This window comes from Methanoculleus marisnigri JR1, from assembly GCF_000015825.1.
Classification (GTDB): Archaea; Halobacteriota; Methanomicrobia; order Methanomicrobiales; family Methanoculleaceae; genus Methanoculleus; species Methanoculleus marisnigri.
Map to the genome: position 1 here is coordinate 390,822 of NC_009051.1, position 56,023 is coordinate 446,844.

The 56,023-nt window shown below is 61.7% G+C and carries 56 protein-coding genes and 2 tRNA genes (2 of these 58 only partly in view); 31 read left to right on the forward strand and 27 right to left on the reverse strand.

What is annotated here, in order from left to right; all coding sequences use genetic code 11:
• The 3 genes in view from MEMAR_RS01940 to MEMAR_RS01950 are tightly spaced (each overlapping or abutting the next) and all read right to left on the reverse strand, a layout consistent with a single transcriptional unit that may run on beyond the window.
• Positions 1-445, reverse strand: the beginning of a protein-coding gene (locus MEMAR_RS01940; protein WP_011843248.1) for a molybdopterin biosynthesis protein. 1,466 nt of this gene lie to the left of the window's left edge; only the first 445 of its 1,911 coding nucleotides appear in the window; it begins with the start codon at positions 443-445; its stop codon lies beyond the left edge, outside the window.
• Entirely contained in the window at positions 439-1,641 is a 1,203-nt protein-coding gene (locus MEMAR_RS01945; protein WP_011843249.1) for a molybdopterin molybdotransferase MoeA, read from the reverse strand. The genes MEMAR_RS01940 and MEMAR_RS01945 overlap by 7 nt, the downstream gene beginning before the upstream one ends.
• Positions 1,638-1,820 carry a hypothetical protein gene (locus tag MEMAR_RS01950; RefSeq protein WP_011843250.1) on the reverse strand — a complete coding sequence of 61 codons (183 nt, stop codon included), beginning with the start codon at positions 1,818-1,820 and terminating at the stop codon, positions 1,638-1,640. The genes MEMAR_RS01945 and MEMAR_RS01950 overlap by 4 nt, the downstream gene beginning before the upstream one ends.
• Before the next feature lie 82 nt (positions 1,821-1,902).
• Between MEMAR_RS01950 and MEMAR_RS01955 the strand changes: the two genes are divergently transcribed.
• The 9 genes from MEMAR_RS01955 (at position 1,903) to MEMAR_RS01995 (ending at position 9,888) form a co-directional block, all read left to right on the forward strand.
• A complete protein-coding gene (locus MEMAR_RS01955; RefSeq protein ID WP_011843251.1) occupies positions 1,903-3,228 on the forward strand; it encodes a D-aminoacyl-tRNA deacylase in 1,326 nt (441 codons plus the stop codon).
• A complete protein-coding gene (ftsZ, locus tag MEMAR_RS01960) occupies positions 3,225-4,322 on the forward strand; it encodes a cell division protein FtsZ (protein WP_011843252.1) in 1,098 nt (365 codons plus the stop codon). Before MEMAR_RS01955 ends, ftsZ begins: the two co-directional genes overlap by 4 nt.
• Before the next feature lie 6 nt (positions 4,323-4,328).
• On the forward strand, positions 4,329-4,538 hold the full coding sequence (locus MEMAR_RS01965) for a protein translocase SEC61 complex subunit gamma (RefSeq protein WP_011843253.1): 210 nt from the start codon (positions 4,329-4,331) through the stop codon (positions 4,536-4,538).
• 5 nt (positions 4,539-4,543) lie between these two features.
• On the forward strand, positions 4,544-5,017 hold the full coding sequence (locus MEMAR_RS01970; protein WP_011843254.1) for a transcription elongation factor Spt5: 474 nt from the start codon (positions 4,544-4,546) through the stop codon (positions 5,015-5,017).
• 194 nt (positions 5,018-5,211) lie between these two features.
• Positions 5,212-5,688, forward strand: coding sequence for a 50S ribosomal protein L11 (locus MEMAR_RS01975; RefSeq protein ID WP_011843255.1), 477 nt, complete (start codon positions 5,212-5,214; stop codon positions 5,686-5,688).
• A 51-nt stretch (positions 5,689-5,739) separates the two neighbouring features.
• Complete coding sequence (locus MEMAR_RS01980; RefSeq protein WP_011843256.1) at positions 5,740-6,381, forward strand: 50S ribosomal protein L1; 642 nt, start codon at positions 5,740-5,742, stop codon at positions 6,379-6,381.
• A complete protein-coding gene (locus tag MEMAR_RS01985; protein WP_011843257.1) occupies positions 6,381-7,421 on the forward strand; it encodes a 50S ribosomal protein L10 in 1,041 nt (346 codons plus the stop codon). Before MEMAR_RS01980 ends, MEMAR_RS01985 begins: the two co-directional genes overlap by 1 nt.
• 28 nt (positions 7,422-7,449) lie before the next feature.
• Positions 7,450-7,767 (forward strand): 50S ribosomal protein P1, encoded by a 318-nt coding sequence (gene rpl12p / locus MEMAR_RS01990; protein ID WP_011843258.1) that lies wholly within the window; start codon positions 7,450-7,452, stop codon positions 7,765-7,767.
• A gap of 417 nt (positions 7,768-8,184) precedes the next feature.
• Entirely contained in the window at positions 8,185-9,888 is a 1,704-nt protein-coding gene (locus MEMAR_RS01995; RefSeq protein WP_222702452.1) for an RNA-binding domain-containing protein, read from the forward strand.
• A gap of 320 nt (positions 9,889-10,208) precedes the next feature.
• Here the strand turns inward: MEMAR_RS01995 and hypF are convergent, their stop codons facing one another.
• Complete coding sequence (hypF, locus tag MEMAR_RS02000) at positions 10,209-12,416, reverse strand: carbamoyltransferase HypF (protein ID WP_011843260.1); 2,208 nt, start codon at positions 12,414-12,416, stop codon at positions 10,209-10,211.
• A 57-nt stretch (positions 12,417-12,473) separates the two neighbouring features.
• Here hypF and MEMAR_RS02005 point away from each other — a divergent pair, with 57 nt between their 5' ends.
• From MEMAR_RS02005 to MEMAR_RS02015, 3 genes are read left to right on the forward strand one after another with little or no spacing between them, the layout of a single operon-like run.
• Positions 12,474-12,986, forward strand: coding sequence for an ArsR family transcriptional regulator (locus MEMAR_RS02005; RefSeq protein ID WP_011843261.1), 513 nt, complete (start codon positions 12,474-12,476; stop codon positions 12,984-12,986).
• Entirely contained in the window at positions 12,970-13,779 is an 810-nt protein-coding gene (locus tag MEMAR_RS02010; RefSeq protein WP_011843262.1) for a DUF7839 domain-containing protein, read from the forward strand. Before MEMAR_RS02005 ends, MEMAR_RS02010 begins: the two co-directional genes overlap by 17 nt.
• The gene (locus MEMAR_RS02015) at positions 13,776-15,785 is read left to right on the forward strand and encodes a DEAD/DEAH box helicase (protein WP_011843263.1); all 2,010 of its coding nucleotides are present in this window, start codon (positions 13,776-13,778) and stop codon (positions 15,783-15,785) included. The genes MEMAR_RS02010 and MEMAR_RS02015 overlap by 4 nt, the downstream gene beginning before the upstream one ends.
• 519 nt (positions 15,786-16,304) lie before the next feature.
• On the opposite strand, the gene MEMAR_RS02020 is transcribed toward MEMAR_RS02015, so the two are convergent.
• The 10 genes from MEMAR_RS02020 to MEMAR_RS02065 form a co-directional block, all read right to left on the reverse strand.
• Positions 16,305-17,378 (reverse strand): PAS domain S-box protein, encoded by a 1,074-nt coding sequence (locus MEMAR_RS02020; protein WP_011843264.1) that lies wholly within the window; start codon positions 17,376-17,378, stop codon positions 16,305-16,307.
• Positions 17,379-17,658: 280 nt separating this feature from the next.
• Positions 17,659-18,852, reverse strand: a complete 1,194-nt coding sequence (locus MEMAR_RS02025) for an MFS transporter (protein ID WP_011843265.1) — start codon at positions 18,850-18,852, stop codon at positions 17,659-17,661.
• 117 nt (positions 18,853-18,969) lie between these two features.
• On the reverse strand, positions 18,970-19,806 hold the full coding sequence (locus MEMAR_RS02030; protein WP_011843266.1) for a class I SAM-dependent methyltransferase: 837 nt from the start codon (positions 19,804-19,806) through the stop codon (positions 18,970-18,972).
• Entirely contained in the window at positions 19,803-20,657 is an 855-nt protein-coding gene (locus MEMAR_RS02035) for a polymer-forming cytoskeletal protein (protein ID WP_011843267.1), read from the reverse strand. The genes MEMAR_RS02030 and MEMAR_RS02035 overlap by 4 nt, the downstream gene beginning before the upstream one ends.
• A 16-nt stretch (positions 20,658-20,673) precedes the next feature.
• Positions 20,674-21,909 (reverse strand): 2,3-bisphosphoglycerate-independent phosphoglycerate mutase, encoded by a 1,236-nt coding sequence (locus MEMAR_RS02040; RefSeq protein WP_011843268.1) that lies wholly within the window; start codon positions 21,907-21,909, stop codon positions 20,674-20,676.
• Between the two features lie 27 nt (positions 21,910-21,936).
• The gene (locus MEMAR_RS02045) at positions 21,937-22,446 is read right to left on the reverse strand and encodes a hypothetical protein (RefSeq protein ID WP_011843269.1); all 510 of its coding nucleotides are present in this window, start codon (positions 22,444-22,446) and stop codon (positions 21,937-21,939) included.
• Positions 22,447-22,533: 87 nt separating this feature from the next.
• A complete protein-coding gene (locus MEMAR_RS02050; RefSeq protein WP_011843270.1) occupies positions 22,534-23,127 on the reverse strand; it encodes a 30S ribosomal protein S3ae in 594 nt (197 codons plus the stop codon).
• Between the two features lie 4 nt (positions 23,128-23,131).
• Positions 23,132-23,434, reverse strand: coding sequence for a KEOPS complex subunit Pcc1 (locus tag MEMAR_RS02055; RefSeq protein ID WP_011843271.1), 303 nt, complete (start codon positions 23,432-23,434; stop codon positions 23,132-23,134).
• The gene (locus MEMAR_RS02060) at positions 23,431-24,648 is read right to left on the reverse strand and encodes a single-stranded-DNA-specific exonuclease RecJ (protein ID WP_011843272.1); all 1,218 of its coding nucleotides are present in this window, start codon (positions 24,646-24,648) and stop codon (positions 23,431-23,433) included. Before MEMAR_RS02060 ends, MEMAR_RS02055 begins: the two co-directional genes overlap by 4 nt.
• Positions 24,649-24,654: 6 nt before the next feature.
• The gene (locus tag MEMAR_RS02065) at positions 24,655-25,113 is read right to left on the reverse strand and encodes a 30S ribosomal protein S15 (RefSeq protein WP_011843273.1); all 459 of its coding nucleotides are present in this window, start codon (positions 25,111-25,113) and stop codon (positions 24,655-24,657) included.
• Between the two features lie 346 nt (positions 25,114-25,459).
• Between MEMAR_RS02065 and MEMAR_RS02070 the strand changes: the two genes are divergently transcribed.
• Positions 25,460-25,530: transfer RNA gene (locus tag MEMAR_RS02070), tRNA-Gly, on the forward strand.
• 26 nt (positions 25,531-25,556) lie between these two features.
• Here MEMAR_RS02070 and MEMAR_RS02075 read toward each other — a convergent pair.
• A complete protein-coding gene (locus MEMAR_RS02075) occupies positions 25,557-26,375 on the reverse strand; it encodes a V4R domain-containing protein (protein WP_011843274.1) in 819 nt (272 codons plus the stop codon).
• 81 nt (positions 26,376-26,456) lie between these two features.
• Between MEMAR_RS02075 and MEMAR_RS02080 the strand changes: the two genes are divergently transcribed.
• A complete protein-coding gene (locus tag MEMAR_RS02080; RefSeq protein ID WP_011843275.1) occupies positions 26,457-27,671 on the forward strand; it encodes an FprA family A-type flavoprotein in 1,215 nt (404 codons plus the stop codon).
• Positions 27,672-27,738: 67 nt separating this feature from the next.
• Here the strand turns inward: MEMAR_RS02080 and MEMAR_RS02085 are convergent, their stop codons facing one another.
• On the reverse strand, positions 27,739-28,908 hold the full coding sequence (locus MEMAR_RS02085) for an MFS transporter (protein WP_011843276.1): 1,170 nt from the start codon (positions 28,906-28,908) through the stop codon (positions 27,739-27,741).
• A 199-nt stretch (positions 28,909-29,107) separates the two neighbouring features.
• Between MEMAR_RS02085 and MEMAR_RS02090 the strand changes: the two genes are divergently transcribed.
• The 4 genes from MEMAR_RS02090 (at position 29,108) to MEMAR_RS02105 (ending at position 32,458) form a co-directional block, all read left to right on the forward strand.
• Positions 29,108-30,181 carry a lysylphosphatidylglycerol synthase transmembrane domain-containing protein gene (locus tag MEMAR_RS02090; RefSeq protein ID WP_011843277.1) on the forward strand — a complete coding sequence of 358 codons (1,074 nt, stop codon included), beginning with the start codon at positions 29,108-29,110 and terminating at the stop codon, positions 30,179-30,181.
• A gap of 101 nt (positions 30,182-30,282) precedes the next feature.
• Positions 30,283-30,960 (forward strand): DUF5612 domain-containing protein, encoded by a 678-nt coding sequence (locus MEMAR_RS02095; RefSeq protein ID WP_048063717.1) that lies wholly within the window; start codon positions 30,283-30,285, stop codon positions 30,958-30,960.
• Positions 30,960-31,535, forward strand: coding sequence for an L-threonylcarbamoyladenylate synthase (locus MEMAR_RS02100; RefSeq protein ID WP_011843279.1), 576 nt, complete (start codon positions 30,960-30,962; stop codon positions 31,533-31,535). The genes MEMAR_RS02095 and MEMAR_RS02100 overlap by 1 nt, the downstream gene beginning before the upstream one ends.
• On the forward strand, positions 31,532-32,458 hold the full coding sequence (locus MEMAR_RS02105; RefSeq protein WP_011843280.1) for a DNA polymerase subunit beta: 927 nt from the start codon (positions 31,532-31,534) through the stop codon (positions 32,456-32,458). Before MEMAR_RS02100 ends, MEMAR_RS02105 begins: the two co-directional genes overlap by 4 nt.
• Here MEMAR_RS02105 and MEMAR_RS02110 read toward each other — a convergent pair.
• Positions 32,455-33,117 (reverse strand): CRISPR-associated protein Cas4, encoded by a 663-nt coding sequence (locus MEMAR_RS02110; RefSeq protein WP_011843281.1) that lies wholly within the window; start codon positions 33,115-33,117, stop codon positions 32,455-32,457. The genes MEMAR_RS02105 and MEMAR_RS02110 overlap by 4 nt on opposite strands.
• A 122-nt stretch (positions 33,118-33,239) precedes the next feature.
• Here MEMAR_RS02110 and MEMAR_RS02115 point away from each other — a divergent pair, with 122 nt between their 5' ends.
• The gene (locus tag MEMAR_RS02115; protein ID WP_048063718.1) at positions 33,240-33,536 is read left to right on the forward strand and encodes a DUF3467 domain-containing protein; all 297 of its coding nucleotides are present in this window, start codon (positions 33,240-33,242) and stop codon (positions 33,534-33,536) included.
• A 73-nt stretch (positions 33,537-33,609) separates the two neighbouring features.
• Positions 33,610-33,681, forward strand: a tRNA-Thr gene (locus MEMAR_RS02120).
• A gap of 206 nt (positions 33,682-33,887) precedes the next feature.
• Here MEMAR_RS02120 and MEMAR_RS02125 read toward each other — a convergent pair.
• The 4 genes from MEMAR_RS02125 to MEMAR_RS02140 all read right to left on the reverse strand — a co-directional run bounded on the left by MEMAR_RS02125 (position 33,888) and on the right by MEMAR_RS02140 (position 37,891).
• A complete protein-coding gene (locus MEMAR_RS02125; protein WP_011843283.1) occupies positions 33,888-35,126 on the reverse strand; it encodes a hypothetical protein in 1,239 nt (412 codons plus the stop codon).
• A gap of 150 nt (positions 35,127-35,276) precedes the next feature.
• Entirely contained in the window at positions 35,277-35,993 is a 717-nt protein-coding gene (locus MEMAR_RS02130; protein WP_011843284.1) for a hypothetical protein, read from the reverse strand.
• A 168-nt stretch (positions 35,994-36,161) separates the two neighbouring features.
• The gene (locus tag MEMAR_RS02135) at positions 36,162-36,770 is read right to left on the reverse strand and encodes a hypothetical protein (RefSeq protein ID WP_011843285.1); all 609 of its coding nucleotides are present in this window, start codon (positions 36,768-36,770) and stop codon (positions 36,162-36,164) included.
• A gap of 566 nt (positions 36,771-37,336) precedes the next feature.
• On the reverse strand, positions 37,337-37,891 hold the full coding sequence (locus MEMAR_RS02140) for an HdeD family acid-resistance protein (protein WP_011843287.1): 555 nt from the start codon (positions 37,889-37,891) through the stop codon (positions 37,337-37,339).
• Positions 37,892-38,324: 433 nt separating this feature from the next.
• On the opposite strand from MEMAR_RS02140, the gene MEMAR_RS02145 reads away from it, so the two are divergent.
• A complete protein-coding gene (locus MEMAR_RS02145) occupies positions 38,325-38,771 on the forward strand; it encodes a CGGC domain-containing protein (protein ID WP_011843288.1) in 447 nt (148 codons plus the stop codon).
• 179 nt (positions 38,772-38,950) lie between these two features.
• Here the strand turns inward: MEMAR_RS02145 and MEMAR_RS02150 are convergent, their stop codons facing one another.
• Positions 38,951-39,616, reverse strand: coding sequence for a dihydrofolate reductase family protein (locus MEMAR_RS02150; RefSeq protein ID WP_011843289.1), 666 nt, complete (start codon positions 39,614-39,616; stop codon positions 38,951-38,953).
• Between the two features lie 198 nt (positions 39,617-39,814).
• Here MEMAR_RS02150 and MEMAR_RS02155 point away from each other — a divergent pair, with 198 nt between their 5' ends.
• From MEMAR_RS02155 to MEMAR_RS02170, 4 genes are all read left to right on the forward strand, one after another.
• The gene (locus MEMAR_RS02155) at positions 39,815-41,020 is read left to right on the forward strand and encodes a deoxyguanosinetriphosphate triphosphohydrolase family protein (RefSeq protein WP_011843290.1); all 1,206 of its coding nucleotides are present in this window, start codon (positions 39,815-39,817) and stop codon (positions 41,018-41,020) included.
• Positions 41,021-41,156: 136 nt separating this feature from the next.
• Positions 41,157-41,498, forward strand: a complete 342-nt coding sequence (locus MEMAR_RS02160; protein ID WP_011843291.1) for a hypothetical protein — start codon at positions 41,157-41,159, stop codon at positions 41,496-41,498.
• Between the two features lie 126 nt (positions 41,499-41,624).
• Complete coding sequence (locus MEMAR_RS02165; protein WP_048063719.1) at positions 41,625-44,759, forward strand: DEAD/DEAH box helicase; 3,135 nt, start codon at positions 41,625-41,627, stop codon at positions 44,757-44,759.
• Positions 44,760-44,846: 87 nt separating this feature from the next.
• Positions 44,847-45,674, forward strand: a complete 828-nt coding sequence (locus MEMAR_RS02170; RefSeq protein ID WP_011843293.1) for a lipase family alpha/beta hydrolase — start codon at positions 44,847-44,849, stop codon at positions 45,672-45,674.
• Here the strand turns inward: MEMAR_RS02170 and MEMAR_RS02175 are convergent.
• Complete coding sequence (locus tag MEMAR_RS02175; RefSeq protein WP_048063720.1) at positions 45,616-45,936, reverse strand: hypothetical protein; 321 nt, start codon at positions 45,934-45,936, stop codon at positions 45,616-45,618. The genes MEMAR_RS02170 and MEMAR_RS02175 overlap by 59 nt on opposite strands.
• 111 nt (positions 45,937-46,047) lie before the next feature.
• Between MEMAR_RS02175 and MEMAR_RS12905 the strand changes: the two genes are divergently transcribed.
• From MEMAR_RS12905 to MEMAR_RS02195, 4 genes are all read left to right on the forward strand, one after another.
• Entirely contained in the window at positions 46,048-46,617 is a 570-nt protein-coding gene (locus MEMAR_RS12905) for a hypothetical protein (protein ID WP_187147933.1), read from the forward strand.
• Between the two features lie 110 nt (positions 46,618-46,727).
• Complete coding sequence (gene cysK, locus MEMAR_RS02185) at positions 46,728-47,654, forward strand: cysteine synthase A (RefSeq protein ID WP_011843295.1); 927 nt, start codon at positions 46,728-46,730, stop codon at positions 47,652-47,654.
• A 14-nt stretch (positions 47,655-47,668) separates the two neighbouring features.
• A complete protein-coding gene (gene cysE / locus MEMAR_RS02190) occupies positions 47,669-48,616 on the forward strand; it encodes a serine O-acetyltransferase (RefSeq protein ID WP_011843296.1) in 948 nt (315 codons plus the stop codon).
• A 331-nt stretch (positions 48,617-48,947) separates the two neighbouring features.
• Entirely contained in the window at positions 48,948-49,739 is a 792-nt protein-coding gene (locus MEMAR_RS02195; protein ID WP_011843297.1) for a 4Fe-4S binding protein, read from the forward strand.
• 16 nt (positions 49,740-49,755) lie between these two features.
• Here MEMAR_RS02195 and MEMAR_RS02200 read toward each other — a convergent pair whose 3' ends face one another.
• The 3 genes from MEMAR_RS02200 to MEMAR_RS02210 form a co-directional block, all read right to left on the reverse strand.
• Complete coding sequence (locus tag MEMAR_RS02200) at positions 49,756-50,445, reverse strand: mechanosensitive ion channel family protein (protein ID WP_011843298.1); 690 nt, start codon at positions 50,443-50,445, stop codon at positions 49,756-49,758.
• A 586-nt stretch (positions 50,446-51,031) separates the two neighbouring features.
• On the reverse strand, positions 51,032-53,290 hold the full coding sequence (locus MEMAR_RS02205) for an efflux RND transporter permease subunit (RefSeq protein WP_011843299.1): 2,259 nt from the start codon (positions 53,288-53,290) through the stop codon (positions 51,032-51,034).
• A complete protein-coding gene (locus MEMAR_RS02210; protein ID WP_245526635.1) occupies positions 53,287-53,706 on the reverse strand; it encodes a hypothetical protein in 420 nt (139 codons plus the stop codon). Before MEMAR_RS02210 ends, MEMAR_RS02205 begins: the two co-directional genes overlap by 4 nt.
• Positions 53,707-53,934: 228 nt before the next feature.
• Between MEMAR_RS02210 and MEMAR_RS02215 the strand changes: the two genes are divergently transcribed.
• Together MEMAR_RS02215 and MEMAR_RS02220 are read left to right on the forward strand one after the other, a co-directional pair.
• Positions 53,935-54,618 carry a helix-turn-helix domain-containing protein gene (locus MEMAR_RS02215; RefSeq protein ID WP_245526636.1) on the forward strand — a complete coding sequence of 228 codons (684 nt, stop codon included), beginning with the start codon at positions 53,935-53,937 and terminating at the stop codon, positions 54,616-54,618.
• A 417-nt stretch (positions 54,619-55,035) separates the two neighbouring features.
• Positions 55,036-55,788 (forward strand): TrmB family transcriptional regulator, encoded by a 753-nt coding sequence (locus MEMAR_RS02220; RefSeq protein WP_011843302.1) that lies wholly within the window; start codon positions 55,036-55,038, stop codon positions 55,786-55,788.
• A 36-nt stretch (positions 55,789-55,824) separates the two neighbouring features.
• Here MEMAR_RS02220 and MEMAR_RS02225 read toward each other — a convergent pair whose 3' ends face one another.
• Positions 55,825-56,023, reverse strand: partial view of a serpin family protein gene (locus MEMAR_RS02225; RefSeq protein WP_011843303.1) — the 3' portion only. The gene runs 1,106 nt beyond the window's last position; only the last 199 of its 1,305 coding nucleotides appear in the window; its start codon lies beyond the right edge, outside the window; the stop codon is at positions 55,825-55,827.

A 56,023-nucleotide genomic window follows, 5' to 3' on the forward strand; every position in this document is an offset into this window, starting at 1 on the left:
CGATGTCCTCGCCGACCGGGCGGATGTGCTGCCAGGGGCTGACCGGCTTTCGGACGGTATAGGTCTCGCCGTCGCGACGTTCCACGGGAGCGGAGCCGGAGACGTCGTCAGACTTCGACCCGACCCAGACGTCCTCGATCATCACCACCGCGTCGTAGCCGGGCGGGACGATGTTCCCCGTATTGACCCGCGCCGCGTCCGGGAGAGTCACCGGCCGCTGCTCGCTCGCGCCGACGGTATCGGCACTCCTGACCGCGATCCCGTCCATCGCCGAGAGGTGGATGGCGGGAACCGAGAACCGGGCGAATATGGACTCCGCGGTGATCTTCCCAACCGCCCCGGGATTCACCGGGATGCGGACGATCCCCGGAACCGCCGAAAAAGCGGTCTCAACAAGCGCCCGCGCCTCCGCGAGCGATATCACCGAGAGGTAGCGCTTCACCACAGGATCACCTCGACCTCTTCGCCGACCTCGAACCCCTCGCTCGATGCCGGGATCCGCACCACCCCTTCGCTCTGCACCAGGGTGTTGAGGAGTCCCGACTTGCCGAAGACCGGTGTCGCCTCCCCGCCGCTCGTGCTGACCCGGACATAGTCCTCCCGCCCGCGGGTGGAGGGAATGTTCTGGGTCAGCCGTGCGCGGACGGTTCGCCGGGAGACGGCGGTCTGCCGCATCGTCGCGAGTAGGTGATCGACGACGGCGACGAGCACGACGAAGGCCGAGGCCGGGTGTCCGGGGAGCCCGATGACCGGTTTACCCCGTGCAGTCCCGATGATGGTGGGTTTTCCGGGGGCGATGGCGATCCCGTGCACCAGCACCTTGCCGAGTTCCGCGAGGACCGCCGCGGTGTTGTCCCGCTCGTCTTTCGACGAGCCTCCCGAGACCAGGACCGCGTCGCACCGGTCAAGCGCCGAAGAGACCGCCCGCTTCAGCACCGGCCGTTCGTCCCTGACGATCCCGAAGTAGACCGGGTGGCAGCCCCGTTCCGTCACGAAAGCGCCCGCAAGATAGGAGTTCGCGTCCCGCACCTCGCCCGCACCGGGGGTCTCGGCGACGGGGACGAGTTCGTTTCCCGTGGATATGATCCCGATCCGGGGCATCTTCACCACGCTGACCCGGTCGGCGCCGACCGCCGCGGCAACGCCGATCTCGCGGGGCGAGAGTACGCGCCCCCGTTCCAGAACCACCTTCCCCGCCCCGAAATCCTCGCCGCGAAAGACCACGTTCTCGCCGGGGGCTACCGGGCGGTGCACCAGGATGTCGTCTCCTATCTGCTCGGCGTGCTCGATCATCACCACCGCGTCCGCGCCCGTGGGGAGAGCGCCGCCGGTGGGGACGTACCGGCACGATCCGGGAGAGATGCTCCCGGCGTCCGCGCTTCCCATCCCGATCCTGCCCCGGCACTGGAGCATCGCCGGGATGGCCTCGGACGCCCCGGTGGTCTCGGCCGCGGCGACCGCGTAGCCGTCGACCGTCGAACGGTCGAACCCCGGGATGTCGATATCGGCGAGGACGTCCTTCGCGAGAACCCGGTACAGGGCGTCTTCCAGCGGGACGTCCTCGCACCCGGGCGGCGGGGCGATCTTTTGCACCGCCTTTACGGCCTCGACGACGGATACGACCTCGAGGAACAGGCTCATCTGAAGCAGCCCAGCTGACAGCCGCGGATCTTTATTCTCGGTTCGCGCTGGTTGCAGTACCGGGCGATATCCATCTTCGGGATGCTGTACTTCTCCGATATCTCGAAGGCCTGCGGGCAGGTAATCTCGTCTTCTATGCCGGATGCCTCGAAGGCTTTTCGTATCTTATCCTCGTCCATAGTACCCACATGGTCTGCCTGAAGGGAGATAGGATTTACTATCGCGCCGGTCAAGCACTACCATTTAGCAGCCCCGCGACCCATGTTGTACCCGATGCGGATCGCGCTGATCAATTCACAACAGGACGTTGGAGGAGTAAACATCAAAAACCACCTCCAGACCCTGCTCGCGGCGGGCGGGCGGTGGCCGCTTGCGGAACAGCACGAACTGACGTTCTATGAGGTCGCAGGAAGGCTGATCCACCAGGACCGGATCGACGAGGAGGTCGATGCCGATCTCATTCTTTTCATATCCCGGCACGCGAGCGTGCACCCGACGCCCGCCCTGACCGTACACGTCACCGGCAACTACGAGGGCGCCGACCTCGGCGGGGAGCCGGGAAGACTCGCTCCGGCAGCCCCTGCCTGGATGCACGCAATCCTCGGCAACCTCGCCGCCCGCGCCCCGGAGGGCTACCGGGTCTCCTACGAGGTGACGCATCACGGGCCGACGGCGCTCTCGACGCCCTCGCTCTTCGTCGAGATCGGGTCGACCGCGACCGAATGGGCCGATCCGGCCGCCGGAAGGGCGGTGGCGGAGAGCATCCTCGCCGCGGAGCCGCAGGAGACGATCGACCTCCTCGGCTTCGGCGGCACCCATTACGCCGTGCGGCAGACCGAGATCGCCCTCTCCTCCCGGGGCGCCTTCGGGCACATGGTCCCGACGCGGCAGATCGGTGCCGTAGATCCCGTTCTCCTCCGGACGATGCAGGAGGCGAGCGGCGCCGTGGCGGGCTACATCGACCGAAAATCCCTCACTAAAGATGACGCCGGGCGGATCGAGCGGATGCTCGGCGACGCCGCCCTCCCCCTCCTCTCCGAGTCGGAGATCCAGGAGGCGTCCGGCCTTGCGTGGGCGGCCTATCTCCGGGTCAGGGAACTTGCCGAGGAGATCGCTCCCGGGTCACGCGTCCGCATCCACGATCTCAGGGGAGAAGGCACTCCCGCCGTGGTGCGGATAGGCCCCGGGTTGATTGAAGAAACGATAAAATCGGATAGATCGGGTTTTCTCAAGGGTCTCGATGAATTGCCGGTCGCTCATCTCTCGAAAGGCTCGAATGAAGTGTTATCGACGTTCATCTGCTTCGAAAACGAATCGTCCCGACTCGCAAGTGATATAACTACCCTGTGTGTAAAACTCTTACTTATCTGTGAAAATGCTGTTATCGACGGTGATCACCTTGTCCTCCGGAAGGTGCGGTTCGACCCCGAAAAGGCGCGCAGACACGGGATCCCCAAAGGGCCGCTCTTTGCCATGCTTGCCGGCGGAAAGGCGGTCGAGATCGAGGGGAGGATGGTCACACCCGATGCAGTGCAGACAACCAGCGTGAAGCGGATACATATCCCGGGATTGGAGAGATACATATGAAATCCATCGTAGAAGAGGCACTTTCACGGGCGCGAGAGGAGCAGCGTTTTGCTGAGCCCACGGAGGTCGACAAGGATCTTGAAGATCTCCTCATGGAACTCCGGACTGAGATCGCAGTCGTCGGGTGCGGGGGCGGCGGTTCGAACACGGTGACCCGGATGGCGGATGAAGGCATCAACGGGGCGCGGCTGATCGCTCTCAACACCGACGCGCAGCACCTCGTCAGAACCCGTTCGGATACCCGGATCCTCATCGGAAGGCAGAGGACCCGCGGTCTTGGTGCGGGCTCGATCCCTCAGGTCGGCGAAGAAGCGGCCCTCGAGAACGAGGACGACATCAAGCTGGCCGTTCAGGGATGCGACATGGTCTTCATCACCACCGGGCTCGGTGGCGGCACCGGCACCGGCTCCGCACCCGTGGTCGCGAAGGCAGCGAGGGAGGAGGGCGCACTGACCATTGCGGTGGTCACCCTGCCGTTCACGGTGGAAGGCGCTATCCGGGGGCAGAACGCGGAGGCCGGCCTCGAGCGGCTCCGCGAGGTGGCGGATACCGTCATCGTCGTCCCCAACGACCGTCTGCTTGAGGTCGTGCCCCGGCTTCCGCTCCACGCCGCGTTCAAGGTCTCGGACGAGGTGCTGATGCGGGCGGTCAAGGGCATCACCGAACTCATCACGATGCCCGGTCTCGTCAACCTCGACTTCGCCGATGTCCGAACCGTCATGGAGCGGGGAGGCGTCGCGATGATCGGTATGGGCGAGAGCGACAGTGAGGACAAAGCCGCCGACTCGGTCAAGAAGGCGCTGCGCTCCCCGCTGCTCGATGTCGATATCTCCGGTGCGACCGCGGCGCTCGTCAACGTGGTCGGCGGACCCGACATGACGATGTCCGAGGCCGAAGGCGTCATCCAGGAGGTCTACGACCGCATCGATCCCGATGCCCGCATCATCTGGGGTGCTCAGGTCGATCCCGATATGCAGGGCAAGATGCGTACGCTGCTCGTGGTCACCGGCGTCCGGTCACCACAAATATATGGGAGAAACGAGAAGAGTATGCCGCGCATGATGAAACAGTTTGAGATCGACTTCCTGAAGTGAGCCGGTATGATGGATTATAAAGAGACGTTGGAGGAAGTAAAGTCGTTCAAGATCGAGGAGGAACTCTTCAAGAAGTACTGGCGCGTGCTGAAACTGGCACGGACGCCGACCCGCGACGAGTTCTCCAAGATCGCCATCGTGGCTGCGGCCGGAATCATGCTTATCGGCCTTGTCGGCTTTATCATATACGAGATCATGCTGGTACTGCCCAAATGATGGATATGGTTGAGAGCCCAAACAGGATATACGCGATAAAGACGACCGCAAAGCAGGAGCGGACGGTAGCCGATAACATCGAGAAGGTGAGCCGCGAGCAGAAAGACATCCACGTGATGGCCGTCATGGTTCCCGAGGAACTGAAAGGCTACGTCCTCGTGGAGAGCCCGGACTCCATCGCCCGCATAGAGCAGTTGGTGGAGCTGATCCCTCATGCGCGCGCGGTGGTGCAGGGCTCGACGGCTCTCTCCGAGGTGGAGCATTTCCTGGTGCCGAAACCGGTGGTCAGCGGCATCACCGAGGGCACCATCGTCGAGATCATCGCCGGCCCGTTCAAGGGTGAGAAAGCGGTTGTCAAGCGTATCGATACCGGAAAGGAAGAGATTACGGTCGAACTCTACGAGAGTATGGTTCCGATCCCGATCACGGTCCGCGGCGACTCTGTTCGCGTCGTGGAGCGCTCGGAAGACGCTTCCTGAAGAATACAACGCTAATTTCTTTTTTGTCCTGCCGCGTCCTGCTATACCGACGGCGATACGGTTCCCGACTGCCGGGCATGCAGTTCATGCACAGCTCGCATGCCGCGCGGGTACTGTACTTTAAATCCTCTCACGTTGACCTTAGATAACCCAGGCAACTATTCCCCTGAGGAATAATAAGCTGGTGAACTTGTATGGCAGAAACGGTCGAGGTATTGGTACCCGGTGGCAAGGCAACAGCAGGCCCGCCTCTGGGGCCCGCGCTCGGACCTCTTGGTATCAACGTGAAGGCTGTCGTCGACGACATCAACAAGAAAACAGCCGAATTCAACGGCATGCAGGTGCCGGTGACGGTAACGGTCGACGATAAGAAGAACTTCACGATTGAGGTGGGCATTCCGCCCACGACGGCGCTCGTCATGAAAGAGGCCGGCATCACGAAGGGGTCTACAGAGCCGGGCGCTTTGGTGGCAGGAGATCTGCCGCTGGAGGCCGCCGTTCGTATTGCCCGTATGAAGTTTGATGGCATGCTCTCGTACGATCTGAAGTCCGCGGTCAAAGAGGTCCTCGGAACGTGCGTGAGCGTCGGTGTCACCGTCGAGGGGAAGAAGCCCCGCGAGATGATCCAGGCCGTCAACAACGGGGAGTACGACGGCGTACTCGTCGCATAGATGTCAGACAACCATAGAAGATCGTGAGGTCGTGTACTATGGAGGCAAAGGATGGTTGATAAAACCAGTATACAGGAAGCCGTGAAGACGGCCCTCTCAAAGGCTCCGGAACGGAAGTTCAAGGAGAGCGTGGATATCACCGTCAACCTCAGGAATATCGATATGTCCCAGCCCAAGAATCGTATTGATGAGACGATTCATCTCCCGAACGGTTTTGACAACGTCAAGATCGCAGTTCTCGGGAAGGGCGACATTGTCACCCAGGCAAAAGAGGTGAATGTGGACCTCATCATCGGACCTGAGGAGATCGAGCGGCTCGGGGGAGAGCCCCGCGAAGCGCGCAAGGTGGCGGGTGAGTACCGGTTCTTCCTTGCCGAGACGGCAATGATGCCTCTCGTCGGGCGTTATCTCGGTGTCAGGCTCGGTCCGCGCGGACGGATGCCGATGCCGGTTCCGCAGGGAATGGATATCCGGCCCATCGTTCAGCGTCTGAGGAGCTCCGTGAAGATCCGGACGAAGGACAAGAAGGTCTTCCACACGAAGGTCGGAACCTCCGGCATGGAGCCCGAGCAGATCGCCGAGAACATCGACGCCGTCCTTCACAGGGTCGAGTCCGTCCTGGAGAGCGGAACGATGAACATCCACTCGGTGTACGTGAAGACGACCATGGGGCCGGCAGTGAGGGTGATCTGATGGCACTCTATACGCACCACCTGCCCCGGTGGAAGAAGGACGAAGTAGAGGAGATCAAGCGCGGTATCGAGGAGCACACGCTCGTCGGCGTCGTGGACATGTACGGCATTCCCGCCTCGCAGGTCCAGCAGATCCGGCGGAACCTCCGCGGCACGGCGAGGGTGAAGATGGCCCGCAACACGCTGATCGAGCACGCCTTAAACGAGCTCGGCGGCAGCGTCGCGACCTTGAACGACCACGCCGAAGGCCAGAGCGCCCTGATCTTCACGAACGAGAATCCTTTCAAGCTCTTCAAGCTGCTCGAGAAGACCAAGACGAAGATGGCGGCGAAGCCCGGCGAGACCGCTCCCGAGGATATCGTCATCCCGAAGGGTCCGACCAGCTTCAAGCCCGGCCCGATCGTGGGCGAGCTCCAGCAGGTGGGCATTCCTGCAGCCATTGAGGGCGGAAAGGTCAAGATTCGCGAGACGAAGACGGTCGTGAAGAAGGGCGAGGTCATCAACAAGAAGGTTGCCGAAGCTCTCGTGAAACTCGGCGTCAAGCCGATGGATGTCGGCCTCATCCTGCAGGCCGCATACTATCGCGAGACCATCTTCACGCCGGACCTGCTCGCTATCGATGAGGAAGTCTACGCGAACAACATCGTGCTCGCGGCTCAGCAGGCGTTCAACCTCTCGGTCAACGCCGTCATTCCGACCAGACTTACCGTCGCGGCCATCATCGGCAAGGCGGTGAGCGAGGCCCGGAACGTGGGCGTCGAAGCGAGCATCTACGAGAAGGATATCGTCGATCTGATCATCGGGCGGGCACAGCGCGAGATGCTGGCCGTCGCGCTCGCGGCGCAGGGCCGTGGGTTCGAGCTCGATGAGGCGACCCTGAAAGCCGCATCGGCTGCGACCGCTGCGGCACCCGCGGCAGCAGCCCCGGCGGCAGCCGAGGATAAGGCCGAGGATAAGGCCGAGGAAGAAGAGACGGAAGAGGAGAAGAAGGAAGAGGATGAAGAGGGCGGCATGGCCGGTCTCGGCGCCCTCTTCGGCTAATATCATTTCAAAAAGAGGTGAATGAACTATGGAGTATATCTACGCTGCACTGCTCCTGCACAACGCAGGCAAAGATGTAACTGAAGAGAATGTGACTGCTGTCCTGAACGCGGCCGGTGTCGAGGTCCAGGACGCCCGCGTGAAGGCGCTCGTCGCCGCACTCGAGGACGTGAACATCGAGGAGGCCATCAGCAAGGCCGCCGTCGCGCCCGTCGCCGCTGCACCCGCCGCAGCCGCTGCACCTGCAGCCGCCGCGCCCGCAGCCGAGGAAGAGGCCGAGGAAGAGGGCAAGAAGGAAGAGGAAGAAGAGAGCGGCATGGCCGGTCTCGGCGCCCTCTTCGGCTAAACCTTTTTTCTTTCGCCGGTAGTTGGCCGGTGTTTTATCGAACTTTGTTTCACTGTAGTCACTCGTTGAGCGGTATCTCCTTTAGCAGATTACCCGGTAATCGCAGGCTACAGGGGATGGCTCGTTTAGGCGGCCTGTTCCGAAAATGAGTTGGGAAAGAGGTTTATACGGGTGATATTGGTTGAGATGTCGGGCTGATTTTTCCTGCATTGATCGTTGCACCTTCGTCCGGGCAGCCCCTCAGAAATGCCGATCCAAGATTTTATTTCGGTCAGAGGCTACTTATTGGTATTCACCAACCTTGCCGGGATGAATTGCGGATAAGAGCGTTAATGAGAAATTATCGACTGAACAGAACCTCCTTACCGAATATATCCCTGACAACCCACAACGCAGGTTGGAACTTTGCAGCGTAACGTGATCGACGAGATAGGGGCAATGTCTGGAGATATGGATGTTCAATTGCGGGAGATAATGCGTCTTCCGGCCGAGACCGAGTGGATCGAGTTCAAGGAAGCAAAAAATAACTATGATTTCGATAAAATTGGAAAATATTTCTCAGCATTGAGCAATGAAGCCAACCTGAACGAAAAGCCTGCAGGCTGGCTTATCTTTGGTGTCACCGACAAACTGCCCAGAGAGATTATCGGCTCAAACTATCGGCTCACTCCGCCTGGCCTTGACCGCCTCAAAGAGGAGATTGCGCGGCATACGAACCACGAAATGACATTTGCTGGCATTCATGAACTCATGATCGATGGAAAGCGAGTGATTATGTTTGAAACCCCTCCGGCCGCACGCGGCATCCCGACAACATGGAAAAGTGTTGCATATGGTCGTATCCATGAGTCACTCGGACCTCTTGGTCTCCATGAGATTGAAGTGATACGCAGGCAGGCTCCTCTGGATGACTGGTCGGCAAAGGTGTGTGTGGGAGCCACACTTGCGGATCTCGATCCTGAGGCAATTGCCTTTGCGCGGGAAAAATACAAAGAGAAGCATCAGGTATTTGCAAGCGAAGTGGATGAGTGGGACGACGTTTCGTTCCTTGCTAGGGCGCATGTCTGTCGTCAGGGTCGGATTACGAATGCTGCAATCGTTCTCCTGGGAAAGAGTGAGGCCGCACATCTTCTTTCACCTGCAATTGCGCACATTACTTGGGTTCTCAGGGATAAGGACGAGGTGGAGATTGACTACGCCCATTTCGGGCTGCCACTGATACTCGCCGTCGATAAGATTTTTAGCAAGATCAGAAACCTTACTGTCCGCCATATTTCGGGGGAGACGCTGTTCCCACTTGAGGTAACACAGTACGATCCCTGGGTCGTCCGTGAGGCGCTACACAATTGTATCGCCCATCAGGATTACCAACAATCTGCCCGCATTACCGTGACTGAGAGGCCGGATTCCCTGGTGTTCACGAATCGTGGCGATTTTATTCCGGGAACTGTCCAGAGCGTAATCGAGCGTGATGTGCCGCCGGACCAGTATCGGAATCCCTTTCTTGCTGGCGCGATGGTAGAGTTGAAGATGATCGACACCATCGGCAGTGGGATCAAAAGGATGTTCCGGATACAGCGGGATCGTAATTTTCCGATGCCTGATTATGACCTTGGTGAAGCAGGGGTGGTGAAGGTCACGATTCCCGGCCGGGTGATTGATGAGAGATACACGCGGATGCTCATCAAACGGAAGGATCTGACGCTGATGGATGTGATTACTCTCGATAAAATACAGAAGGGCTACTCCATCACGCCTGAAGAAAGAACCATTCTCCGGACGAAGAAACTCATTGAAGGGCGGCATCCGAATCTCTATGTTTCGGAGAGTGTTGCGGCCGAAACCGACACACGCGCCGATTATATCAGGAAGCGGTCGTTTGACAGGGCGCATTTCAAGAGTCTGGTGGTTGCGTACCTGAAGGCCTACCATGAGGCAAACAGAGCGGAGATTGAAGACCTGCTGCTGGACAAGGTCTCAGATGCGCTGAACGAGGAACAGAAACATCATTTCATCAGGGATCTACTTCAGGAGATGCGCAAAGATGGGACAATAATGCCTATTGGGAGGACTAAAGCTGCAAAGTGGGTTCTTGTCCCTGATCAGGTGCATGATGCATGATTGTTGAATGGATTGTAGATGATTGTAGAAATGATCTCAGATGTCCTGCCATTTTTTGTTAGATTGAGGCTGGATCTTGTGTTATTTTTAACTGCGGTTGCATCAGATTGTATCAAATTGCATCAAATTATATCAAATTACATCTGATTACGCACATTGCACCAGACGGCAAAGTGACAAAAAATTGCACCAGAATTACTCCTAACCGAAAGATGTGGACAAAGGGAGTGTTAAATTTCTGCAAAATCAGTGACGCTCAGGGCCTTCATCCTATCCATCTCAGTCCGTATCCATCCTTCAGGCATCCCCGGATTCCCCCTTCACTTCTCCGTGCTCCCCCCGTAGACAACCTGCCCGAAGCTGATGCACCCGTCGCCGAGCGGATAGTCCTTATTCATGATGAACTCGAGCCCAGCGGCGAGTACCTCAGTCCGGATCGTCTCGCGGATCGCCCGGTTGTAGGCCACCCCGCCCGAGAGCGCCACCCGGGGGATCCCCCGCTCTTCGGCCGCCCGGACGGCCATCGCGGCGACGCCCCGGGCGAGGTTGTACTGGATCGATGCGGCGATGTCGTTTGCCCGTTCTCCGGCGGCGGACCGCCGGTGGGCCTCCGCGAGGAGCGACCGGGTCGAGAGAACCTCGCAGCCGCCGTCCCGCTGGTATTCGTTCTCCCAGGCCGAGGGCTTCCCGGCGTGCGCCGCCGTCTCGAGTTTCATCGCCGGCTCCCCGTCGTAGGTACGCTCCCGGCAGATCCCGAGGAGGGCCGCGCCGGCGTCCAGCACCCTGCCGGTGCTCGATGTCGCGGCGACGTTCAGGCCCCGCTCCACCTGCCTGACGAGGACGGCGAGTTCGATATCGCTCCAGCCCCGTGACGCGAGCATGTCCCGGACTTCGGAGGTGGGGAGGATGCCGTAGAGCATCCGCTCCGGGAACCGGGTGGCGAGATCGCCGCCCGGCATCGGGACGACCTCGAGGTGAGCGACCCGGTCGAGGTGGGGGACCTCTCCCGCAAACACCTCGCCGCCCCAGATTGTTCCGTCGTCGCCGTAGCCCACGCCGTCGATCGCGATCCCGACGCACTCCTCCCGGGTCGTGGCGGCGATGTGCGCCCGGTGGTGCTGGACGGCGAGGAGCTCCGCCCCGACCGCTTCGGCAACCTCCCTCGCGTAGCGGGTCGAGAGGAACTGCGGGTGGAGGTCGTGAACGATCCGGTCGTACCGGGCGCCGGTGAGCCCGCCGAGCCGTTCAGCCGTCTCCTGCAGGTAAGCGAGGGTCTGGGGGTTCCTGACATTCCCGACGTGGGGGGAGGTGATGCAGAAACCGCTCTTGTAGATGGAGATGTTCGCGTTCAACTCCGGGCCGACGCCGAGGATGGATCCCCCACCGAGGTCGATCGCCTTCCGCTTCGGGGCGAGGCCGCGGGAGAGCCGGATGATGTAGCCGTCCCGGACGACGGAGTCGTCGCACCGGTTGACGATCCGGCGGTCGTGGGTGAGGATGTAGTCAACCTGCCCCGGGAGCCGTTCAAGCGCGGTATCGAGATCGGTGATCATCGGGTAACCCGGCAGGTTCGCGCTCGTCATGACGAGGAGCGGGTGGGCGAGGTTCGCGAAGAGGAGGTGGTGCAGCCCGGTGTAGGGGAGCATGCACCCGATGGTGTGGAGGCTCGAGATCGTCGGGTGGGACGCGGGATCGCGTTTTTCGAGCACCGCGATCGGCCGTTCCCGGGAGTGGAGGATCCGCCGTTCCTCGTCCGAGACGATCGCGATCCGTTCTACCTCCTCTGCGGTTGCCATCACCGCGAGCGGCTGCTCTGTCCGTCCGAGGCGGCGTTTCAGAACCCCTGCCGCCTCCTCGGTGCAGGCGATATGGAACCCCCCGATTCCCCGGATGGCGACGATCGAGCCAGCGTCCAGGAGGGCCGCCGTTTCCCGGATGGGGTCGCCCGCCGCCGGCGTTCCGTCGGCCCGGAGGAGAGCGAGGTGCGGTCCGCAGGCCGCACAGGCGATCGTCTGGGCGTGGTGGCGGCGGCACGACGGGTTGGTGTACTCGCCCTCGCAGGCGGGGCAGACGGGGAACTCCGCCATCGACGTCCGCTCCCGGTCGTAGGGGATGGTACTGATGATGCTGTACCGGGGCCCACAGTTGACGCAGGAGGTGGCCCAGTAACCTTCGTATCGCCCGTCCCGCGTAAAAATATCGGCGATGCAGTCGTCGCAGGTGGCGACGTCGGTCGGGATGAACCCCGAGAGGCTCCCGGAATTACTCTCGAGGATGGTAAACCCTTCGGTCGGGCTACCGCGCAAATTCTGGACATCTACGGAATCTATTTGAGATAATGGCGTCCCTCTGGAAACGGCCTCAAAAAATTCCTCGAAGCGGTCGCCGGATGCATGGATCTCGACCTCGCTCCCGAGGTTTTTGACGGTCCCCGTGATCCCGAATTCCCGGGCTTTTGCGTAGACAAAGGGACGAAACCCGACTCCCTGGACGATGCCCCGTATGATTATTGTGCCACTGGTACGCATTGAGATTTCAGCAAAAATTTATGGAGTTATACCACCATATAACAATAGGGTATCGCAGTGACGGGACATATTAAAATTCTTAACGATCCGGTTGAACTGGTTCCTCTTCTCATAACGTTCAATAATGCCGATTATAAAAAGATCTACGAACTCCTGAACAAGGCCTGGCTGACCGAGGAGGATCTGGCGACGTACGCCGGCTCCTCGACGGTGACCGAGTGCCTCTCTATCCTCAAGAAGGGAAACCTAATCGAAGAGCAGTGGCGGATGCCGAAGCCCGGAGAGAAGCCGACGAAGGAGTACCGGGCGACATACAGCAAGTTCCGGGCAAGTTTCCAGTGTTCCATGGGCGATATCGGAGATCTGCTGCACATCGCCGTCTCGAACGACGAGGGTCTCCGCACGATTGTGGACTCGGTCGAGCAGGAGATCGTGGCCGGGACCACCTCTATCGGCGATATATCCCGAAAATACGGGGTCAGCCCCACCTTCATCAAGGGGCTGGCGAAGAGGATCCCCGGTCTCGACGTGAAAGGGCAGGGAATGGTGCTGCTTGACCGACTTCACTGACGATCCTCTTTACGTCATCCTGCGCAGCAAACGGGAGGCCACCCGGTTCCAGATTCTCGTAGAGATCGCCGAACACCAGCCGGCCGTCCGCCAGCAGGAGATCGCCGCGAAACTCGGCGTGACGCCTCAGGCCGTCTCCGAGTACATCCGGGAGCTGGTGGACGAAGGGCTGGTCACCGCTCACGGCCGGGGCCGCTACGAGGTGACAAAGAGCGGGATCGAGTGGGTCCTGCGTCACGCCGAGGCGCTCGAGGCTTATGCCCGCCATATCAACCGGGATGTCATCCAGCAGGTGGCGGTCTGGACGGCTATCGCCCGGGACGATATCCGCAAGGGAGATACGGTCGGTGTCTTCATGCGGGACGGGTGGCTCTATGCGACGGGAGAAGAACAGAGCGCCACCGGCCTCGCGACCATGGACGCGGCACCGGGAGAAGACCTCGGCGTCGCCCAGCTGAACGGCATCATCCAGCACGAAGAAGGGCTTATTCACGTCTGCAAGGTGCCGAGAGTGGAGCGGGGCGGGTCCCGGCAGGTCAGCCCGGATCTTCTCCGGGAGGCCGTCCGGGACGCCGAGATGGTGGGTGCCGTCGGCCTCGAGTCCTACGTGGCCCTCAGGAAGGCGGGCATCGAGCCGGATATGTTCTTCGGTGCGCGGGAAGGGGTCGTCGAAGCGGCGTTCCACGGTCGGGAGTGCGCAATTCTTATCGTCGATGAGGAGTTTACCGATTTCCTCAAGCGTCTGGAGACGGTGGGGCTCGCCTACACGATCCACGACCTGATCCCGTCATGAAAGTCATCGTCCAGCCCCAGAAGGGCACGTATAAACTGTTGTTCGTTGAAGGCGGCCGTGTCGAAGGTTCGGGGTTCGTCGACCTGGCTGCGACCCCGAAGGGCCGGCGGCCGAAGAACTTCAAGATGCGCCGGCGCGGCAAACAGCTCAAGCCAACCCCGACCCGGGACCTGATCACGCTGTTGCGCCGGTCATCTGTTCTCCTTGCGGCGAAGAGCCCTGAGTTCGAGTCGTTCCTTGCCGATCTTCAGATCCCGTCATCGAGGATCGACATCTGCCGGTTCTGCCAGCTCGAGGACCGGTTCGCGCCGGTCGACAAGGCGACCGGCGTCCGGTACGGCGGGGAGTGGATCTGCATGGAGTGCGCAAAGCGCGAGATGCGCCGCGAGCTCGGTTACCTGGGGAAGTTCGGCGGCTCGGTGCTTGTTCATCTTGAGAAACTCCTCGCCCAGATCCGGGACCTCGACCGGGTGCTGGCGTCGGTGGGGCCCGATCACCCCGACCGGAAGCGAACGCTCTTTGACCGGCTCGAGGCGCACGAGGTTCAGAAAACCGCCCATATCACCGATCTTCCGCTCCCTCCCGCGTTTGCAAAGGCAGCCGGGGTCGAGTACCTGATGCCCGTCCAGCAGCTCGCCGTTCAGAACGGCCTCCTCGAGGGGCAGCACCTCCTGGTCGTCTCGGCGACCGCGAGCGGCAAGACCTTCATCGGGGAGATGGCCGGGATGAAGAATTTCCTCGAAGGCCGGGGGAGGACGCTCTTCCTGGTTCCGCTGGTCGCGCTCGCGAACCAGAAGTACCAGCGGTTCCGCGACCGCTACGGTCACCTGGTCCGGGTCACCCTGCAGACCGGGGTGAGCCGTCTCAACCTCCCCGAGACCCGTCCGGCGGGCGACCGGGACGTCAACGCTCCCGTGGTGGTGGGGACTTACGAGGGGATCGACCACGCTCTCCGGACCGGGCGATCCGTAAAAGACATCGGCACCGTCGTCATCGACGAGGTGCAGATGCTCGAGGATCCGGAACGCGGCCACCGTCTCGACGGGCTGATCGCCCGGCTCAAGCACATCGCGCCCGAGGCGCAGTTCCTCTACCTCTCGGCCACGATCGGGGCTCCGGGACTGCTCGCGGAGAAACTCCGGGCAAACCTTGTCCGCTACGCGGACCGGCCGGTTCCGCTCGAACGCCACCTCATCTTCATCGAGCGAAACAAGAAGATCGGGTTCATCAAGCAGATGGCCGCCGAGGAATACAAAGTACGGTCGTCGAAGGGCTACCGGGGCCAGACGATCGTCTTCACGAACTCCCGGGCCCGCTGTCATGTCATTGCCGACGCCCTTGGAACCAAGGCCGCTCCCTATCACGCGGGGCTGACCTCCCAGGAACGCCGGGACGTGGAGCGGCGGTTCACGAACGGGGAGATCTCTGCTGTCGTGACCACGGCGGCGCTTGCCGCAGGCGTCGATTTCCCGGCGTCCCAGGTGATCTTCGATGCGCTTGCGATGGGCATTCAGTGGCTCACCGTCCAGGAGTTCCACCAGATGATGGGCCGGGCGGGGCGGCCGGATTTCCACGACCTCGGCCGGGTGGTCATCCTGGCGGAGCCCGGCGGATCCTATTCCCGGACGTCCGGCAAGACCGAGGAAGAGGTCGCCGTCGGCCTCCTGCGAGGCGAGATGGAGGAGGTCGCGCCCGAGTACGACATGGAGCAGAGTACGGAGGAGTTCGTCGCGAACGCCGTGGTCTCGAACGGCGACGAGCAGCAGGTCATCAAGATGAACCGGACGATGGTCGGGACGCTGGAGCCCGCCCTCCCCACGCTCCTCGACTACGGGCTGGTCCGGCGGCGGGGTGGGCGTATCGAACTCACCGATATGGCCCGGGTGATGGCCGAACATTTCATCGGCGCCGAGCGGTTGATGGAGATCATGGATCTCGTCCGACGCATGGACGATGCGGCCGAAGTCGTCGCGGAACTCGAGTGCGCCGAGGAGAAGACGCCGTAGGGTTTTTTTCTCAGGGTTTCCGGGGAACCCGCCTGGAAACCCCCCTCCAAAAAACCACATTTATTTGTGTTCTTCAAGAGTCCTTGTCCCCTGGTTTCACGTTTCGTGACATCGCAAAGCCCATGTACGGATTTCCACCGGACATCGCACCTTCGGTGCTCCAGCTCCGTTCCTGCCGGAACGTCGCTTATCGCCACGCACTGCCCCCGCCCCCGGGGCGGGGTGCGACGGGCTGTAGGGCCGGAGCATGAGCACCGAAGGTGCGGAGGAGGAGCGCGAAGCGCGGGTGGGGTGGGGGTTACAGACATTCATTCCGACGTGGAGACAGGGGAGGGGGGATGCTCCCCCCTCCCCGTCAGCCCCACCCCCACGTGGCGATAGCCACCACGGTCCACTGTATTGGGACTCTCTTGTCTCAACAGGTCTATTGGCGATCAACAGCACTGCAGTATTCTCAACCATCACTGTAGGTTCACTGGCTCCTCAAACCCCGGCCGGGTACAGCCCAAAACCCTCTCCCTACCGGTACCGCTCCAGGTACTCCCGCACCTTCTCCGACTCCACCCATCCTTCGTCGAGCTGCCTGAGGATTGCCTTGATCTGCCTGACCTGCTCCCGGATCTTCTCCGCTCGCGGATCATCGATGAGGTCGGCCATCCCCTGGACGACCTGGAGAGGGTTTCGGATGTGGTCGGTCAGGACGGCGAACTGCTCGATGTTCCTCTCGATCTGCCGGTATGCCTCCATTCTTTCCCGCTCGATCCTCTCCCGCTCTCTCATCTCGCGTTTGAGGCTCTCGTTTGCCGCCCGGAGTTCTTCTGTCCGTTGCGTCACCAGTTCCTCGAGCCGATAGCGGTAGTCCATCAGTTCCTTCTCGGCCCGCCGCCTCTCCGTCACGTCCCGGGCGATGATGAGGATGGCCGGCGTGCCCCCGAGGGTGATGCGGTGGATGCTTGCCTCGACCGGGATCCGTTCGCCTTCCCGGGGGATCAGGTCGGCGGAATGGAGACGTTGGCCGCCCTTCTTGAAGTCGCTCCGGACGAGGATGACCGATCCGGGAGTGAGGGCGAAGAGTTCATCCCGGGTGTACCCGAGGCACCGGCAGGCGAGCGCGTTCGCATCCAGTATCCGGTAGGGCGTTCCTTCCCTCCCGACGGCGCATACCAGCAGAAAATCGTTCCCGCTCTCGAAGAGGAGACGGTAGCGGTCCCTGCTCTCCTGGAGATCCCGCCGGGAGCGCTCCAGCTCCACGAGCACCAGGTTGACCTCTTCGACAAACCGCGAGATCGGATCGCCCCCGGCTGCAGGGAGGCGGGGCGGGATACTGCCTGTTGTCCTGATACCTTCGATGCTTGCATCCATGCCGGCGATGCGGGTGGCCACTTCCCGCTCCTTGAGCCAGATGCCGAGCAGCCCGAAGGCGATGCATACGAGGAGGAGCTCGATGAGCAGAACGGCGGGAGAGGTCAGGAACTCCCTGGAAAAGCCGAACGGGAGAACGAGCGTGAGGGGTGCCTGGTTGGGGGCCCGGGAGATACAGTGAGCCGCAGGGGGAAAAGCCGGGAACGGAGGTTGATCGTTGCGGGAGGCCATGACGTTGTACCGAGTCGCATACGCCGGGCAGGTTCATGCCCGTGGCCTGCGGGGCGGACCCGGGAGGTCGTCCGGTCGCCCTGCAGGTATCTACCTTGGCGGTTCCGGCGCGTTTTCTAATCCGCGCGTCGTCGTATCCCATGATGGTGAGTCTATTATATAAATATTCCCTATGCGGGGGAGAAGTTTACAGCGTAAATTCCATTTTTTATCCCGGCTGAGTGGGCATTGCGCGACATCAGGAGACGTATGTCGGTCTTTTGTCTGACGACGCCGGGACCTATCCGGACCCGGGAATATCTTTCCTATCGGCTGCGCGGGCATTCCTCTGCATCATCACCGCAAAGATCCCGGTTCCGAGGAGGCTTATCGCGCCGCCCACGTAGAAGACGGCGTCGATGCCGATATAGTCCATGAAGACGCCCCCCATCAGCGGTGCGATGATCATGCCGATCCCGAAGACCGTGTTGTAGGCACCCATCGAAGTTCCCATTCCTATTGTCCGGCCAGCATCGACCGTCAGGGCCATGATGGCCGGCTGCTGGATGGCGCCCCCGATGCCGACGAGGGAGGTGATCGCGAGCAGGGGCCCGAACGACCCCGAGAAAGGAATCGCACCGATCGCCAACGCTGTTATTGCCGACCCCGCGACGATCAGGACGACCTTGTTGCCGGTGTCGGTTATCCTCCCCATCGGCACCTGGAGGAGCGCCATCAGGAAGGTGTTCGCGGAGAGGACGATGCCCACCTCGGTGGGACTGATCGCGATCAACGGGCCGAAGACCGGGATGAAGACCATCATGCCTCCGCGCCCGAGGGCGCTGATGAAGGCGAAGACCATGACTCCCCGCATGACCGGGAGCGTGAGGATCTTCCGCATCGGGACAGGGTTCCCTTCCTGAACCGTAAACGTGCCACGTTTTGCCTCCGGGAGGGAGATGCCGACGAGGATCGTGGCGAACGCCGAGAGACCGGCCATGACGTAGAAGACTGAGTCCAATCCGAATGCATCGTTCAGGAACCCTCCGAGCAGCGGCCCCATCCCCATGCCGAGGAACATCGAGATGGAGAAGTTCCCCATATGGCTCCCCTCTCTTCCCTTCTCCGAGAGGTCGGCGACGTAGGCCATGGCTATCGGGACGACCATGGCCGATGCGAGGCCGTGGGCGAAGCGGACTGCCGTGAGCGAGTAAACGCTGTCGACGATGATGTACGCAAGCGACAGGACCGCGTACGCGAACATGCCGATGAGGATGATCCATTTCCTCCCCCGGCGATCCGATATCCGTCCGATGACGGGCATGAAGACCGACCGGGAGAGCGCGAAGGCTGAGAAGATGATGCCGAGCCAGATGCCGGTCGCGCCAAGGTTCTCCGCGTAGATGGGCAGCAGCGGGCTGACGATGCCGAGCCCGAGCATGGTGGCGAAGACGGAGATGAATAAGACATTATAGATGCGTTTGGCGGTATTCATGCAGGTTACACTCGAATAAGGATCAGGCCCATGAATCGGGTCTGTGGGGGTTGTTCTACGGTTGCGAAGAAAAGAGTTGGTGGTACTGCGGCATATATATTGGGTCGCAGGCTGGAATCATGCCCGCCGCGCGACGCAGCACCACCGGTCGTAGAGCGGATCGCGCCGGTTCTCGAAGATCTCGGTCTCCCGGCCCTGTCCGGCGCACCATTCCTGCACTCTCGCCGCCTCCTCCTCCGTGCCGACGGTGATCAGCGCTTCATCGGTGAGGGCGAGGAGGTTCGCGACGATCGATCTCCAGAGGGCCGTGTTGTAGGAGTAGATCTCCCCGACCATGAAGGCCGCACCGAGGGGCACCGGTGCGATGTAGCGGGGCGCCTTCTGCGCGTCGATGCACATGGTGTCGGAGGGCACGAGACGGCCCTTCGAGAGGCCGAGCGCGAGGAGCGCCGGGTCGTTGTCGTAGGCGAGCGCCCGCACCCCTCCCGCCCGGAGAGCCGCGGTGCCGACCCCTGACCCGCAGCAGCAGTCGAGGCAGGGGGTTCCCGTACGGTCGCCCCAGACCTCGTCGAGGAGGTCGCGGATCTTCCCCTCCCGGTCGGGCCGCAGGTCTTCGAGGGCGGGGAACGTGGTCTCCAGCAGTTCCGCGCTGTAATACTCACGGATCGCCGAGAGCCATGCCTCCCGGCTCTCCTGGTAGATGTCGCCGCCGACCGCCTCGAAGCACTCGATGGCGGCGAGCGTCGGCTCCCGGAAGAGGAACGAGGCGGCATGCCATCCCTCGTCGTCGTGGAGGGCGAGCGCGATCGGCTCCTCCTTCTCGTCGACCAGGAGACGGGCCTCGTCCGGCACGGTCCGGAGCAGCAGGTCCGTGTACGGATCTACCGTCAGGTCCGCGAACGACGGTTCGACCAGCCGGCACCCATCGATCTCAAGGATCTCCGCAACCTTCACGCAGTCCGCCTCTCGATCTTCATGCCGCCCGGCGCGCGGATGACCCCGTCCACGCGTGCGTCCTCGTGCAGGGTGAGGCGCTTGCAGGAGACGTTCCCGAGGATATGTACATCCTGCTCGATCATCACGTCGCCGTCGCTCTGGACGTCGCCGTGAATGGCCGTACCTCTGGCGACGCTTGCATCTTCGCGCGCATGGAGGCTCCCGAAGATCGTCGTCTCCTCCCGGACGGCGATCGAGCCGGCACGGATGTTTCCGTGCAGCCGGCACCCTGACCCGACGGCCATCTTCTCCGGGACGGAGAACGTCTGCATGTTGAGGACGGCGCCGCCCGGGATCATCAGCGGCGTGGCACTGGGGGTGGTTTCGTCGTCGTCGCCGAAGATCTTTTCGAGGACGGAGCTCAGGTCTTCCTCCTTCTCGATCCCGAGGACGGCCACGAGGTACATCATGATGTAGATGATGACCGGCATCGGGTTCCTTATGGAGATCCAGCCCTTCGCTTCGAACCCGCGCTCGATCTGGACGTTGTCCCCGATATCGAGGTCGCCCTTGACGACCAGCTTGCCCTGGATCTTCACCCCTTCGCCGAGATAGGCGTCCTCCTCGACGACGACGTCCCCGTTGATCTCGCACCAGTTGTCTATTCTGGCGTCGCCGCTCGCAACGATGTTGCCGTTGATCTTGCTGAATTCACAGACCACGACGTCGTTGCCGAAGAGGCCGTAATCGATCCGGCACCGCTCGCCGATGACGATGTCCTGATCGGTCTTGAGCGTCCTCTCCTGGAGCTCGGTATGGTCCGGGAGGGCGCAGCTCCTGATCCAGTCGTGGTCGCCTGTCGTTTCCATTTACCTGATATAATCTTCATGCGCCATACTTATGACTCTTATTAATTAGATCCAGGATAATCGGCATGAGATCGCGACCGCGGATACGGTGGAGCCCGCCCTCCGCGCACGAGACCTCGTCGAACCGGTTCGTCCGGTCGATCCGGACACCCGGGCCCCTGATGACGACCGGAACCGGGTCGGCGCTGTGATCTTTGACCGAGCAGGGCGTGCTGTGGTCGGCGCAGACGAGGATCAGGGTGTTCTTGAGATCGAGCAGCGGCGCGAGCGCCTTGTCGATCACTTCGATGAAGTCGCGTTTCTGGATGCTTTTGCCGTCGTGGCCGGCCTCGTCCGCACCCTTGATGTTCATCAGCACGAAGTCTTTCCGGCCGAGTTCCCCTATCGCCGCCCTCACCTTGGCGTCGAGATCGGAGTCGACCGAACCGGTCGTTCCCGGCACCGGGATGTGCTCGAGCCCCACGACCATCCCGATCCCGGAGATGAGGGTGGCCGCCGAGATGACGCTCCCGGAGAGCCCGTACCGCTCGGGGAACTGCGGGAGCGCGCCCATCTTCCCGGCGCCCCGGATCAGGAGGAGATTTCCTGGCGGGAGCCCCTCTTCCATCCGCCGGACGTTCACCGGGTGGCCGTCGAGGATCTCTCTGGACTGGCGGATGAACTCGTTGCAGGCGCGGGCGGTCTTTGCGTCCGCCGGATCGTCGGATCCGGGCCGGATCGTGAGCGGCTGTACTCCCTCTTTCTTTGGGTCGTTCGAGGAGACCTTATCGCCGAGTCCTTCCCCGATTAGGGCGAGGGCCGCCCGGTGACCGGCGCCCGCCTCGAACCGGAACTCAAGACCGAGCCCCGAGAGGTCGACACCCTCCCGGATGGCTTCTGCAAGTGGTTCCGTCCCGGAGATCCGGCCGGCCCGGCGATCGGTGACGAGGCCGTCCGCGTCCACGGTGGCGAAATTGCACCGAAACCCGATCATCCCGGCGGTCATGTGGATGCCGGTCCCTTCGGCCTCGAGCGGGCCCCGGCCGGTGTAGAACTCCTGCGGCGGGTAGCCGAGCAGGGCGAGGTGGGAGGTGTCGGACCCGGGCCGTATCCCGGGCGCGACGGAGTCCATGATCCCGCATACGCCCTCGGCGGCGAGCCTGTCGAGAACCGGGGTCCGTGCGGCGGCGAGCGGGGTCAATCCGTCCAGCGCTTCGCAGGGGCGGTCGGAGATCCCGTCCAGTACCAGGAAGAGAACCTTCTCAGCAATCATCGAGAACAGGTGAGATCCAGAACGTCATTACTCTTCCCGGTGGGCGGCGGAGATCCAGGTCGGCGGGCAGCCCTTTCCCTTCTGGACGAGTGCCAGGCAATGCTCGATCCGGAGAAGGGCCTCTTTCGCGAGGGTTTCGCTCTCCTCGCGGCACTCCTCCCCGCACCCGAGCATGATGAGGATGTTGGTCGTCATGATTACGTCGGCCGAGAGACACCGGAGTTCTCCGGCGAGTTCCTCGCCGAGGACTGTTCGCATGTCGCACGCGCTGTTGTAGATCTGGTGCGAGTACCGATCGAGCATCATGTTCAAGGCGAGGACCCGGGCGCTACCGCTCTCCCTCTCCCGGAGTTCGTCCCACTCCCGGTGGAACTGGATGAGCATCCTCCTGATGATCCCCCGGGCCATCGTCTGCCGTTCGTCGAGGCCCCGATGATTGAGCACGACCCGGGTTGTCCGCCGGCCCTTTGTATGTTGCCCTTCGACCATCACCGCCGTCACCTCCCTCTCGTATTCCGGCGGGGTATATCCCGTCATAGGGCATATACCCTTCGTGCCGTTCCCGTCGGGTACGCGATGGGATGCGAAGGCACGGGGATTGTAAAAAAAAGTGAGCGGCGGGCCTTATACGGCCGCAACCTGCTCGAGTTTGGACTTGGTGATCTCGACCCGGCGGATCGGGTAGATCGTCTTGACGGCCTTGAAGATGTCCCGTGCCATGTCGCCGGAGACGATATCCTTGACCAGGGTTTCGAAGTCGCTCTCGGCCGCCCTGGCGGAGAGGGCCTGCGAGATTGCCTGCCGTACGGCGTGGACCTGGCTCTGGTCTGCCCGCGAGAGGGTGAGACAGACGACCGTCACCCGCAGGAGTTTCTTGTCCTTGCTGACGACCGGGTGGATGGTGTCGATGCGGGATGCCCGCCGCTTGACCATCGACCGGAGGTAGTCCCGGGTCACTTCGTGCCCGACGAACTCGGTGTATGCGGCGTCGCCTGCCACGTTGTTGATCTTGAACCTCATCTTGATGTGGGACTTGGAGTAGTCCTGCACAACTTCGCCGAGCGTCGCGGTCATGATGCGGCCGACCATATTCTCGGGATCGGCCGAGATGGCGTCGCCGATCTCGGCTTTGCCGAAGGCGTCGGGTACGTAGACACGGTACCACTTCTTGGCCTTCCAGCCTTCCAACCTTCTTCCAACCTGTTTCTTCCTTGCCATAGTATCACTTCTCTCTGTTATTATGGATTTTCAGCCCATTTGATCCTGATTCCACTCCGGAACTCTCTGAGCCGCCCTGCCGCCGCTTTGATGCGGCGGTGCATACGTCCTCCGCTATCGCCAGGTTCATGAGGTAGTCGTCCACCGAGGCGGTGATCGACCGAAGTCTGGTTCCGTCGATCTCGGCCCGCACCCCACCCTCGATCGGGAATGTCCTGATCAGGGTGAGGTTGTCGGGTTCGAGTGCCGCGGCCACGCAGCCGGGGTGGCTGTGCGGCGTCTCGATGGCGCCCTCGATCCGGATCATGCGGGGATCGCCTCCAGGAGTTCGTGCCTGAACTGGTCCGCCTGGTCGGCGGCAATCCGGGCTCCGGCCCTCAGGCGGTGTCCGCCGCCCTGGCCGCCGCATGCCTCCGCGATCGTTCGCATCACCGCTTCGAGGTCGAGGTCGATCCCCGGAGGACAGCGTGCCGAGACGGAGCAGTGGTCGCCGATCCTGCCGATGACGAAGACCGGGCCGCTCCGGACGAAGTCGTTTGCGAGCGCGTCTGCGACGTCGCTTGCGACCGACCCGTCGTCCACTGCAAAGAGGGCGACGCGCTCGTCGAGGCGGCGCGCCCCGTGGATGCCGGTGACGACCGCCTGCCGGTAGCGGGCGGTGATCTCCCAGGCTTCCTGGATCGCGTGGCTCGAGCGGAGACAGAGCGATGCGCCGATGTCCCCGTTCCCTGCCTTGCCGCAGGCGTCGACGACGGCAGCGAGATTCAGGGCCTCATCGATCACCTCCCGGCCGAGGCTGTAGGTGGTGCCCCAGATCCCGCAGAGTGCGGAGACCGAGGCGTTCGGGGCGGCTGCGAGGACGATCCGGGTGAGGAGCGACTCGATGTCCATGTCGTCCTCGTCGGTGACCTCTGCAACGAGCGTCCTCGCTCTGTCGGGAACGCCGGAGAACCCGGGAAGGTAGGGGTCGACGGCAAGCGCGAGCTGCTCGACAAGCCCTCTTCCCGGGAGACGGAGGCCGCGGCGGGGTGCTATGAACCCGTTTGCGATGCCTTCGTTCACGATCTCCCTGTTCGGACCGTCGAGTGCCTGGTCGTCCCCGATGATCCCGAGGAGCGCGAGCCCCGCGAGATCACGGTTGTCGCCCATGCGCTGGGCGACGAGGTAGGCCGCGCCGGCCGCCGAGATGTCCCGGTCGCCGTCGATCCCGGCGAGGTGCGGGTTGACGTGATAGTCCCCCTCGAAACGGGGCAGGTGGTGATCCACCACCATGACGTCGCCGGGGAGGTCCGTGAGTGCCGATCCGAAGTCGCAGAGAAGCACGCTGCCGTCGCCGGGGAGGTCGGCCGTGGAGATGCCCGGGCGGATCCTCAGCCGGAACCGTCCGCCCTCGCGGAACATGGCGTGGCAGAGGATGGATGCGGCGGCTATACCGTCGGCATCGTGGTGCGCCAGCACCTCCACGAACTCCTGCTCGAGCAGGTGGTCGGCCAGGCTTGCAGCAGCGGCGTCAAGCGACATGGATCATCAGCGGGTGAGCAGGATCTCTGCGGTCTCCGGTTTGTAGGTCCAGCCTTTCGGCATCCGTCCGGACCTGACGTAGTACTTGACCAGCCTGCGCACCTTGGACTCGGCGATCTGCAGCTGCCGCTTGTTGTGAACGTCTTTGTTGTTCTCCGCAAGGTGTTTCCTGATCCCGAGCGCTTTCTCCATCAGGTTCCGGAGATCTTCGGGGATCTCGGATTCAAGCCCCTTCTCGCGGAGGATCTCGCCTATGCGCTTGCCGGTGGCGAGCTTGACGTCGGGGACGGCGTACCTGTCACGTAGCACAAGGCCGATCTGGCTGGTCGACATGCCGTCTTTGCGAAGATCGACGACGATCTTCTCGATCTCTGTTGCGTCCGTATTGGACCACTCGGGTGCCTCCTTTCGGTAGGGTCGGACGGAACTGCTGGTTCCGCGACGCCGAGCGTACATTCTTGCCATTCATGCACCTCCGATAGATATACTATGTTAAGTCCAGAAAAGAGTCCTTTAACTGACTAATCTCTGTAATCCCGAGCCCTTGCGGGCAGTGCTTCCGGGAGCACGTCGGACTTACCACAGTCAGCACGTGATCGTGCTGCAACATATTCTCCGGGAGGAATCTTAAGGGTATCGGACAGGCGCGCGTACCGGGGAGCGAAATACGTTGTACGGAGGTTTCCGTGATCTGTAGCGGCGCCCCCCGGGTGAAGGAAGGTCGGCTGGAGGGGGGGCTGCGCTCCCTTCCGGCGGCGGGAGATGAGCCGAATGTTTATGTTCTCCCGGGCCAACATGTACTGGTACCGGTGCGATAGTAGTCTAATGGTAGGACAGGGGCTTCCCAAGCCTCTAGTCCGGGTTCGATCCCCGGCTATCGCATGGCGTTTTCTCTCGTTTTTTGCGTGTTATTCCGGGGTCCGACACTCCTCTCTTCCGCCGCCTTCCACGGCGATCTCGAACCGGCAGTGATCGAACCCCATTGAGTAGCACCGGGTCTCGACCGCCTCCGCCGGCCGCCCGTAGTGGCGGGAGAAGAGCGCCCGGAGGATGCCTGAGTCGAACGCGCACGCGGGCTTCCCGGTGACCGGGAGATCGACGCACTCGAAGCAGTCGTAGATGAGGAGGACGAGCGGTTCCGTCTCCGCGACCTCGATCCGACCGAGGCGGTGCTCCTCCCAGAACCGGGCGATGTTCGCGCAGAATGCTCCGGTCTCCGGGGCGGCCACCGCCGGGTAGAGTTCTTCGCCCAGCCATTCCCCGGCCCGGGTGAGGAGCGGGTCGAGGAGGACTCCCTCCTGCATGAGCGAGACCCGGATCGTCCGGAACGCGAGCCGGTAGAATGCGAAGGGGTCACCTGACCCGGGTCGATACATCCCTGCATAGGCGGCGAGGTCATCGGCCACCCGCGTCTCAGGTAAGACGCTTGCGACGAGATCGCCGGTGAGGAAGAAGATCTTTCTCCGGGAGTCCTCCGGGTCGGGCCGCGACCCGATCACGCCCGCCGCCGCGAGGTCCTGGAGGTGCACCGAGACCGTCGACTTCGCCCGGCCCGCGAGAGAGACGATCTCCTCGAACGTACACTCGCGCTCCCGGAGGGCCGCGAGGATCGTGCGCCGCACCGGATTCTCGACCGCCCGCGCACCCGCAGGAGTCGAGTAGAGGTCTATCTCCAGGTTCGCCTTCGGCCTCCCGGGTCTCCCCCGGCTGTTCGTCCCCTGCTCCATAGAGTAAAATCGAAAGGGTGATATATCAATTGTTCGGATATGCTGGAATGTTCGTAATGTATCGAACAAAATGTGATGACAATGATGCCTACGAAACTTGCCCCCGGCGTCCACTGGGTCGGGGCGATCGACTGGAACCTGAGGGAGTACCACGGCTACACCCTCCCGGGAACGACATACAACGCCTATCTCGTCCAGGGTGAGAAGACAGCGCTGATCGACGGCGCTTACGCCGGATTCGAGGGTGAAGTCCTCGGCCGTATCGGATCCGTCTGCGACCCGGGCGCGATCGATTACATCGTCGTGAACCACATCGAGATGGACCATTCCGGCACGCTGCCCGCGTTCGTGCGGCGGATGCCCGCCGTCCCGATCTACTGTACGGAGCGGGCTCGCGCCGGGCTTGCCCGCCACTACGACACGACGGGCTGGAACATCCGGGTCGTCAAGTCCGGCGACACCCTCGACCTCGGGGGGAAGACGCTCGTCTTCCTCGAGGCGCCGATGCTCCACTGGCCCGACTCGATGTTCACCTACCTCGCCGAGGACGCCATCCTCTTCCCGAACGACGCCTTCGGGCAGCACGTCGCGAGTGCCGCCCGGTTCGACGACGAACTCGGGCGCGACGCGGCAATGACCCACGCGCAGAAGTTCTTCGCGAACCTGATCATACCGCTGGCGCCGAAGGTCTTGAAGAAACTCAACGAGGTTGGGGGCCTCGGCATCGATATCAGGATGATCGCGCCGAGTCACGGTGTCATCTGGCGGTCGCACGCCGGCGATATCCTCGAGGCCTACACCGACTGGAGCCGGGGCGTCGCGAAAGACAAGGTCACGATCGTCTACGACACCATGCACGGCTCGACCACGATGCTGGCGAAGGCGATCGCCGAGGGCGTCATGGCCGAAGGCGCCGACGTCCGGGTCTGCCTGCTCCGGGACGGGCGCTACGAGGGAACGCACCGGAGCGACATCGTCACGGAGGTGCTCGACTCGAAGGCGGTTCTCGTCGGGTCGCCGACGCTCCAGGACGAGGTCCTCCCCACGGTGGCCGGGTTCCTCAGTTACCTCCGCGGGTTACGGCCGGGCCGCCTTACCGCAAAGAAGATCGGGTGCGCGTTCGGGTCCCACGGCGGTATGGGGGGCGCGGTTGCTCAGGCGGAGGCGGCCCTGAAGGCGGCCGGGATCGAGGTGATCGACGGCGGGTTCCACGTGAACTACCGCCCGGACGGTGACGAGATTGCCCGGGCTTACGAACTCGGGCGGAGGGTGGCGCGGGAGATCCGCGCCCGGTAGTGCCAGGGTTCGCGCGCCATCCCCCAGCAACATTATGCCGGACAGATCGTCCCGCTACCTCCTTTTTTCAGCTCGCCGGTGCGGCAGACCCGCGTCTCATCCAGGCGAATGCTGCGAGCGCCCCGATCTGCATCACGACCAGGAACCCGACGACGAGCGGGACGGCGACTGTGTAGGCCCACCCGATGACGGCGCTCCCGGCAAACCAGGCAGCCCCGTAGACGGTGTTGAATATCCCGTATGCCGTCCCGCGCTTGCTGATATGGGTGTAGTCGGCGACGGCGGCCCTGAGGATCGTCTCCTGCGCACCCATCGCCGCGCCCCAGAGCACCACGGCGGCGAGCGCGAGGGCGTAACTCGTCCCGAAGGCGAGGAAGGGGATGCCGATGGCAAGGAGCGGCACGGAGAGGAGGGTGACAAGCCCGAACCGGTCGTATGCCCGCCCGATTGTGAGGGCTGCGATGGCATCGACGCCCATGGCGACGGCGTAGAAGAGCGGGATCTCTGCTTCTGAGACCGTGCCGGTGACGGCGAAGTGGTAGGCGATGATCGGGAACGCCGCAAATCCGGCCATGGTGAGCGCGGTGAAGACGCCGTAGGGGAGCAGGGGCCCCGGGAGGCTGGTCCCACGGGAATCGGAGCCGCCAGCCTCAAGCGAAACCGGTTCAGGCGCCCGACGCCGGGCGAAGAGGAGGGCGAGGATCATCAGCACGAACGGGACGGCGAGAAGGGCAAACCCGCTCCGGTAGTCTCCCTGCGCAAGGAAGATGGCGGTAAAGATCAGGGGCCCAATGACCGCCCCGACCTGATCGAGGGCCTCATGCACGGCAAATCCCCAACCCCGGCCGACCGTCGTCGTGGCATTCGCAAGGATGGCGTCCCGTGCCGGCACCCTGATACCCTTCCCCGCCCGTTCGAGGATGAGAAGAAGCGCGGCGGCCTCCCAGGACCCGGCAAGCGCGAGGAGCGGGACCGCGGCGAGCATCCCGTAGCCAATGAACGTGATCGCCCAGTAGTGCCGCGTGGTATCGGCCAGGTACCCGGAGGCCAGGCGCAGGGCGTAGCCAAGGAACTCACCGAGCCCCGCGACCACCCCGACGGCGAGAGCGCTGGCACCGAGGATGTAGAGGTAGGGGCCGGAGACGCTCCGTGCCCCTTCGTAGATGATATCCCCAAAGAGGCTTACGATGCCGAAGAGGACGATCACGGTGTAGGCTGCACGGTGTTTGCCGTCCATTGATGGTAATCTGTCGTTTATCGCCCATAAACCCTCTCTGACGGCCTGAGGTGTCCTCCTCTCGCCCCCGACTGTTACCGGCCCGGAGGAGGAGCTGCCGGATCCAATACCCCGGGGGAACCATAATCACGGCCTCCCGCCACCTACCCTCTCTTGTGGTGCACCACTGGATAAGGAGCCGCCGGGGAGGGGGACCGGCATGAAGAACTTGCGCTGGATCGCGCTCTCGCTCCTCCTCAGCGGCGCGGCCCTCATCGGGCTGCTCGCGGCGACCTTCACCCCGGCAACACGGGCCTACCTCGGGGAGGTCGGCGTCGCCGCCCTCCTCCTCGCCTTCGCGCTCCGGGCCGGATCGATCCTCTGCCGGGTGGTTCGGATCGGGGTCATCTGCCGCGGCCTCGGCTATACCGTGCCGTTATCGAGCCTCGCGATCACCCAGAGCCTCTCGCTCTTCGCCGGCTCGATCACCCCCGGCCAGGTGGGCGGCGAACCCGTCCGGATTCACCGGCTCTCGCGTTCCGGGCTCGCCGTCGGGGACGCCGTCACCGTCGTCGTCGCGGAGCGGGTGCTCGACCTCGCGGTTTTTGCCTCCCTCACCGTTGCGGCCCTTCTCGCCGTCCAGCATCTCTGGGACTACCTCGCCGCGACCGTCCTCTATCCGGTGGCGGCCTTCCTCGTCCTCGTCCTCTCCCTCCTGCTCGCGCTCGTCCTCCTGGTCCGCCGCCCGTCTCTCGCGAACCGGGTTATCGGCGGCGCTGCCGTCCGGGTGCTCGACCGGTGCGGCCGGAGCCGGCGCTGGCTCCGGTTCTGTCCGGGCTCGGATGGTGCGGAGGGGCTCGCGGAGCGGATTGCCCGCGAGACCGAGATCTTTGCCGCGAGTTCTTCCCGGTTTGTGAGGGCCGATCCCCGGGCGCTCGGCGGCGCGATCCTGATCAGCATCCTCGACTGGGTCTTGCTCTTTTCCACGGCGTCGGCGCTGCTCGTTGCTCTCGATCTCCCGCCGTCCTTTCCCGAGTCGTTCCTCTTCCAGGGCATCCTCCAGATGATCGCGGCCGTCCCGCTCATCCCCGGCGCGGCGGGGATCGCGGAGATCGGCGCCGCCACGCTGTATAGCCGGATCGTGCCCACCTACCTCCTCGGCCTCTTCGTCGTTCTCTGGCGGCTGATCCTCTACTTCCTCAACATCCCGCTCGGCCTCCTCGCGGCGGCTCTTGCGGCGAGGGAGAGGAGCGGCGGTGAGGGGGCGGATCGCCTGGGCACCGAAAACCTATAACCCCTATGAGACCCAAATCTATCTTTTAACGCGGATATGACGAGAAATACCCTGTTCGTGAATCGATCGGAGGACGTTTCGATCTCCTGCCGGAGAGGGTCATGACCACCGATACTGAAATGTACGCCCTCTCGATCATCACCGAGAACCGGGCCGGCGTGCTGCGCGACGTGGCCACGGTGATGGCGGATTACCTGGCGAACATCCAGATGATCCAGCAGTCGATCATCGCCTCCGGCCCGAACACCGGGAAGGCTTACCTCTACTTCGAGTTCGAGGAGTGCGGGAATCATGGCGAACTCATCGCCGACCTGGCACGGGTGCCGTCCGTCGTCGACGTCACCATCTACCCGCCGTTCTCCCGGATATTCGGGTCACGGGTGATCATCATCGGCGGCGGTGCGCAGGTGGCGCAGGTGGCGCTCGGCGCCGTGAACGAGGCGGACCGCCACAACATCCGCGGCGAGCGGATATCGGTGGACACGATCCCTCTCGTCGGCGAGCAGGATCTGGCGCTCGCCGTGGACGCGGTGGCGCGGCTCCCCCGGGCGTCGATCCTGGTGCTCGCCGGGTCGCTGATGGGAGGTGAGGTCTCGCGGGCGGTGGAACGTGTCCGGGCGGCGGGCATCCCGGTGATCGCCCTCAAGATGGCCGGCAGCGTTCCTTCGCACGCCGACCTGGTGGTGACCGATCCGATCCAGGCGGGGGTCTTTGCCGTGATGCACGTCAGCGGCAAGGCGGTCTTCGATATCAATCGCGTGCGGGGGCGTGAGTTCTGATGGACCCGATCGATATGGCCGTCCGGGTGCTCTCGCGTGACGGGCTCGTCGTCTACCCTACCGAGACGGTCTACGGCCTCGGTGCGGACGCACTCTCCGAGGATGCCGTGATGCGGGTGTACGAGGCCAAAAACCGGCCGCTGGGTAAACCGATATCGATCGCGGTCTCGGATATGGAGATGCTTGCCGCCGTCGCGGTGGTGGACGATGCTGCGCGGGCGTTCATCGAGCGGTTCCTGCCCGGCCCGGTGACGGTGCTCCTCCCGGCGAAGTCCTGCCTTCCGGCGGTGCTGACGGGCGGGACAGGTCTCATCGGGGTCAGGTGGCCCGACCACGAGATCGCCGCCGCGATCATCGCCCGGCTCGATGCGCCGATCACGTCCACCAGCGCGAACATCTCGGACGATATCCCGCCGACCCGTCCCGACGAGGTCTCCGTTCCCCACGATTACCTGGTCGACGGGGGGGAACTCCCCGGGACGCCGAGCACGGTGGTGGATCTCCCCGCCCGGCGCGTCCTGCGCAAGGGCGCGGGATGGGAAGCGGTGGAGGCGTTCCTGGAGAGCTTGAAATGAGTTCGATACGGCTCCGTGACTTCATCGAGGATCGCGAGGGCTGCCTCTATGCGGTCTCGAACTACGACAACGCCGAACGGATCGGGTGCATCCTCCGCTACGTCCCCGATCCGGACGGGGAGCGGACGAACCTCGCCGGTCGGCGATACCATAAATACGATTTTGCCGAGTCTTTCGACTGGATCAGGGCGCACAAGCCGGAGTACCTGGACAGCGTCCACCGGGTGCCCTACTGCGATGTGGCCCGGGTCTACAAGCCCGAGGAGGAGATCGCCGGCGTGGCGGCCCGGAACAGGCGGGTGGCAAGGCTCCTCGCTCACCTGGATCTCCCGGCGGGCTCGTTCGGGTGCACGGGTTCGCTCCTCTGCGGCCTCGAGAACGGCGCTTCCGACATCGACCTGGTGGTCTACGGCGACGCCTGGTTCGTCGCGCAGCGCCGGCTTCGCGACCTCGTGGAGAGGGGGGCGATCCCGGGGATGAGCACCGCGATGTGGCGGAAGGTCTACGACAAGCGGGTGCCCGAGATATCCTTCGACGCCTTCGTCCTGCATGAGCAGCGGAAGTGGAACCGGGGGGAGTTCGAGGGAACCTACTTCGATCTCCTCTACACCCGGGACTACGGGAATCTGGACGCGATCCCGGCCGGCGCGGGGAGGGTTCTCGGCCGGGCGACGATCGAGGCGACGGTCACCGGCGCGTCGCTCTCCTTCGACAGCCCGGCGGTCTACGCGGTGGATCACGATGAGATCTCCCGGATCCTCTCTTTTACCCACACCTACTCGGGCCAGGCGCTCGCGGGGGAGGTCATCGAGGCGAAGGGCGTCGTGGAGGAGCACGGCGACGAGCGGTGGCTGATCGTCGGGACGACCCGCGAGGCGAAGGGCGAGTACATCGTCTCGAAGACGCTGCTCGAGAGCGTTTAGAAGAGGTCGGAGAGCCGGCGGGGGCCGGCGGTGCACCGTTCGAGGTGCGGGCAGCCCTCGCAGGGCGCCCGGAGGGGCCGGGGCGGGAGTTCGCCCGCGACGACCCGTTTTGCCGCCCGGATCGCTTTGATCATCTCCCGCCGGTCGCGGGGCTGCGGCTCGACGTAGCGGCAGACGCCGCTTGCGACGTACTCGACGTAGCCGCCGGCGACGGGGCGGCCGAGGGTCTCCTTGAGGCAGGCAACGTAGCAGGCGATCCGGAGCCGGTCGGTGTTGTAGACCCCGGCCTTCGGCGCGGCGCTCGACCGGGTGACGGCGAACGTGCCGTCCTCGAAGATTTTATCGACTCTTCCGCGGATGCCGAGGGTGTCGGACTCGACGGCGAGGTCGACCTGGACGGGCCGCTCCCATTTGGTCTCGCTGCAGGCGGCGACGCATTCATCGAAGAGTTCCCGGACGTCTTCCGCTGCTTCGGGGAGGACGCAGAGGATCTCCTGCCAGATCTGCTCCGCCTCGAGGAGTTCGCCGAGGTGCGTCGAGACCTGTTTGCAGACGGTGTAGCGCGGAGACTCCGGGTGCTCTTCCGAGCGCTCGAAGTAGTAGCGCCGGGGACAGATGTGGCAGGCGACGACGCCGGATACCGGGATGTAGTCTGTCATGGATAGCGGGTTCCCGTTTGATGGGAGGTATGTCCTCCCGCTATTTAGCGCCTTACGCTCCGCACCGACGGCGAGCCGGCCAAGACCAACTCTTATGCCGGAGCGGGTCACAGAAGATGGGTATGGCAAACCGCGAGATATCGGTCAACATCCCCGGCAATCTCGACCCGGTCTACTCGAACCGCATCCAGATCGCCTACAAGGAGGACGAGTTCACGTTCCTCTTCCTGCACGAGATCCCCGGCATGAACCAGGCGCGGGGGAAGGCAATCGTCTCGATCAGCCCCCGGCACGCGAAGAACCTGGTGGAGGTGCTGGCGAAGAGCGTCGCCGACTACGAGCAGAAGTTCGGCAAGATAACCGCCCCGGAGGCCGCCGCGCAGCAGGAGAGCAACGTCACCATCCGGGGGTACTCCTGAACGGGACCGGACCGACGGGCTCCCGGCAGGTGATACCTTTTTAATTCCGGACGTGTAATATTCTAGGGCAGTTGCCGCTGTGGCTTAGCGGTATAGCGGCTGATTCGTAATCAGCAGGTCGGGGGTTCGATTCCCCCCAGCGGCTTTGTTTTTATTGAAGGTTTAAATCCCCTGGACAACGGTTATTCTTATTCTGTGACCTTTCAATCTCAAGGACAACTCGCGAGTCCGTCCAAGCCGCTTGGGGTTTCATTGTGTCAAGCTTGCCTATGCAGAGCGCTCGATTCAAACCCCCTTTCGGGCAGAATACGATGCATGCTTATGTAATTCACAGTTGGAAAAGAATTGACTTCACTTGAATGGTTCTAAAAGCATTATGTGTCCTTCTTTTCGCACGCAATATCCCTTCTCAACCAGCGCGTCTACAGATATTTCAACATCTTCCGGATCCATGGCCATTACTTCTACTGCTTCAATTACTGGAATCCAATAGTCCGCTCCGAAGATATCGTAAAGTTTGTAATAGACTTTGCGTGCATCCCCTGTTATCAGGAACAAATCTGAGATTTTCGCGGGATTGGAAGTAATCTTTTCAGCCTTCCTAAACATTGAAAACCAAAGATCTGTAGCGTACTTTACATCTGGGGGTTCAATGTCCGGGCTTGCTCGTAATCGAGCATACGAAGAGGCTAGTTTCGGTAAGGCATCTCCAACGTTTTGGTGATATGGCCTCTGACCTGATGAGTAATATTCCTCACGCAGTTCATAGATTGCATCGTGCATCATAGCCTCAACTTTACCAGTATATTGGGGTTTTAGAAGCAAAGAATCGAGTATATAAGCAGTAATAACTCCAGATTCTTGGTCTAACAAGGAATAGTAGTCTTTTGAGTGTTTTCGTTCCTTCACGCCTTCAAAATAAATGGGTATGTCCGATACGAGTTTCTCTGGTTGTAAAATCGCTAAATTGACCTCCCCTTCCGTTTTACTCAAATTTCGTTCTAATTTTGAAATATAATAGTAATAGTCCGATGATGTCTTTCTGAAATCATCTGGAATCACTTTCAAAGGCTTTCGGAATAGATCCCATTGATAGTTTTTACCGAAGATGGCTGATTTAATGCCTCCAGTGTCATCTTCAATCGGAGGAGAAGAGAATGCAAAGAGGGATGAACAGCCCGCAATTTCCTCTACAACCTCATCTTCTCCGGTCAATGGATATGCGAAGTACTCGACAATCTCTTCAAAATCAAGGATCTTCCTTCTTTGCGCCAGAGGGGTCGGGTCAAATAACTTCCACGAGTCGACTTCCTTTACGTTGATACTTTTCCTGACAGTTCGAGGTAAGATCACGGTCTTCTCATCTATGACATTGGCTTCAATGAATTGATTTTCAGGAGGTGGATGCCCAGATACGTGGTATATTTCATTTTTGGACGTCTTTAAGAAGGGCGATGGATTGAGGAAAAAATACTCTCCGTCTTTAGTATCGTATTTTACGAAACCCACGTTTGCGTACTTGTCATTGAAAATGAGTTCTCTCTCAACAACCGATAGTTCAGAGCCGATGTACCGGTCGGTTAGCGGCATTAGAAGGTGGATATATCTTGTCTTCTTATAAAGGGGTTCGGATCTGTTTCAATGCATTCATGTAGTCGGCAGATAGGTATGGTTGCAATTTTGTTCCAGTATTATCACTATCTCCTGAAGTTTCCTACACTGATCGTTTGATATAATCTGTTATGTACGGGATGACCCAAGTTCTCTCTTTATATCTGGCTCTTCCAGAAAGAGCGGCATTGCCTTGATCACCGCATCAAGACCCCCCTTTATGTACAGTAATCCGAAGACTGCCTCGACCAGCGTCGATCTATCGTGGTTTTCCTTGTCAATATTCGATCGAGGTTTGTGATCGAAGCCGATGGTGTTCTCGTAAAGCATCCATTTTCTTTCAAGCTGGGCCTGATATTTCTTGTCTTTGAAAGGTTGGCCCTTCTGGTCCAGCATAGCCTTTGAGGGGGTGGTGTCGGATGCCCATAGATGGTGCACTGCAGCCAGAAGTAGGGCGGCATTTCCAAGATAAGCAAGGGATTCAACTTTTCCGGGCAACTTGGAAAATTCATATATTGATTTTCTCAGCTCTGGATGCCGTGTTTCTGGAAATTCTTTTAGCATATCAGAAAACATGTCTTTCGCGGTTCCATCGACCATTACCCGGAGGATCAGATTGGAATCCTCGAAGTCGAACTGTAGATCTCTGCGCACCTGAGGAATGATGTGTTGCTGTATGTGGGCAGCTTTTGTTTGAAGTTCTGTAATACCCAAAACCCAGCCATCCAGTTTTTTCCGCACATTGCGTTCTTCGGGCAGAGCCCTTGCCCTCTCTTCAACTGCTGTTTTTATTTCATCGAGGGTTTCCTCGATGGCTATTGGATGTAAGAAGAACTCATCCTCCATAATTTACACTGGGGATAGTAGAAGATAATGTTTGCATTGCTTTCTCTCCATTGGTAGGTTTCCTGATTTGCGATTGCGAAGAAGGAGGCCTTGTGCCCGCAGAACCCCTCATAATTGGCACCCTGCCCGCCGTGGCGAAAAGAGATGATTGTGCTGCAACTGCCTCAATCAAAAAAGCCAGTTCCAGATTCTCATCCTGTAATGCTTACTTATGCTGATATTGGGATCGCCGTCGAGCATCTTGCTCACCCTCACCTTCATCTTATAGCCCTTTTTGATTTTTAAGAACGTTTTGCTGAATAACGTGTTGGGGGACATCACCTGGTTGAGGTAGCCGTACTGCTCCTTTATCGATTCCAGTTTCATGGCGGCCGTAATCTCGTCGCAATCTCTTGCTCCCGTATCCGTGAACGTATGGCAATCCCGTATGAAGTCCGTAAGGATCTTCACTCCCTGCTCGTTCCTATTCAACGTCTCGGTCAGGTTCAGGATCCTGTCGGAGAATGAGATGACAAATATCAGGAAACCCAGAAATGCAATCACGTTCCTCGTGTCCTGCTGAGCGTGAAAGGGAAGCGACAATGATTGCAGGATTGTGGGGTCTGCAATACTCAAAAACGCAATCGATGCCGAGAAGAAGAGAATGGAGAGCGATAGGCCGCTGGAGATCCATTTGTATTTCCTGCACTGGTATGAGCAGATCTCCCTGATCAGCCCGGCCTTGTCCGCTAACCTGTTAATCTCGTAAACACAGTCCTCTACAGTTTTCACACCCATTGGAGTTCCTCACAAGTAACAATTCACGAAATACGTTCCAGTTCGTTTTTGAGTTCACTCTGTCCTGGATCGACGTAAAGGGGCGTAACGGCAAAGCCTGCCGACAAAAGATGGTGCAAACAAGCAGTGGAAGCAATACCTCCGCTGTAGAGAAGCAGGCACCGTGTTGACATTGTTGAACCATTTAAAGAAATTAATTGATTGGATATATTCGTTTCGAAACTTCTTTCGTTCCAGATCGTCCCGAAAGTGATTATCTGTTGCATCAGGTCAGAAAGAGTTCATCCTCAACCAACAGGCAATCCAAAAAACGAATAACCCCACCATCGCCCCTCTCTTCCGAAACCATGGCAAGCGACAACTGGCATCCCGGGAATCACCATCTCCCTCCCCGGCATCGTGTTCGTCCTGCACTTCCCGGCAGCACCCTACTACCTGGCTCCCCGCCGACGGGGCCCGGCACCGGCCCCCGGCCTGCTCCCCTGCGTCGTCGGGGGCTTCTCGCCGGGTTTGCGGCCGCGAAGCAGGAGTGATACCTGTTAGAGAAGGGGGGGCAGTGCCCCCGGTCACCCCGGCATCCGCAGAGCAAGGATGACGGCCGCGATTCCGCCGATGATGGCAAGCACCGCAATGAGCAGCACGAAGGCCAGCGCCGCGATGAGCGGGTGCGCGATCAGGATCAGCCCGAAGATGATGCTTAAGATGCCGAGGACCGCCGTCCCCCAGCCCTCGCCGGAGAACCCCTGCACCAGGTAGATTGCCCCGATGACGAGACCCTCCACCCCGATGATGATGGCGTAGATCGTCGGGACGAGGACGGCACTGTAGAGTGGATAGATGAGCACGATCACTCCCGCGAGGATGCCGAGGATGCCGACCAGCATCTTCCAGCCCCATCCGGTTTTATGGCGGGAGAGGCTGAGGAGCACGACGACGCCGTTCGCCAGCCAGTAGATGCCGAGGATGGTGGCGAGGAGCGTCAGTGTCGGGATGGGGTAGACGAAGAAGAGGACGCCGAAGAGGATCGCGATGATCCCGAGGAACAGCACGAACCAGCGTGCCGAGCCAGCAGCGCCGCCCGTATCCAGGGAGCCGGCGCCGGATTCAATATCGTTGGCCATAAGAGCACCATGCGTCGGGTGCGCCGGCGGTATATAAACGTATACGCTTCATGCCGGGAGACCCCGGCCTGCGTCTTACCCCCCGCGGCCTCCCGGAGCGTGAACAGAAACGCCGCTCCCTCCTCTGGACGGCCCGATACCTGCATGAAGTTCAAACCGAGAGCAGGTAGAATGAAGCACGGGAGCCGAAAATGGAACTTCGAATCCTGAACGCCATCGTCCTCGCGGGGATTGACGGGCAGCGCACTGCATGAAGATGCACGTGAGCGGTTCAAAGGGGCGTGTCCATTGCTTTATCCCAACGTTACCGGTATACGTTTGCCCATTGATACGACAATCGCACCACCCGCACCATACAGACACTCTTCACAGCATATTTCTCTCATGAACACAGAGTTGCTATCTGAATATCCTGCATCCCGGAGAGATACCCATGGGAGATCCGATCAGACTGGGAATCATCATCTGCGACCGCTACCGGACCTGTGCCGGGGGCAAGTGCCTGCGGGCACTGCGCGACCGCGAAGGCGCTTTTGAGCGCTACAAAGGAAAAGACGTTGAGCTTGTCGGGTTTGCAACCTGCAACGGCTGTCCCGGCGGGAACATCGAGTACGTCCCGCAGGAGATGAAGAACAACGGTGCCGAGGTCGTGCACCTCGCCACCGGCATGGTTGTCGGGTATCCCCCCTGTCCGCGGATCTCGTACTTTTCCCGGTTCATCAGGGAAAAATACGACATGGACGTGGTCGTGGGGACCCACCCTATCCCGGAGAAGTACTTCACCACGCACACGAATCTCGGCTCCTGGGACTCGGCACTCTGGAAAGACCTGATCGCCCCCACCCTCACCGATGAAAAAACCCGGTTATCCTACGATTAAACCCCGGCTCGGTGGTGCATCGGTAGAGGCCACGGTAGTCTTTTCCCGTGCCCGCACGGGCTCATTCAGGTACGTTCCGTATGACATGGTTGGTTCGCGGGCCGGAGCCGGGATTGTTACCGGACGGAAAGACCTGGTGCGCAGAGAAGAGGGGTATTCGGTCTCTCTGAACTATCCTCTCATTTCTTCACCGCGTAGACGAGGTGCACCGTCCCCTGCTCCAGCGGTACGGCCTTCCGGAGTTCGAGCGCCGTCCGCCCCCCGGCCCGGCCGAAGAGTTTCTTCTCCCCCTCGCCGACGACGACCGGATGGACGATCAGGCTGATCGTATCCGCGATCCCCTCCCGGATCAGGACGTCGTTCAAGTCCGGGCCGGTATCGGAGACCACCCGCGAGATCCCGAACCGCTCCCCGAGTTCCCGTATGGCGCCCTTGAGGTCAACCCGGTCCTTGCCGCGCCGGATGAACGGGTACTCCCGCTCGCGGAGGTAGTCGAGGTAGTCTTCCGGCGTCGCCTCCGAGACGAGGACAATGACGTCTTTCGTGTGCTCCATGTTCCGGTAGAAGTGGAGCAGATCTTTTAGTATGCCCTTGCTGTCGACGATGACGCAGACGGGGCGCGGATCGTCCGGCCGGACTTCGGGCCGGTGCCGGTCCGCCTCCGTTTCAGTCTCGTTGACGTCCGTGAAGAGTTCGATCCCGGACCTTGCGGTGGCCGAACCCGCGAGCACCGCCCCCGGTTCGAGGGCCAGGAGCGCGCCGTAGTGCAGCCCGAGATCGATCTCGAAGCCCCGTACCGCGTGGTCGAGGCTCACGGTGTTGTGGATGATGACTTCAGGATACATGCGGGGAGATACGTCTGCTCGGGATATAGCCCACACGAATCCTTCCCGTCGGCCCTGGCCTGCCCGGTTCTCCGTCGGCCCTGGCCTGACCGGGTTCCGTCGGCCATGCCCTGACCGGTTCTCCGGCGGCCCTGCCCTGACCGGAAGAGAAAACCCTATCCCTCTCCCGGCCGAGAACTCCTTGCCGGAGGGCGCCCGATGGAGATCCCGCAGAGTATCTTTGACCGCATGGAACGGAGCATGGCCGATCGCGAATCGCTCCTCTCGCGCCGGGCGACCCGGAACGCCGATTACCTCAGGCGGTCCGGCTGCAAACCCGAGGACCCGGTCATCCGGCCGCCGTTCTTCCGGGACGCCGACCGGATCGTCCACTCGAAGGCCTACTCGCGCTACATCGACAAGACCCAGGCCTTCTACCTGGTCGAGAACGACCACATCACCCACCGCGTCCTTCACGTCCAGCTCGTCTCGAAGATTGCACGGACGATCGGAAGAGCTCTTTGCCTGAACGAGGACCTGATCGAGGCGATCGCCCTCGGCCACGACATCGGCCACGTGCCCTACGGCCACCTCGGCGAGAAGTTCCTCGACGAGCTCTGCACCGAGCACGGGCTCGGGGGGTTCCGGCACAACGTCCAGAGCGTCCGGTTCCTCGACGTCGTCGAGGACTGCGACCTCACGCTGCAGGTGCTGGACGGGATCCTCTGCCACAACGGCGAAGTCCACGCCCAGAGCCTCACGGTCGAGGGCGAGGCCCGCTGGGACTCGTTTGCGGAGAAACTGGCGCGGATCGAGGCCGGTGCCGACGCCCTCCCGCTCACCACCGAGGGATGCGTCGTCCGGTGCGCCGACAGCGTCTCCTACCTCGGTCGCGACCTTGCGGACGCCCTCGAGGTCGAAGTCATCGATGAACGGGATCTCGATGACTTCCCGGAGAACTGCATGAACTTCTTCGGTATCGCCGGGCGAAAGAAGGAAGATTTCTCGGAAGTTAACCGAAGAGTGCTCGACGTCCTGATCCGCGACATCATCGCCGGGAGTTACGATGCCGACTGCATCGCCTTCTCCGCCGAAGCGTCGGCGTGCGTCGCGGCCTTCAAAGAGTTCAACATGCAGCACATCTACGATAACCCAAGGCTCCTCGCGAACCAGAAGAAGATCCGGTTCATGTTCCGGTACCTCTTCGACCGCACCCTCGAGGATATCGCAGAAGAGCGCGAGGCTTCACCGGTCTATGAGGATCTCATCAACGCACCGTGGGCATCTCCGCGGTACATCGCCACCGCAGCGCCGGAGGAACTCGCGAGGGATTTCATCGCCGGGATGACCGATCGCTACTTCGAATGGGCCTTCCAGCGGAGCATCCTCCCCGAAAGAGTCCGGTCGAGGTACCGGGGGTGGTGAACCCCCGTGGCCGGCGGTTGAAGTGGGGTTTCATCTGCCCATTATCGCTGTATTTGCCCGAAAATTCTGTTTAGAACCCGTGGATATAACCCGATGGTTCCTACGTATTTTTATATCGCGCTGAGCAACGCATACCATGAATAAGCGAATCCTTATTCTCGGTCTGGCTGCGGCGCTCGTCCTGACAGCCGGTTGCATGGGGCTTGGCGGCCCGAGCCCCAGGGTCGTGGAGGACTCCATGGTCACGGATATCAGCCTATCCAAAGGGCTCGGATATAACGTGAACGCGGTGATACAGAACGACGGGGGCGACGGCGACGTCACCGTGACGATGAAACTGATCGACGAGGAGAAGGGTTTTGTCCGTGACGAGGTCTCGACGGTGGTCTCCATCACCTCAGGGGAGACAAAGAAGGTCAGCCTCACGCTGGACGGGGACCTCGGCAGGACGTACCGGTACAGTGTTGAGGTGAGTTAGACGGAGGGCGTTTCTGGATCGGGCTTCCAGCCCTGATTGCGGGGGTTCAGGCCCCCTCTCCGACCCGATACGATGAGGCCGAAACATAACAGAGTCATTTTTTTACCCCTCCCCCAAATGGGATGTATGGAACCGTCCCCGGGGATCTACGAGCAGGTCATCAGCGAATACCTTGCATCGAAACTCTCCGGTCCGGAAAAAGAAGGGAGAGTCTTTAAAGACCCTCTTGCGCGTTTCGATCCCCAGACAGTCCTCTCGCGATATCTCGCGAAGATCCTCAGAACGGCCCTCCAGTCTGCCGATGAGGCAGGAGCCTCGCTTGAAGAGCAGATTCTGATCTGCAACCGCCTCATCGAACACCTCGGTACCGAACTACGGGATAAGACTCTTGAACAGTGTAAGATCACGCCCGAAGCAGAGGTCTTGCTCGCCCTTGTGGAGCGCAATCCCCTCTCTGCGCTTAATATTACTGCACCCACCCGCCCCGAGACTTCTATCGCGCAGAGTAGCCTCTTCACCGGGTCTCCCGGAGAGCCCGGGCTCGTGGATGAACTCAGGAAGGAGATCCGGACCGCCGATCGTGTCGACCTCCTCGTATCGTTCATCAAGTGGAGCGGGCTCCGCCTGATTCTCGACGATTTAAAAGAATTTGTCAGGCATGGCAATCTTCGGGTGATCACGACCTCGTACACCGGGGCAACCGATATCAAGGCGGTCGAGGCCCTTGCAGCCCTTCGGAACACCACTGTCCGGATATCCTACGATACCGACAGAACCCGGCTTCACGCGAAGACCTACACATTCCACAGGAACAACGGCTTCTCCACATCCTATATCGGGTCATCTAACCTCTCGAACCCCGCGATAACGAGCGGCCTTGAGTGGAATGTGAAGGTCACCGAGCAGGACTCATATGATATCATCCAGAGGATCGAGAAGACGTTTGAGACCTACTGGAAAGACCCGGAGTTCATCGAATACACGCCGGAGAGCCGGGAGCGGTTGCAGCGTGCCCTCTCAAAGGAGAGGCGGAGCGAGATTGATCTCCGCCCGATCTTCGATATCAGGCCCTACTATTACCAGAAAGAGATCCTCGAGCGGCTGAAGGCGGAGCGGGAACTGCACAACAACTACAAGAATCTCATAGTCGCCGCCACCGGGACGGGGAAGACAGTTATATCTGCGTTTGATTACAAAAGCCTCTTTCAGAGGCCGGGGGAATATCCCCGTCTGCTCTTCGTTGCTCACCGTGAGGAGATCCTGAAACAGAGCATCCAGGTCTTCCGGGGGGTTCTCAAAGACCAGAACTTCGGGGATCTCCTCGTCGGAGGGAGCGAACCTGCGCAGATCGAGCATCTCTTCACCTCAATCCAGAGTCTGAACAGCAGAAACCTCCCGGAGATCACGCCTCCGGACTATTACGACATGGTCATCGTCGACGAGTTCCATCACGCCGCTGCGCCCTCGTACCAGAGGCTGCTCTCTTACTACACCCCGGGAGTCCTCCTCGGACTCACCGCAACACCGGAACGCACGGACAATCTTGACATCCTCGAGTATTTCAACGAAAAGATCTCTGCTGAGATCCGGCTTCCTGAGGCAATCAACCGAAAACTGCTCGCCCCATTTCATTACTTCGGTGTCACCGATGTCGTCGACCTCGATACCGTGCCCTGGAAGCGAGGAACCTATGATCCCGCTGAGATCTCCAGGCTCTACACCGGGAACCAGCAGCGGGCAGACCTGATCATCAGGGCTGTGCAGGACTACACGACCGATCTCCACGAGATCATCGGGCTCGGGTTCTGCGTCTCTGTTGAGCACGCTGAATACATGGCTGCAGCGTTCCGGGCGGCGGGTGTCCCTGCGGCCTGTCTTCACGCCGGAAGTTCACGGGAAGAACGTTCCACCATCCAGAAGCGGCTGGTCGATCGGAAGATCCACTTCATCTTCGTCGTCGACCTCTACAACGAAGGCGTTGATATCCCCGAGGTGAACACCATCCTCTTCCTCCGTCCCACCGAGAGCCTCACAGTTTTTATCCAACAATTTGGACGAGGGCTCCGCCTCTCGGACGGGAAAGAGTGCCTGACGGTCCTTGACTTTGTTGGCAATCACAACAAAAACTTCCCGTTCGGTGAGAGGATTGCAGCGCTTCTCTCTCCTGGCGGGAAAACCCTGGTAGAACAGGTCTCTCGTGACTCTTATTCGCTTCCGAAGGGCTGTTATATCCACTTCGAGGAGAAGGCCCGGGAGAGGGTTCTTGCAAACATCAGGGCAAACATAACGAATCGGGCCACGCTCATCCGCAAGATCCGTTCGTTTGAAGATGAGACCGGCGAACCTCTCACTTTCAAGAAATTCCTCCAGCGTTACAGCCTGCAGCCTCTTGATATTTACCGGAGGGGCACGTTCTGTTCGTTGGCTGCAGAGGCGAGCGTATACCCTGAAGTTTACGAGGATGAACGCCTCTTCCCCAGGGCGGCTGCACTCAGGCTGGCGACACTGAATTCCCCGGAAGCAATCCGCTTCATCAGGGCCGTGCTCTCCGACCCTCGCCATCACTCGCCGGCGGCCCTCTCGGACCGCGAGAAGAACATGCTGGCGCTCTTCTACTACTCGCTCAACGATGGATTTCTTCGTGACGAGAATATGGGTATTGAAGAGATCTTCTCCGATCTCTTCGCATATGATGAGATCCGGCGTGAGATCTGCGACCTCCTTGAGTATAACGGGGCACATATCGAGTTCCTCCCAAAACCTGTCGATCTTGGTTTCGAGAACGCCCTCGAACTCCACTCTACGTACACCCGGGCCCAGGCTTTTGCAGCACTCGGCCACTATACCCTGACCCGGAAACCGGCGGGGGGCAGCCGGGAGGGGGTTGTGTACCTGGAGGATAAGAAGGCCGACGTGTTCCTGGTCACCCTGAATAAGACCGAGGAGCACTACTCGCCCACAACGATGTACAAGGACTACGCGGTCAACGAGGACCTCTTCCACTGGCAGTCCCAGAGCACCACTTCGGCATCTTCACCAACCGGCCGGCGCTATATCGAGCATGAACGGCGGGGGAGCAGGGTCCTTCTCTTCGTCCGCGAGTACAACAGGGTCGACGGCGTCACGCAACCGTATCTCTTCCTCGGCACCGCCCGGTACGTCTCCCACGAGGGGAGCCGGCCGATGAGCATTACCTGGGAACTCGATGACCCGATGCCGCCGGGCTTCTTCCTGAAAGCGAATAAGATGGTGGTTGGATAACGGCCCGCCGAAACCTACATCGCGGCCGGCGTCGGATCATGAATGAATGAACCCCTGCTTGCCCGGAGGAGACGTGGTAGCATCCCGATGAACCACCGGTGCCCGGCCGTCCTGGTCCACGGCTGGCGGAGCCACCCCGGCATCTGGAACCGCCTTGCTCCCGCGCTCTCGGACGCCGCGGTGCCCTTCTGGAACTTCGATCACACCGCGATGCAGGGCGCCGGGACGGAGACGATCGCCCTCGCTCTCCGGGACTACATCCACGCAAAAAGGAAGGAGACCGGGTACGGCGGCCCGGTCGACATCGTCTGCCACTCGATGGGGACGTGCATCGCCCGCTACCTCCTCGAAGTCCTCGACGGCGATGCACAGGAGGAGGACGTCCGGCAGCTCGTCGGGATCGGCCCCCCGAACAACGGTTCGGCCATGGCCGAACTCTTCAACGACCCCGAACACGGCCCGGAGGTGATCCGGCGGCTTATCGGCGTATTCGTGCCGGAAGACTACGACCCCCGGGAGGACACCATCGTCCAGGAGTTCCGCCCCCGGAGCAGGACCGTGGCGGCGCTCCGCCGTGCCGGAACCCGCGACGACATCGCCTACCGGATCGCCCTCGGTGTGAACCTCACCGCGAACCCGGCGTTCTTCCCGGCCTTCGGGGGCAGAACCTGGGAGTTCGGCCCGGACGGCGGGTGGCGGACGACGTATGCCGGCGACGGGATCGTTCCCCACTCCGACTCGCACCTCCCGGGTGCACAGGTGGACGTCCTCCCTGCGGATCCCGCGAACCTTACCCGGCACCCGGAGTTCTACTGCCACACCATGCTGCCGAGAAACCCCGAGGTCGTCGCCCGCGTCAGGGATTACCTTGCTGTCTCTTCAGGGCCCGGCGTGCGGAATCCGCCCAGGCGCTGATCGCCCGTTCGAGATCCTCGCCGGTCTTCCGTGCCGCCTGCTGGATATGCTCGTGCCCCTCGGGCGTTCCGAAGAGGTGCTGGCCTGCGTTCACCACGTCGTTGACCGCCTTCCGGACCGACTCCGATGCCCCCTGCACACGCTCCTCGACGGTAGGGGCGTCCGGTGCCGGCTCAGCCTCCGGTGCCGGTTCCTCCTCCGGTGCGGGGGCGGGATCGACGACCCACCGCCCCTGTTCAAAGCGACCTTCAGTCTCGCTCATATGCGTGGGTGTAGATCTCTTTGGGATAAAAACCTGGCTTTTTTACACCGCCCCCCTCCCGCCGGGTGGATGCGCAGGTTCATCTACCCGGAGGACTACAGAGGATACGATATGGTCAGGGTTGCCGCTATCGAGGCATGCGGGCGGTCTCTCTCCCCGGACACCTGCCGGTTCCGGGTTGCACGAGCCGTTGCGTTCGTGCTCCTCTTCCTCCTGGCTGTTCCGCTCCTCCTCGGCTCCGCCTTCGGTGTTTCCCCCGCGGCGGTCCTGGCCCTTATCGGATCGACCCTCCTCCTCCAGGCGGCCGCGGCCGTCGTCGGCCTCTCGCTCGGGATGCACCCGGCGGCCGTCCTGGTCTTCCTGACGTCGGTAGCCGCTGCCGTCCTGGTCGGCATCCTCGAGATCTGCGACCTCTTTGCCGGGCGTTCCCGGATGATCCAGGGACTTTTATCGAAGATCGATGCAAAGACGGGGAGTATCGATTACCTGAAGCGCTACGGCGCCCTGATGCTGATCCCGGTCATCTGGATCCCCGGGATTGCCCTCTACGGAACCCCCGTCGTCGCGTGGGTCTTCCAGTACCCGCGGGCGGTCTCTCTCCTCTGCATGCTCGCCGGGTGGGCGATCGCGATCGTCGTGGTCATGGCGGCGACGATGGGGCTCGTCCGCCTGGCGTTCTGAGCCATGGCCTGCCCCCACGAGTTGGGGGGAAGGATTTTATCGCCGGTGTGCCGATGAAGGCAGAGCGCCCGGGTGAGGTCGACCCGCGGCGCAGAGAGGGATCTGATCCTGTGGGGCGAATCTATCGTGATCTGTCCTTGACGATCGGGAGCACCCCGCTCGTCAGGCTGAACCGGATCACAGAGGGTATTCCGGCAACTGTCGTGGTCAAGCTCGAGTCGTTCAACCCGATGGGGAGTGTAAAAGACCGGATCGGCGTGGCGATGATCGAGGCCGCAGAGCGGGAAGGCAAAGTCCGGGAAGGGACGGTGATCGTCGAGCCTACCAGCGGGAACACCGGGATCGGCCTCGCGTTCGTCTGCGCCGCCCGCGGCTACCGCCTCAGGCTTGTGATGCCCGAGACGATGAGCGTCGAGCGCCAGAAGGTGCTCCGGGCCCTCGGGGCCGAACTGGTCCTGACCCCGGGCGCCGGGGGGATGGCCGGGGCGATCCGCCGGGCGGCAGAGATCGCGGCCGAAGAGCCGGACGCCTATTTCGTCCCCCAGCAGTTTGAGAACCCGTCCAACCCCGCCATACACCAGCGGACGACCGCCGAAGAGATCTGGTGGGACACCGACGGGGAGGTGGACGTCCTGGTCGCGGGTGTCGGGACCGGGGGGACGATCACGGGGATAGCCGGGACGCTGAAACCCCGGAGGCCGTCGTTTCGGGCGGTGGCGGTCGAGCCTGCCGAGTCCCCGGTCCTCTCCGGGGGGAATCCCGGCCCGCACCGGATCCAGGGGATCGGGGCCGGGTTCGTGCCGCGGATCTACCGGGCGGATCTGGTCGACGAGGTCGTCCGGGTCACATCGGAGGAGGCGTTCGCCATGACACGCAGGCTTGCCCGCGAGGAGGGCATCCTCGCCGGGATATCCTCCGGTGCGGCGACACACGCTGCCTGCGAGGTCGCACGCCGGCCGGAGTTCGAGGGGAAACTGATCGTCGTGGTCCTCCCGGATACCGGCGAGCGTTACCTCTCCACCGGCCTCTTCGACTGAACAGAGGTGCAAGGTTGGGGATCAGGGAGGATATCCGGACGGCCTTTGACAAAGACCCGGCGGCCCGGTCGGCGATTGAGGTGATCTGCTGCTACCCCGGCCTCCACGCGATCTGGGCGCACCGGATAGCGCATGCCTTCTATCGCCGTCGGCTCTACTTCCCGGCCCGTCTGGTCTCTCATATCGCCCGGGCGCTGACCGGGATCGAGATCCACCCCGGTGCGAAGATCGGCCGCCGCGTCTTCATCGACCACGGTTCGGGCGTCGTGATCGGCGAGACGGCGGAGGTCGGCGATGACGTCCTGATCTACATGGGCGTGGTGCTCGGCGGCACCGCACTCGAGCAGACGAAACGGCACCCGACCATCGAGGACGGCGTCGTCATCGGGTCGGGGGCGAGCGTCCTCGGCCCCATCACCGTCGGACGCGGAGCGAAGATCGGGGCGGGTTCGGTCGTCGTCCACCCCGTCCCCGCCGGTGCGACGGTCGTGGGGGTTCCGGGCAGGCTCGCCGGCCCGAAGTGCCGGAAGGGCCAGGAGAGACTCGACCGCGGTGACCTCCCCGACCCGATGCTCCGGGTGGTCAGCCGCATGCTCGATAGACAGAACCGGATCGAGGAGCGGCTCCGGGCGATGGAGCGGTCGGGCCTGGTCGGCGGTAAACGGCAGGAGGAGATCGCGCTCGAGGAGAGTATCCGGTCGGCGCTTAAAGAGGTGATCGATCCGGAGGTCGGGATCGACGTCGTCGACCTCGGCCTGATCAAGGGGATCACCGTTCAGGACTCCTCGGTGCTCGTGGAGATGGTCCTGACCACCGCCACCTGTCCGCTCGTCGACTACCTTACCGACCGGGTCCGGCGCCGGGTGCTCGACGTGAGCGGCGTCCGGGACGTCGAGATCCGGGTGTTCGACGAGCCATGGGACTGGGACAGGTTCTTTGGCCAGAGGGATGTTCTCAGGTGATCCTGAAATCCGGATACCCCTGCCGGGGAGAGGTCCGGGACCGCTATGGCCCCACTGGAGAGAACGGCCCCTGACCGCCGGCCTGCCCGGAGTCGTCACGGAGGCTCGTGATCCGTCAACCGGCCCCGCCTGAGGCCGCGGGGTTCCCCGACCGCAATGATCCCGGTGCACCGGCGCCTGCGCCAGCTTTGCCCTGCAAAAGCTTTCAAGGCCCGGAGCGGCTCGTGCCGGTACTTGATGACTTCGGCAATGCTCCGGCCTTCGGGTGTCAGGACCGTGCCGTTTCAGGGGTGAACCTTTTTTCCTGCCGCACGCAAGAGATCCGGTAACCATGAACGACGACCTGAAGGCAGCCGTCCTCGAGCGGTGCCGGAAGATGGAGATCCCGCTCGTCGGGGTCGCGGGGACGGAGCGGTGGGAGAAACCCCCGTTCCAGCCCTGGATGCCCGAGGAGTTCTACCCGCAGTCGATCTTTCCCGAGGGCCGATCGGTGGTCGTCATCGGCCTCCCGGTTCACCTCCCGGTGCTCGAGACCTCTCCCTCCATCTACTACCACGAACTCTATAAGACCGTCAACACCCTGCTCGACCAGTACACCTACCGGCTCGCCTCCTTCCTCAATGACGAGGGTTACCCCTCGGTCTTCGTTCCCCGGGACGGCTACGGGAGCATCGAGGTGCTCCGGGAAAACCCCGTCGCCTTCTTCTCGCACCGTCACGCCGCCCTCCTCGCGGGGCTCGGGACGTTCGGGGTGAACAACACGCTCCTCACGCCGGAGTACGGCCCCCGGGTCAGGTTCGGCTCGGTCATCACCGCTGCGAACCTCCCGCCCGATCCGCTGCTCGCGGAGAACCTCTGCACCCGGTGCATGCTCTGCGTCCACGCCTGCCCCGCGGCCGCGCTGGACGAGCGGGATTACCCCGAGGGTCTCACCGACAAGGCGGCCTGCGCGGAGAACAGCGCCGAACTCGCCCGGCGCCACATCTCGCCCTGCGGGATCTGCATAAAAGTCTGCCCGGTTGGAGAGGACCGGCGGCACTACGGCCGGGACGCTCCCGCCGCTGACCGGGATCCACGCTACCGCCGGGCCAGGGAGCATGTGCAGAGATACGGCGGGTTGTAAGCCCGCCAAAAAAGGATTATTCTTTTCTCATTTTACCCATCAACTGGTCCATCATCTCCGGCGCCCGGTCGCGCATGCCGAGCCCGATGATGATGGCGATTGCCGCACCGATGCCGATCCCGACTCCCCAGGCGATCGGGACGACGAAGACGTAGATGATCGAGAGGTCGAGCAGGAGCTGCTGGAGTGCGAGGATGGCGACGACGAAGTAGAGGAACGCCCGTAGCAGCATCGCGATCAATCCGAAGCCCTGGATCTGCTGTGTCTCCCCCATGTTCTGGAGGAAGTCGATCAGCCAGTCGATCAGGATGAACCCGGCGATCAGGATGACGAGGAACGCGACGACGTTCGGGATGTAAGCCACGATGGCCGCAACCGCTGCCGTCAGGGCAGGGATTTGCAGGACGCTGACCGCCGTGAGGATTGCGATGAGGTAGATGAACCAGCGGACGATGAGGTCGAAGAGGTGGCTTATGTTCATCGTGGAACGTTCGATCTGCTGGCCGACCGATGTCTTCCGGAGCGCGTCGTCGACGCCGACCCGGTCGAGGACTTCGGAAACGACCTTCCCGAGGATACGCCCGAGGATCCAGCCGATGATCAGGATGACGATCGCTGCAATGAGGTTTGGCAGAAATAGGATGACGTTACGGGCCAGTTCTTGAACCGGCTCAAACACCTGAGCCGAGAGGTCTCCATTTGTCACGGTATATCACCGGGGGAAGGATATGGGAGGTACTATATAAATCTTGATGCCCCGGCCGCCCGGGGGGCGCGGGAAGACCGCTGCAGGGGAGCTCGAGCACCCGATAGGTGCGAGGTGCGACTGCCGGAACGGCAGGAGCATGAGAAAACGCGAAGCGTTTTCGGGGCAGGAGCGTGAGCACCGCTAGGTGCGGACTGCGACGGGCCGCAGGGTGCGACTGCCGGAACGGCAGGAGCATGAGAAAACGCGAAGCGTTTTCGGGGCAGGAGCGTGAGCACCGCTAGGTGCGGACTGCGACGGGCCGCAGGGTGCGACTGCCGGAACGGCAGGAGCATGAGAAAACGCGAAGCGTTTTCGGGGCAGGAGCGTGAGCACCGCTAGGTGCGGACTGCGACGGGCCGCAGGGTGCGACTGCCGGAACGGCAGGAGCATGAGAAAACGCGAAGCGTTTTCGGGGCAGGAGCGTGAGCACCGCTAGGTGCGGACTGCGACGGGCCGCAGGGTGCGACGTTCCAACGGAACGGAGCTGGAGCACCGTCAAGTGAACCGGACAGGAACTTCTCAAAAAAAGGGGGCGTATAGAGGGTTACTCCGTCACCCCGGCCGCCGCTATGGCCCGGGAACGGCCGCTGAGGCGGTACATCAGCGCGAGGATCGCCGGCATGACGACGATTGCGCCCACGAGCGAGAACCCTACCGATATGACCGTCACGATCCCGAAGTTGCTGATGATGTTGAACGTCGAGAAGGTGAGCGCCGAGAACCCGAAGACCGTCGTCAGCCCGGAGACCGTGATAGCCGTCCCGATCTTCTGGACGGCGGTCTGGACGGCGTCGAGGAACTCCGTGCCCCGGCTGAGTTCCTCCTCGCACCGCTCCATGATCAGGATGGTGTACTCGGACGCGACGCCGATCGTCATCGACCCGAGGACGGCGGTCAGCGGCGTGTAGTCGAGACCGAGGAGATACATGATCGCGCCGTTCCAGCCCACGATGAAGACGATCGGGATGACCGGCGAGACGGCGCCGAACTTCCGGTAGACGAGGATCAGGAACCCGAGGATGAAGGCAAACCCGAGCACGGTCATATACACCCTGGACTCGCTGATATCGTCCATGACGGCGGCAAACATCTCCATCTGGCCGGTGATCTTCACCGTCACCCCGGCCGGCGGGTTGTTCCACGCAACGTCGTCCTGTATCCTCCCGACGAGGTCGCGGGCGGCACTCATCTCCATGTCGACCGTCGAGAACTCGAGCACCGCCTCCAGGTTCCCGTTGAGGTAACGGGAGAGGGTCTCCTCCGGGATCCGGGCAATAATATTGTTGACCTCCCTTTCGGTCGAGGGGAGCACGCCGCCGTTATGCTCCCGGATCAGGGTCGCGACACTCGTGACGCCCGTGATCTTGTCGTTATGCTCCTGCTCGTAGACCCCGAACTGATCTATCCAGGCAAGCGTCTCCGGGGAGAGGACGTCGTCTGCGAGCACGACGACCGGGATGGTGCTCGTCGAGCCCATGACCCGGGTAAGTTTCTCGAGGGAGAGAAGGGCGGGCATATCGCCGGGGACGAAGGTCTTCTCGTCCGCACTGACGGGCACGCTCTGGTCGAGGTAAAAGCCCCCTGCCGCGACCGTCGCAAAGATCAGGATGACGGGAATCGGGTATTTCGCGACGGTGTAGGCGAGCCTGCCGAGGAGGCGGTCATACCGCTCGATGATGGATTCCCCGCCCGCCGGTTCGGTTCCGGCGGCTGCGGCCTCCTTCATCGGCCGGTAGCGGGTGACGATTGCAAAGACCGGGACGATGATGAGCGCCGCGACATAGCAGGAGACGACTCCGATGGTGCAGACCATCCCGAAGTCGGCCACCATCGGCACCGGGGCAAAGAACATCGCGATGAACCCGAGCGCCGTCGCCGACATCGCGATCAGGATCGACGGCCCCATCTGCGTGACGGTGGCCCATACGGCCTCCGGGATCGTGCCGTGCCGGATCTCCTCGTCGAACCGGGCGTGGAGCTGGATCGCGTAATCGATTCCGATCCCGATCAGCACCGGGAACGCTCCGACCACCACCATGCTGATGGGAATGCCGAAGAGGCCCATGAACCCGAAGGTCATGATCAGCCCGACGGCCACGATCCCGACCGGGAGCAGGCGGTAGCGGACGTGGGAGAAGAGGAGCGTCACCGCGAGGACCATCAGGACCATGGCCACCAGGATCAGCATGCCTGTCTCGGATCCCATCGCCTCGCCCATCTCCAGCGAGAACGCGGGGTTGCCGGATACCGTGACCGTGAGCCCCGGCGGGGGCTCCGATATGGCGATGATGGATTTGATGTTCCCGACAACCTGCTGCTGCGCCTCCATGGTGACGCCGGGCTCGAGGGCGATGACGCTGATCGTCATCAGATCCGAGGGCAGCATCCTCTCCACCATCTCCGGCGGAGCCTGTCCGATGATAGCGTCGATCTCCGCTGTGGACGACGGCAGGGTGCCGCCGTTCGCCTGTTTCAGGAGGTCGACGACGCCGGAGACCTCGTCGACGTAGCGCTCGTTCCTGAGGTCTTCCTGGAGATGGTCGATATACCTGAGGATCTCGGGACTCCGGACGCTGTCCGTCTCGTAGATGAGCATGATCGCGTCGGAGCCGTAGGTCTCGGCGTAGTGGTTCAGGAGCGCGCCGCGGGGCGTGCTCTTGTCGAGGTAGGCGTCGTCGCTGGTCTCCATCGAGACCATCGAGAGCCCGAAGCAAGCCACAATGAAGATAGCCGCGGCGACCCCGGCGACGGTCCAGGTATGGTTGTTGATGGCGGCAGCGAGCCACTCGTAGGGGTTCTTCATCTGCGCGCCTCCTGTGTCTTTTCCCCGTACTCACCGATGATCGCCATGGTCACCGCGCGAGCAATCTCGCCGTCGCTGCTGTTGCCGGGCTCGATCCCGTACTCCTCTGCTGTGCGCCGGAGTTTTACGGGGTCGAGGATCCGGTAGCCGCGGCCTTCCTTCCCGGATTTAGCCGTTATCGTGAGAACGGACGAGAGCAGGGACGCTGTAGGCTCTTCGTCCATGGCGAGACGGTGGAGCAGGGCCACGGCTCGCCGGTAGTCTGCCGGGGGGAGGAATCCGGCTTCGATCCAGATCTGGCCGGTCTCTTCAAAGAAAAGTTCTTTGTAGAGTGCTTTGCGGTGGGCCGGTCTCCGGCACCGGGTTTCTTCGGAACCCCGGCGAGACCCGATGTTGCAGGTGGTTGCGCAGTTCACGTCTGTCCTCGTTATAAGTGGCTCATCTGATGAGGGTAGTATTTTCAAGGGACAGGATATGAACCTGCTGCAACCCGGGCGGGGACCTATATCGGATTCCGCTTCCCCGGTGTGATTCCCTGCAGCCGGTTCACGTGTGCTTCCCATACAGTACTCTGGAATACCCGGGGATTCAAGGTTCTCCCGTATATGTACGGGGATTATAGGGTGCGGCGCCCCACACGGTGTATGCGCAAGATGATCCTCGAGGTCTGCCTGAAGGATCCGTTGATGGGCATGCCCGCCGACGCAGAGGTTCTCAACCAGGCGGTGCAGCACTTCATGGATAGGGTCGAATCTGTCAGGCTCGTCGAGTTGCTCAAGATGAACTTTGAGCGGGGGGAGGAGACGGTGATTGCCGAGATCACGATGAAAGCGGGATACACCGCGAACGACCTTGAGCTCCCGGAAGTTCTCGGTTCTCTTGAGGTGCTCAAGGCCGACGGCCGGACGTATACCTGCTTTCTGCGATGTGTCATCCAGGACGAGTTCCTGCTGGAGAAGATGCGCGAGTTCGACCTGGATATTATCTGGACGTTGCCCATGTACAAGTCCCGCGACCTGTATGTCTACACCTGCATCGGCGACGCCGAGAACCTGAACAAAGTTCTCCTTCTCATGTCCACCTACGGCGAGATCCAGAACGTCATCTTCGAGGAAGCAACCTTTTCCGGGAACAATCCCCTCTCACGGCTCACTCCCCGGCAGAGGGACCTGCTGATCGCGGCAAAACAGTATGGCTACTACGAGTACCCTCGTAAGATCAACAGCCAGCAGCTGGCGGAGAAGGTGGGCATCAGCAAAGCCACCGCGATAGAGCACCTGCGAAAGGCGGAGGCACGGCTCATTGCCACGCTCCTTGCCGGCTACTGACGGCAGGTGCCGCCTGTCCCGGCATACCGTAGAATAGAAGTGTCCCCGGGAGAGGTAGCGGTTCGAGCGGCGGGTCAGCCACACCCCGGGCCAGCCGCCGTCGCCGCCGGATACGTTCCAGGGCATGTTGATGACCTATCTCGGTCTTTTGAGGACATTCCTATCCGGGGTATCTGTTGGTTCAGGTGGTATCGCTCTTGCGTGCTGCTCTAATTCGTCCTCACCAGGACAGCCTTCTTCGATGGTGGGTATTCCCGGCCTGGCGATCCGACCCATTCTGCGTGGGGGTCGGTTCGGGGTGTATGCCTCTGCGGGCGGCTGCTATGGGGACGTTCTTGCGAGGAGACGGGTTCTCTCTCGCTGATCTATCCGTCTCTCCCGCAAACCATAAGTGTGTTGCAACCAAATAGAGGTGCAATGGTTGCCGAAATAGTTCCCGGGCTCCGGGCTCTCGGGATGAACGAATACGAGGCAAGCGTCTACTCCACGCTCGTCGGGCTGCAGAAGGCAACCGCACGAGACATCCACGAAGCAAGCGGGGTTCCCCGGGGACGGATCTACGAGATCTTAAACGACCTGGCCCAGCGGGGCTTCATCGCGGTTGAAGAAGGATCCCCCACCTCCTATTACGTGCTCGAGATCGACGTGGTCTTCGACCGGCTCAAAGAAGATTACGTCCGGACTCTCGACGAGACCCGCGAGGTGTTAAAGAGCCTCTCGGTCAAACCGCGTCTCCCTCCCGATTCGTTCTTCATCCTCAGGAGCGGCTGGGCGATCGAGAACCATCTCTCCTCGCTCTTCCGCCGGGTAAAGAAGAGCATGGTGATCCTCTGCTACGATCCGGCGTTTCTCCGGAAGCACTATGCGGCCATCAAACCGCTCAAGCGCAAGATCGACCTCTACGTGGTCGTACGGAAGAAGGAGGATTATGCCGGGATCAACCTCCCGATCTACGAGGCCAGGGGTACCGTGCTTGAACTCCTCGAGAGCCCGGCGGTGAACGAGTCCGCAATGGGCTTGAGGAAGGATGAGTGCTCCATACTGGTCGACGGCCGTGACTTCTTCGTCATCGCCACCGCGGGATCCGGGCGGCACGCGGTGATCGGCTCGGATATGCCGCTCATCGGTTACATGCAGAAGACGATCGTCGAGCGGCTCGCCGGGGCGTGAGGGGGCGAGAGGCCCACCTCACCGGGTCCCTGTTCCTTACGACCCTTCGGGATTGACGACCCGTCCTGCAAAGAGGATCGTGCCGGAATCCTCCTCGACGATGACGAAGACGAACGGGTGATCCGCCCGGAATACGGGCGTGGTGTCCTCGCCGGGCGCGCACTTCAGGTTCACGACGACGCCGGTCGCCGCCGCGGCTTCGGTGCCCTCCTCGCTTACGTCGACGAATGCCTTG

Coding starts and splice junctions, on each gene's coding strand:
- MEMAR_RS02175 (WP_048063720.1), bottom strand. CDS start 45,936: ATGAGCGAGACTGAAGGTCGCTTTGAACAGGGGCGGTGGGTCGTCGAT.
- MEMAR_RS02155 (WP_011843290.1), top strand. CDS start 39,815: ATGGAGATCCCGCAGAGTATCTTTGACCGCATGGAACGGAGCATGGCC.
- MEMAR_RS02195 (WP_011843297.1), top strand. CDS start 48,948: ATGAACGACGACCTGAAGGCAGCCGTCCTCGAGCGGTGCCGGAAGATG.
- rpl12p (WP_011843258.1), top strand. CDS start 7,450: ATGGAGTATATCTACGCTGCACTGCTCCTGCACAACGCAGGCAAAGAT.
- MEMAR_RS02150 (WP_011843289.1), bottom strand. CDS start 39,616: ATGTATCCTGAAGTCATCATCCACAACACCGTGAGCCTCGACCACGCG.
- MEMAR_RS02060 (WP_011843272.1), bottom strand. CDS start 24,648: ATGTCGCTTGACGCCGCTGCTGCAAGCCTGGCCGACCACCTGCTCGAG.
- MEMAR_RS02135 (WP_011843285.1), bottom strand. CDS start 36,770: ATGGGTGTGAAAACTGTAGAGGACTGTGTTTACGAGATTAACAGGTTA.
- MEMAR_RS02040 (WP_011843268.1), bottom strand. CDS start 21,909: ATGATTGCTGAGAAGGTTCTCTTCCTGGTACTGGACGGGATCTCCGAC.
- MEMAR_RS02080 (WP_011843275.1), top strand. CDS start 26,457: ATGATGCCTACGAAACTTGCCCCCGGCGTCCACTGGGTCGGGGCGATC.
- MEMAR_RS02125 (WP_011843283.1), bottom strand. CDS start 35,126: ATGCCGCTAACCGACCGGTACATCGGCTCTGAACTATCGGTTGTTGAG.
- MEMAR_RS02100 (WP_011843279.1), top strand. CDS start 30,960: ATGGACCCGATCGATATGGCCGTCCGGGTGCTCTCGCGTGACGGGCTC.
- ftsZ (WP_011843252.1), top strand. CDS start 3,225: ATGAAATCCATCGTAGAAGAGGCACTTTCACGGGCGCGAGAGGAGCAG.
- MEMAR_RS02160 (WP_011843291.1), top strand. CDS start 41,157: ATGAATAAGCGAATCCTTATTCTCGGTCTGGCTGCGGCGCTCGTCCTG.
- MEMAR_RS02020 (WP_011843264.1), bottom strand. CDS start 17,378: ATGGCCTCCCGCAACGATCAACCTCCGTTCCCGGCTTTTCCCCCTGCG.
- MEMAR_RS01965 (WP_011843253.1), top strand. CDS start 4,329: ATGATGGATTATAAAGAGACGTTGGAGGAAGTAAAGTCGTTCAAGATC.
- MEMAR_RS02105 (WP_011843280.1), top strand. CDS start 31,532: ATGAGTTCGATACGGCTCCGTGACTTCATCGAGGATCGCGAGGGCTGC.
- MEMAR_RS02055 (WP_011843271.1), bottom strand. CDS start 23,434: ATGATCCGGATCGAGGGCGCCATCGAGACGCCGCACAGCCACCCCGGC.
- MEMAR_RS12905 (WP_187147933.1), top strand. CDS start 46,048: ATGGTCAGGGTTGCCGCTATCGAGGCATGCGGGCGGTCTCTCTCCCCG.
- MEMAR_RS01955 (WP_011843251.1), top strand. CDS start 1,903: ATGTTGTACCCGATGCGGATCGCGCTGATCAATTCACAACAGGACGTT.
- MEMAR_RS02140 (WP_011843287.1), bottom strand. CDS start 37,891: ATGGCCAACGATATTGAATCCGGCGCCGGCTCCCTGGATACGGGCGGC.
- MEMAR_RS02220 (WP_011843302.1), top strand. CDS start 55,036: ATGGTTGCCGAAATAGTTCCCGGGCTCCGGGCTCTCGGGATGAACGAA.
- MEMAR_RS01950 (WP_011843250.1), bottom strand. CDS start 1,820: ATGGACGAGGATAAGATACGAAAAGCCTTCGAGGCATCCGGCATAGAA.
- MEMAR_RS02205 (WP_011843299.1), bottom strand. CDS start 53,290: ATGAAGAACCCCTACGAGTGGCTCGCTGCCGCCATCAACAACCATACC.
- MEMAR_RS02165 (WP_048063719.1), top strand. CDS start 41,625: ATGGAACCGTCCCCGGGGATCTACGAGCAGGTCATCAGCGAATACCTT.
- MEMAR_RS01980 (WP_011843256.1), top strand. CDS start 5,740: ATGGTTGATAAAACCAGTATACAGGAAGCCGTGAAGACGGCCCTCTCA.
- MEMAR_RS01945 (WP_011843249.1), bottom strand. CDS start 1,641: ATGAGCCTGTTCCTCGAGGTCGTATCCGTCGTCGAGGCCGTAAAGGCG.
- MEMAR_RS02115 (WP_048063718.1), top strand. CDS start 33,240: ATGGCAAACCGCGAGATATCGGTCAACATCCCCGGCAATCTCGACCCG.
- MEMAR_RS02170 (WP_011843293.1), top strand. CDS start 44,847: ATGAACCACCGGTGCCCGGCCGTCCTGGTCCACGGCTGGCGGAGCCAC.
- MEMAR_RS02085 (WP_011843276.1), bottom strand. CDS start 28,908: ATGGACGGCAAACACCGTGCAGCCTACACCGTGATCGTCCTCTTCGGC.
- MEMAR_RS02095 (WP_048063717.1), top strand. CDS start 30,283: ATGACCACCGATACTGAAATGTACGCCCTCTCGATCATCACCGAGAAC.
- MEMAR_RS02035 (WP_011843267.1), bottom strand. CDS start 20,657: ATGGAAACGACAGGCGACCACGACTGGATCAGGAGCTGCGCCCTCCCG.
- MEMAR_RS02065 (WP_011843273.1), bottom strand. CDS start 25,113: ATGGCAAGAATGTACGCTCGGCGTCGCGGAACCAGCAGTTCCGTCCGA.
- MEMAR_RS02025 (WP_011843265.1), bottom strand. CDS start 18,852: ATGAATACCGCCAAACGCATCTATAATGTCTTATTCATCTCCGTCTTC.
- MEMAR_RS01985 (WP_011843257.1), top strand. CDS start 6,381: ATGGCACTCTATACGCACCACCTGCCCCGGTGGAAGAAGGACGAAGTA.
- MEMAR_RS01975 (WP_011843255.1), top strand. CDS start 5,212: ATGGCAGAAACGGTCGAGGTATTGGTACCCGGTGGCAAGGCAACAGCA.
- MEMAR_RS02145 (WP_011843288.1), top strand. CDS start 38,325: ATGGGAGATCCGATCAGACTGGGAATCATCATCTGCGACCGCTACCGG.
- MEMAR_RS01970 (WP_011843254.1), top strand. CDS start 4,544: ATGGTTGAGAGCCCAAACAGGATATACGCGATAAAGACGACCGCAAAG.
- MEMAR_RS02015 (WP_011843263.1), top strand. CDS start 13,776: ATGAAAGTCATCGTCCAGCCCCAGAAGGGCACGTATAAACTGTTGTTC.
- MEMAR_RS02075 (WP_011843274.1), bottom strand. CDS start 26,375: ATGGAGCAGGGGACGAACAGCCGGGGGAGACCCGGGAGGCCGAAGGCG.
- hypF (WP_011843260.1), bottom strand. CDS start 12,416: ATGCGTACCAGTGGCACAATAATCATACGGGGCATCGTCCAGGGAGTC.
- MEMAR_RS02090 (WP_011843277.1), top strand. CDS start 29,108: ATGAAGAACTTGCGCTGGATCGCGCTCTCGCTCCTCCTCAGCGGCGCG.
- MEMAR_RS02215 (WP_245526636.1), top strand. CDS start 53,935: ATGCGCAAGATGATCCTCGAGGTCTGCCTGAAGGATCCGTTGATGGGC.
- MEMAR_RS02050 (WP_011843270.1), bottom strand. CDS start 23,127: ATGGCAAGGAAGAAACAGGTTGGAAGAAGGTTGGAAGGCTGGAAGGCC.
- MEMAR_RS02110 (WP_011843281.1), bottom strand. CDS start 33,117: ATGACAGACTACATCCCGGTATCCGGCGTCGTCGCCTGCCACATCTGT.
- MEMAR_RS02130 (WP_011843284.1), bottom strand. CDS start 35,993: ATGGAGGATGAGTTCTTCTTACATCCAATAGCCATCGAGGAAACCCTC.
- MEMAR_RS02045 (WP_011843269.1), bottom strand. CDS start 22,446: ATGACGGGATATACCCCGCCGGAATACGAGAGGGAGGTGACGGCGGTG.